The following is a 57,671-nucleotide window of genomic DNA, read 5'->3' as shown; positions in this document are numbered from 1 at the left end:
TAGGTCATGAGTTGCCTAAGCCTTACGGCTTCTCAGTCAATTACATGACGATGGATCAACCGCTAGTCGTCGATTCTGTCGGTTTTACCGGGCTAGGCGGTTTAGATGAGATGCTCAGTATTAAGGGCAGTGAAGCGGTGCAAGATTCAGAAACCCTGACCTTGAGGGGCGATGTGTGGGTGCTGCCATTCTTAAACCTTTACGGTGTGATTGGCCACACTAAAGGTAGCAGCGTGGCAAATGTCCAGCTAGAGGCTGACTTGTCTTCAGTATTGCCGCCGAGTTACTGCAAAATTAGACCTTGTAATGTAAGCAGTGAACCATTTGATTTTATACTGGATTTTAAGGGAACGACCTATGGAGTAGGTGGCACCATTGTCGGTGGTATCGACAACTGGTTTGCACTACTTGACGTTAATTACACCAACACCAACTTGAATATCCTTGACGGTGAAATCAGCAGTATTGTGGTGTCTCCTCGCGCGGGTTATCGCACCAGCTACAACAACCATGACATCCAAATCTGGGTTGGTGCCATGTATCAAAACGTAGAGCAAACATTTAGCGGTTACTTACGTGATATCGGCTTTCCGCTTGGTGATGCCAAATTTGAGGTTAACCAGCATCTTGAAGATAAGTGGAACGGCTTGATTGGTGGTCAGGTTGGCTTGACTAAGAACGTTGATTTATTGATGGAATTTGGTATTGGTACCCGTAGTAGCTTCATGATGAGCTTAGGCTACCGTTTTTAAGTGAGCGTAAGCAGTTCATTGTTAAGAGCTGATCGTTCTTTGAGTAGTACAAAATGTTGGAGTAAGAGTATGCGCGCTATTTTTATGTTGATATTGACGTTAATGCTTGGTGGCTGCTCGGCTGTTGATATTATCGATTCTCGTGAGAAAGCCGCGTTGCAAACGGCAGGCTTTGAGCAAAATAAAATGATGCTCAAAGAGGGCGGTGAGCTCAATTATTGGCAGGCCGGTGAGGGGAAAACCATATTATTAATTCATGGTTTTGGCGGTTCTGCGGTAACCAGTTGGCAACAGGTAATGCTCGAACTTAGTCAAGATTATCGGGTTATCGCCCCTGATCTCGCCTGGTTTGGCGAGTCAGTGAGTCAAGGGTTACCAAGCCTTGCGACTCAGACCAAGGCTGTTATGCAGCTAATAGCGATGCTAGATCTCGATAAGGTCAATGTTGTTGGGATCTCCTACGGTGGCTTTGTGACGTTCGATTTGATGATCAACGAACCTAAGGTGGATAAAGCCATATTGCTGGCAAGTCCTGGGGTGCTGTTTTCTGACAGCGATCTATCGCAGATGAATCAGCGTTTTGACGTGGCAGATCCAAGCGAGATCTTTGTGCCTGAAACGCCCAAGCAGATGCGGCGCTTGCTCGATGCTACCTTCGTCGATTTTCCCAGGTACCCCGGATTTATCGATTCGAGTATTTATGACAAGTACTTTGCACGTCATCTAGATGAGAAGCGCGCGCTTATCGAGGGGCTGCCCGCAGATAGAGATCGAATTGCTGCCAATATAGCTGTCGACTCGCTACCTCCTAGTGTGTTGATTTGGGGCGAGCATGACATTGTTTTCCCGCTCAGTTCAGGTATTCAATTGGCTGACTACTTAAGCGCTCCGATAGTGGTGATCCCACAGGGCGCCCATGGGATCAGTAATGACTATCCTGAGATTGTCAGTCAAACCATTAAGGCATTTGTACAATGATGAGCCGTTTATTCATCCGTGGGGCCGCGAGTACTATCGCTATTTTTGTCCTTGGCGCATGTAGCAGCAGCGACTGGCAAGTACGCGCGCTGCCCAGTGATATTGCAATCGAGGCGGCATTAGACAGTGAGCCAGACTTAAACCTACTGCATGCAATCGAGCTGCAAGAGCTGCCTTTAGTGCGCATCCCCGAGGCGGTGCGTCCTTGCTGCGCCTTTGGTAATGCGCAAAAGGTGACTGTAGGCCCTATACCGGTACCTTTTTTTCGCTACGCCAATACCTTAGCCGTCGATAAAGTGGGCCCACACGCCTATGAGGCGGGTACTCTTAGTTATCAAAAAGATGCCCCCAATGGTAGCCGTGGTACTGAAAACAATGGCCAGATGTATACGCTGCAAGGCGGCTTTATTGATTTGGCCCATGTACGCGACACGGCTGACAATGCTATCGCGCTGTTTTACCGCATCTATCCAAAACTTGGGCAGCAGCAAAGCATTACGCTACCTGATGAGATTGGTCCTAGAACGATTGAGCTAAGCGAGTTTGATATTGCTCAGTTGAGTCCGCGTCAGCGTTGGGAAACCGCAGGGGCAATAGCGGTGAGACTGGCTTACTTTATGGCTGAAGCCCATGAGGTCGCTCAGTGGCATGGTTATCGTAGTTGGGCGCCTTGGTCCGAAACGGTATCGGCCTACTCACCAGAAGATCTCTACTCCAATATGCTCGGCGCTAAAATTGCTTTAGCGCTGATTAATAATAATCTAGCGATGAATAAAGAGCTGTATAACCAGCATATGACTCAATGGTTAGCGGCTACGCTTAATTGGCTTGAGCCGGTTTCGATTAAGCAAACCAATGCGCTATTTGATGTGATTGATGGCCACTGGTGGGACTCACAGCAGCCATTACCGAGTAAATTTATGTTGTTAAAACGTCATTATAAATTAGGCGATCAGCAGTCGCCTTTCTTAGTGCCTAAATCGTTGGCTGAGCCCCATGCTAAATGGAGTGAAGTCGAGGAGTTGTTTGCGTCCGAGCATCAAGCACACAACTTATCATTAAGCCGCACCGTTCACGGTATTGATATTGATAAGGTTGCGCAGCAAAAGCTGATTGTTGCTGACAAATTTAAGCACAGTTTTGAGCATATTCCTGCAAAGCTGTGGCAAGACGGTTTTACTCAAGCTGATTTCTACCAAATTAGCCAATATAACCAAGTGCAAGATGAAATAGAACTACGCCAACATCTGCAGCTAGATGATGCGAACGAGGCTGCTGTACCTATGGAGCCCAAATGAAGCGCAATGGCTTGAGCAAGGGGCGATTGAGTCGCTTGAATAAAACCTTACTGATGAGCAGAACCTCTGCTCTGGCGGCCTTTTTGGCTTGTATCAGCACGCCAGCGTGGGCTGACGTTGCTGTTAACGATGTCACTGTTACAGCTAATGACACAGCTGTGGATGAAGTCGTAGCGGATGAAGTTGCAGGGAATGAAACGACGGTTATCAAAGAGGGCGAAGCTGATGAAAAAGCGTCGCAAGGTTGGTTAGAAGACTTCTTGCAAACGCTGGGCGCAGATGGTGAATTTGATCCAGACAAACTGATCGACTTTAGCTACTTGCCGGGACCATTTTATAACCCTGAGATGGATTTAGGTGTTGGGATCTCGGCGGTCGGCTTATATCAATATGATCCCGATGACGAAGTCAGTCAGCTGTCTTCATTGGTGATCAATGGTCTCGCCTCAACTAATGGTGCATTAGGTGTGGCGGTTGCTAACAAGACCTTTATCAATCAAGACCAGCAGCGTTTTTACCTCAATGCCGAAGTCTTCGATGCGCCAGATGTTTTTTACGGTGTGGGTTATGACACTAATCATCAAGAGATTAATCGCGTCGAGTTTAACCAGCGGATTATCTCGATTAACCCTATGTTCTTGCAGCGAATGAGCCCCACTAGTTTTGTCGGTGTTGGCTTTGATTTTAACTACGCCGATGCCAGTAAAATTAATGTATTAGACTCGAATGTCGATACAGACATTCTTGATGAAAGCTCCCGCAGCGTCGGTGTGAACCTGCTACTTAATCATGACAGTCGAGACAATGTATTAAACCCGCAGTCGGGGCGTATCTTAGAAATTGATGCCACCTTCTATCGTCAGTATTTAGGCAGTAAAACAGATTTTGATGTCTACAACGCCTTGTATAGCGAATACATGCAGACCGGTCGTGATGAAGATATCTTGGCCTGGCAAGTGCGTGGTCGCTTTACCAGTGGAGATGTGCCATGGGATCAACTATCCAAAGCGGGAGGCGGCGATCTGCTTCGCGGTTATACATCGGGGCGTTACCGCGATAAACAGCTGCTGATGACGCAAGTGGAGTATCGGCTTAATCTGCCTGGGCGTCATGGTATGGTGTTTTGGGGCGGTGCAGGTGTGATTGCTGATGACATCAGCGAGTTTGATGGCAATAAAATCCTACCCAATGGTGGTATAGGCTATCGCTTCGAGGTTAAACCTAGAGTCAATTTAAGATTAGACATGGCCTGGGGTGATGGTGATACAGGCTTTTATTTTAACGTCAATGAAGCGTTTTAATACAGTGGAGTGGAAAAGCAAAAGGGCTCATTTGAGTAATGCCGCTCACTTAAGGAAGTGAAACTGATAAAAATCGCTGACTTCGAAAGATAAGAGTGGACCACATCACACAAAGGACGCGAAGAGCACGAAGAAAAGCCACCCGGGCTTTTCTTTTCTCCGTGTCCTCGGCGTAGTAAGCGAAGTGAGCGCTTGGTGGTTTATAGCTTTTAAAGAAAAGAACCCAGCTTATGCTGGGTTCTTAGTTTTTGTTTATTAATTAGGTTTGAGCCTAACTTGCCACTCATTTCTAACTGCTAACACTTCTTACTTTTTGAAGATAGCTTCGTTAGTACCGTATGGGCCTAAGTTTAGGTCACGCTTACGGATCTCATCTACGCGGTCGAAGGCTTCTTCAGCTACACGTAGGTTTTTAACGTCTTTACGCCAGTAGTACTTAAAGCCGTTAAAGTGAGCGTTGTTTGGGTACCAGTACATTACACCTAGGCCTTTTTCAGACATGATAGGCGTGTTGTGGATAGTCGCACCAGGAATGTAGAAGTACTGGCCTGTGCCTAGCTTCTTGAACTGGTTATCGGCCAGAGTTTGACCTTCACCGTTTACCACGTAATAACACTCAGGCTGACCATGGAAGTGCGGCGCGTGGTCTGATTTACCACCGTCGGTGATACCAATGACCACAGGGCTATCTGACAGCTCTTTCCAGATGTAACCTACTGGTGACTTTGACTTATCGCAGTCTTGAATTTCTAATACGTTGCCATCGTCATCTAATGACTTACAAAATTGCTGATCGGCAGCGATGCTGCTATTTGACTTAATGGTTCTAAAGTCAATTTCACCCGCTTCCCATGCTGCGATATACGCTTCAACTTCTGGGTTGCTACACTGCTCTGGCATGGTGTCCTGTGGCGAGTAGGGGGTGCTGTCGTATGGGACTGGCGTCATCTGCTGGTATGGCAGTTGGGCGTGATCACACTGTGGGCCTTGGGCAAATGCGGCTGTAGAAGTTAGCGCGGCAATACCGAACATCATTTTTAGTTTCATCATTCTTATCCTGTTTTTTAGCTGATGCAGCTAAAGCTGCGATATTGTGCTCGTTTTAACGGGCTTGAACTAACAATAAAGTGATAATTGCTGCGTAAAGTTGAAATGGATCACGCAGCATTTTAAGCAGCAAACTTATTCGTGAGCTCGGTCGCGAATAATCTTTCCTTTACTGCGTTTTAGATATGAAATTGCAAACTCAATTGGGCGTAATTAGACGCGCCTTTTGCGGCAGCGATATCTTCATAAGGGCTTAGTCCATCATCAATCTGGTAGCGACCTAATTCAAAACCTAGCTCTAGCACTGGGGTAAGATTTGTGAATAAATTCACCCCTGCATGGAAACGGTTAGTCTGCTCCTCTTCGGTGATAGTGTGGCCGTAGAAAAGGCTTGAACGAGTGCGCTCAGTCCAGAAGTGGCGATAAGCAAACATGGCCGAGGTGGTGGTTTCTATCTCGCCGTTAATCATATCTCTAGCCGCATCAGTGCCGACATAGCGGCCTAGGTTGCCGTAGTGAAGTTGCAGGCGAATATCGTCTTTACCAAAGGTTTTGAGCTTGGCGGCCAGTGACACGCCAGCGCCAAGTTGGGCCGTGTCTTGTGGGTCTAAATAACGCACTAAGCTTGCTACAGAGACATTGCCCCAGGCGCCTTTTTGATTGAAACGGATCACCGCATCGGGAATATAATCATTGCTGGTATCGACCCATTCTTTATCCGCTTGAGTACTATTTGTGTGAGTACTACTGGCTTGAGTGCCGCCAGCTTTAGTGCCATAGGTGTATGGGTTTTCTAGTGCAAATTGCCAGCTCCCCTTGCTATAGCGCACTAAAGTTTGGCGCACCATCGCCTGGCCCACTAAGGGCCCACCTAAATCAGCCGTTTCGGCAAAGGCGCTGGTATTGACCATGGTTGACCAGGTTTGGCCAGCTGTGAAGTCTTGATAGTTGATATAGGCGTGGCGTAAGCGCGGGCTATAGGAATTAGAAAAAGCCGCATTACCTTGAGCCGAACCTGAGAAATCAATCTCAGCAAAACCATAAACTTCGCCGTGTGTTATCCCAACATTAAAGCGGCTTTCAGCGGCGCTAAATTGAGTTCTTTTGGCTGAGTCGGTGACACGACCACCGCCAGTCCAACTGTCTTGAAAGGCAATGTTGCCATCCACATAACGTGCGTTGGCCTTTAGGAATCCACCGAAGTGGTACTCACTGGCCATCAATGACGAGGAGAAGCCGCCAATAAAACAGATACAGATTGAAAGTTTTGTCATCGATTTCATAGTTATTTCTTGTAGGGAAGGGGTAAAAAAGCCCTAGTATTTTTTATATAAAAAGGGCGTGATCCATCGCGGCGACAGTAAGCAGGGATACTGTACCGGTCCAATAGTTGGGTGAATCTAATAGGTAAATGGGGTGACAAAAGCGAAGTGAGAGCAGCTTCGCTTTTGTCGGTAACGCTAATTAATACGGTTAGCTATGCTAATAATCTCTGCGTGTTCCTGTGCTCGGATTGTTAGTCAGTACTAACACCATCGCTGAACGATTAGCTGCGATTAGAAGTAGTAACCGAAGTTAATATTCACGCGCTTGTCCCAGCTATCGCCCATTTCAGGAAGACCCACGTGATCGTTGTTCGCGGTAGAGAAGGTCATGTTCTTACCCATAACAAAATCGACCATGGTGTAAGTTGGGCCAGCTGAAATCGCACAACCAGTCACGTTTTGCATGCTGTTGTCGTAGCTATCGTCATCAACATCGGGTGTCATTAAACCAAAATCGTTGTAGCACTTAACGCTGCCCCAATCGGTCGCAAATGTCTTAGCGATGTTAGCGCTATAAGACTGGCCTTTAGAGGCGATCTCATACTGCCAGCTCACAACAGACACCGCGATCTTGTTAGCATCAACAGCGTCAGCGGCATCGTATTCGTATTGCATCGCTTGCAGTTGCAAGTTCCAGCCTTTATAGCTGCTGTCTAAGTGCAGCGCGACAGCGTAACGATCACCGTTGTTACCGGTATTGCTGTTATAGATCTGACCGTACTGTGCAGAGCCACCAAAAGTGGTTTGGCCGCCTTCGTGCTCAGCGGTGTACGTCTGGCGCACGTTGAACTGGTTAGTCTCTTCGTTATAGTAAGTGATACCGCTGGCTGCAATTGTGCCGCTGTAGATATCAGTCGAATAACGTTTGTTTTCAGACGGACCATATTCAGCACTCTTATAGAAAGCTAAATCGGTGTGCCAGCCATTCTTTTCGTAAACCGCCTTGATACCTGTGTCATGGTCGTCTTCAAAACCTAAGTAATAAGGAATGCCAAACCAGTAGCTGTTTGAGATGAAGTCCGGGTTGCCAAATGGCACCTTGTTGATCCCCAGTTGTAGTTGCCAGTCTGGGTCTACGTCGTAGTAAGCGTAACCGTACTTGATGTAGTTAGTGCCAGAGGTAAAACGGTATTCAGCCGATAAACCCCAGTCACCATGCTTACCATCAAACTTGATTGCTGCCATATCAAAGTAAAAGTCACCGCCTTTATCTTTGTTAGCTTCGTCATAGTCACGGTAGGCGTAGTTAACACGCACAGCGCCGCCTAGCTTGATACCGTCTTCAGTTTGCTCAGCAGCATAAGCTGAAGCACCTGAAAGTGCGATTGCTGTAGCCACCATCGACAACATAAACTTAGTGGTTTTTTTCATCATCATTCCCTATTGCTATTTTTAGATTTTGTAAATCAATTAATCGAATTACATCTCTTCAAACCAAGTACGGTGGCACTCTGTACAAACTGGTGCTTTTTTCTCGTGCTCGGCATGACATGCAAGGCAGCTTGCGCCTTGGTTGTAATGCAGTGACTTGTGAGGATGCGCTTCAGGAATGGCTAGCTTGCTTTCATCGACAGGGATGCTGTTAATGTCGCCATGACACTCAACGCAGGCTGCGTCAGTTGCGTTTTTCTTACCTGAACCTTGGTGGCAAGTTTGGCAGCCATCTTGATAGATAAATTCGTGGTTTACGCGTCCTTCAGTCTTGCCTTTCATCTTGACTAGCTCGCCAGCCATCACGTTGCTAGATAGAGCAAGGCCAAGTAGTGCGCTTAGTAATAACTTGTTCATTTGATGGCTCCTTAAAGATCAGCTTTGATGGTTTCAGACACTACGATACCCATGACTAGACACTCTAGGCAGGATGTAGAACTCAAACGGGCTTCACCGTGGATACCACCTGTTACTTCACCTATTGCGTATAGGTTCTTGATAGGCTCCATAGAGCGGCCATCAATGACGCGAGCGCCTAAATCGGTTTTTAGACCACCCATGCAGTAGTGCACTTTTGGCCAAATACGTGACACAACAAATGGGCCTGTTAGCTCTTCTGCCGTATCCATCTTGCGATTGAATAGCGGGTCTTTATGCTCACTCACGTGCTTGTTGTATTCAACAATGCTGCGCTTAAGCTCTGCGGCTGGAATATCGAACTTAGCGGCGATCTCATCTAATGAGTCGACCTTCCACGCCATCTTGTCGCGGATGGCACGTACAACACGGTCATCTTTGGCGTAGTTGTTGTAGTTGAAGAACACTACTGGGTACGCTGGGCTACCATCAGCGTTGCGGTTTTTCATGATGGCTTCAGAGCAGGTCTTACGGTCTGCACGTTCATCCATAAAGCGCTTGCCGTTGAGCACGCTAATCGCCACACCTTGGTGCCAGCCGATAGATAGTAAGGCGTTTGACCAACCAAATCCGCCTTCATCTGGAGAACCCCAGTGGCCCGTTTGGATAAGGTTCATGTGTACAGGTAGTGCGCCGTAAGCCATCGCCGTCAGGGTGACTTCGCCTGTTGCGCCCATTGCATTAGTGCAATCTAGTGTTGGGTCTAGAGATGGATCAACCGCTTCACGTAGCGCCATGTTGCGCGCGAAGCCGCCGTTAGCGAGCACTACGGCCTTGTTAGCTTTAACAAAAATGGTGCTACCGGTTTTTAGATCGGGGAAGCGGTAGTTCTTACGCACTTTTACGCCAATAATCTTCTGGCCTTCCATGATGAAGTCTTCGATATAGTGCTGTAGACGGTAATCAACGCCTTCTTTTACACCGGCTTCATATAGCTTGGTGGTGATGTCACCGCCAGTACCGTGTTGAGTACGAATAGCGCGAGCTTTATTGTGGCCGCCCACCTGGATATTAAAGCCATCGCGGAACTTAACGCCTGTGTCGATACAAAGATCGTAGGCATCTAAGGAACGGTTAGCGATAAGACGCAGTGCAGGCTCGTTTTGCATGCCGCGGCCAGAGATAATCTGATCTTTTACTAGTTCTTCAGGAGAGTCGTCATTGACGCCTTGCGCTAACTGGATTGGGTTCTTAGGAATAGCCAACCAACCACCGTTGATAGCAGAGTTACCGCCAATCACTTGCATCTTTTCTAAAACAAGTACCGAACCTAAGCCTTGACGCTTAGCATTTAGGGCTGCAGAAAGACCGGCAAAGCCAGAACCGACAACAATGACATCAACGCTTTCGTCCCAGTTAATCTCACCACAAGTCTTAGCTTGTACGGTACCGGGTAATGTTGCCGCTAAACTGCCAACTGCTGCGCCAGCACTTAGCTTTAAAAAGTTTCTTCTACCTTGCATTTTGTAATTCTCTCAATGGGAATGAGCTAAAGATAAACGCAAGTTCGCTTGTTAAAGGTGAACTAAGTCACGCCATTTTTTCAGTGACAAATTTATTCGTGAGGCAGATCTCGAAGATCTTTTCTCTTAAAATAGGATGCGGTTTTAACGCTATAAAAATGTGAACTCAATTCCATATAGGGTTACAAGTTATTGCACTAATGTTTGTATGACGTGACTCACAAAGCCTACCAATAAAGGAGTATTAGCGTGAACTGAATCCCGATTAGGGAAGAGATATCTATAATCTGTAATTGTTACAAGCGCATAATCGCCTTAATTCGAGATACAGGTTTTTTATAGATGAAATGTCCCACTGAAGCGCTGCCTATGATGCGATGCAATCAAATACTTGACGCGGCTGAACAGCTCATAGAATCGCAAGGTATTGTGTCGTTTAAGTTCTCGCAACTCGCGAAGGAAGTGGGCTGTTCGACAGGGACGCTGTACAAGTTTTTTGAGCGAAAAGAGGATGTTTTGGTTTGCCTTTTTTTACGCAGTGCGACCTCTAATCACCTGCCGATATTTATTAACAAATATCCGGATTTAACGGCTCAAGAAAAAGTGCTGTTACCGATTTTGTTTACATTTGAAACCATCAAACGCAGCAAGAGTTTTTTTACTCTGCGTTCAGTTTCAGTCAATACCATGGTGTGGCAGTTAGCGAGTGACGAAAAAGTCGATCGCTTCAAAAAACGTATTAATGCATTTTGGGGCTGGTTTACCGACTCTCTCAATGAAGCCGTAGCAAGAGGTGAGCTTGATGCCACCCCCTTGCAGGTGAAAGAGCTCGTTCAAGGGATAACCTTTTACCTTACAGGCTCATTAACCCAGTTCGAAAGCCAATTGATTGCGCCTGAATACTTATCAAATCGTCGCGAGACCTGTTACCGCCACTTGGCAAGATTGATGGCGCAATATAAGTGGGTTAAGCCACTTACCCCTGAGCTTTTTGAGTCATTAGAGAATAGAAGTTCGAGCTTTTTTGATAAACATTATCGCGACCATATGAGCTGTAGCGCTTGCAGTGCCTTGACTAGCTCCTCGGTTAATAGCGAAGCACCCTGCTTACGCAAAAAAGACAGCGTCGCTTAAACTGAGTGTGTAAAGTGAGTTAATGCTGGTGGTCTGCTTGGGCTACTTTTACCGGAGTCGGGTATTCAATCGCTTCAATTCCTTTTAGGTGATAACCCGTTTTGGCAAATCCGGCTTGGGCACTCTTAATGCTCAAGGTTCCTGCTATATACATAGGTTGTTCCAGATCTGGAATGGCTATTGGTACATCGAAAGCGACATGTATTAGTTGATTTGCAGGTGATGGCGGTTTGTGAAAACAAGCGCCTTGCTGTGGAGTGAGTAGAAAGTTTTTGGTGTAGCCACTGTTTTGACCATCCAATGGCACGATAAACCCAGGAATAATGACCTTTTTACCATCGAGTGCTAAGTTGACATTGGTATCAACGGGTAAATCTACAGGCCCCGGAGCAAGGTTATTCCATAATATGGAGATAGGTTCTTCGGCAAATAGATTGGGGCTAAAAAATAGGCTTAACGCTAGGATTATTTTTTTCATAGTTAATAAGGAGACCAACTTAAGTTGGCCTCCATCTCTATTGAGTAAGATTACTTAGATTTCTGAATCACGTCCCAACCATAGCCACCGTTACCTGAACGAACGAGCTTAGAGTTGGTGTAAGGTACGAAGTCAAACATGAGTTGCTCACCTGGACCCACATCTTGTGGCCATTGGTACTTAAATGTTGAGAACTTGCCATCGAGTGGGAACCAGTACATATAGATCAGGTCTTGATCATCATAAGTATTAGGCGTGTAGTGAATTGCTTTACTTGGGATCTCAATATAGTCACCAGGGCCAAAAGGTTGCATGCGCTCTTGTGCCCACGTTAGCCCTTCACCGCTTAGGCCGTAATAACATTCCATTTCACGGTGATAGTGCGGTGCAGCAGTGCCAGGTGCGACGCGCACTAAACCAATAACGGTTGGTTCATCGTTTAGCTCTTTCCAGCACATACCCACTTCAGAGTCTGAGGCGCCGCCAGCAGGACAAGGAATAAGATTACTTGGGTCGTCAACACGCCAAGTTAACCAGCCAGAATCATTAGCACCTTTACCGCCGTGATCGTTTGACTGAATGCTGTAAATATCCTTTTCACCGCTTTGTAACTCTTTAAGATAGGCCATGGCTTGCTCTTGCTTACATACCATAGGCATTACTTTAGTTGGTGCATTAATTGTTGATAATGTTGGCTTTTCATTGTGCCAAGGTTTATCGGCTGGCTTATCAGCTGCAACGGCGCAACCCGTAATTAGAATTGCCGAGGCGGCAAGTAGTTTTCTCATTATCATTTCCCCATGTTTTTTAATTATTTAATTTGATGCTATTTAAACTTTGGATACTCAAAGTTGTGGCAATCCATACAGATAGCTTGCTTCTTGGTGTGCTCCCCGTGGCACTCCATACATGGCGCTTCTTGGCCGTAGTGCATGCTATCGTGTGGGTTTTGCTTTGCCTCATGCCCTTCACGTTTGGTTTGTTCTGCCAGCTCACCCATGTCATGGCATTGCAAGCAGGAATCATCAGATGGAAAGGCTTTTAGCCCTTGGTCATGACAGGTTTTACAACCCTCTTCGTATAGCGCCTCGTGATAATCACGCTGATCTTGAGCTTGAGCTGAAAGGGCGATAACGCTGCTAAATATCAGCACAAGTAAAGTCGTCATTGGTTTCATGTTGGTATCCTTATGCTTTCATCATCGATCGAGCGGCTGTGACGCCAAATGCCATGCAGTCTGGAGTCGAACAACCACCTAGGCGGCTAACTCCATGAACACCACCAGAAACTTCACCTGCAGCATAAAGATTTGGAATAGGCTTGCCGTTCTTTGCCGCAATAACTTCAGCTTTGTTATTAATTTGGATGCCACCTTGGCAGTAATGCACTTTTGGCCATAAACGCTGCACAATAAATGGTGCCGTTAAATAAATGCCGGCGCCCATATCCATGCGCTTGCCGAACTGCGGGTCTTCACCGGATTTAACGTATTGGTTCCAGTCATCAACCTGTTTTTTCAATGGACTTAGTGGTAAATCGAAGTGTTTAGCGATGGCTTCAATGCTGTCGAATTCCCAGGCAACGTTATACTTGAGCACATTTTCCATTGACGGATCTTTTTGTGCTTCGTGTTTGGGGGCGATAAGTAGAGCAGGGTTTGGCTTGCCATCTTTATCACGACGCTGGATCTCTAGATCTGCGCGGTGTTTACGGTCTGCGGTTTCATTCATGAAGCGCATGCCAGTATTGCGGTCGATCGCGATAGAGTGCGGGAAGTTGTATAAAGAAAAGCCTGCGCCGTAACCAAAACCACCTTCATCAGGCGACGCCCAAGGACCAGACTGAATGAAGCTCAAATGGATAGGCATTGCGCCTTCAGCTAACATGGCAATAAGGCCATCACCCGTAGCACCACGAGCGTTAGTGTGACCTACTTCGTCCCCTAATGTAGGATCAAGCGCTTGACGAAATGCGACGTTAGCTGCAAAGCCGCCAGTTGCGATTAACACGCCTTTTTCTGCTTTTACGTTAATGATCTTGCCGGAGTCTTCATGATCGGTGTGGTAACCTTTACGTACTTTAATGCCTAATACGCTGCCATCTTTGGCGGTAATCAAACCTTCGAACTTATGGCGGGTTTTGGTTTTTACACCGTAGCTACGAGCTGTTTTTAACATTGGGCGAATAAAGCCTGCCCCTGAGCGTTCAACGACTTGGTGGCTGCGAGTCGCACTTGTACCGCCAGTGTTGATGATGTGATCGCGGTAGACGCAGCCACAATCTTTCGTTAATTGGTAAATGTAAGGTCCAAGCTCGGCACTATGACGTAATAGTGCTTCACTAGCATAACCACGACCTGAAGCTAATTGGTCTTTTACCATTAAATCGGCGCTGTCTTTAATACCGAGTTTTCTCTGTAGATCGGTATCGGCAAAGCAGGCTTGGCCAGCATTGAGAGTAGAGTTACCACCGTACACACCCAGCTTCTCAAATACGACAATATCCTTTGCGCCCAATTTCCCCGCTTCTACTGCGGCGGCGAGGCCTGCGAAACCGGAACCTACAATCACGATTTCATGGGTTTCATCCCATTTCACATCAGATGAATTTGCGCTTACTGATAGTGGGGCTAGTGCGCCAACCGCGGCCGCTCCAGCACCAAGTTTTAAAAATGAACGTCTTGTTTGCATTTTTTTATCTCCATTTAACTTGGGTTAACAATATGATTTGGAGATGTAATCAAACATGCGCGGAATCACACTTTATATTGGGGGAGAAAGTTTTTTGTGGAGGCCTTCAAGAAAATGTTTCTTTTCAGTATCTAAATGAATATTTAACCGTAGTATCAATCTTAACTATATAATTAAATAAGAGGCTAACATGCAGTGCCCTAGTAATAATATGGATGCTATTCGCTGTAATCAATTATTAGATGTTGCTGAACAATTGATTGATAATCAAGGTGTTGTTTCTTTTAGGTTTGCACAAATAGCCAAGGGCGCAGGATGTTCTACTAATACGTTATATAAGTATTTTGAGTCTAAAGAGGATGTCTTAGTTTGTTTATTCTTAAGGAATACAATCTCGAGTCAAATACCTGTGTTTATAAAAGAAAACCCTGATTTAAATATCTACGAACATGCAGTTCTATCTATTTTATTCACATTTGAAGTTGTGAAGAGAAGTCCAATATTTAATATTTTGCGAGTTGTCTCTATTAACAGTATGTTCTGGCAATTAGCCAGTTCTCAAAAAGTTGAAATATTAAAGAACCGAGTTAATTTATTTTGGAGCAGAATTAAAAGGCCTTTAGAGCATGCTGTTGAACAAGGTGAGCTGCAAGCGACACAAGTTGAAATAGATGACTTGAGTCAGGCGCTGTACTTCTTTTTGGCGGGAGCCACGTCTTCGTATCAAAGTGGCTTAATGGACGAGCAATATTTTAGTGTCAATGATGATATAGGCTATCGCCACATAAGCCGTTTAATGAACCATTACCAGTGGCGTGAACCTATTACTCGTGAAATGATGCAGTCATTATCTGGCCGTATTAAGCATTTTCTAGATAAAGGCCATGACAATATACGCAGTTGTGAAACGTGTTTAAGCATAGGGAAATTGTCGGATTGTAGGTCTCAATTTGATTAATTTTAGGGCAGTTTGAATGTTTTGTATAAGTTGAAGATCTTCAGGCTAGCCCCCGTTTTGCTTGACTTTTTTATGACCACTGATAGGCTGCTCAATCAGTAATCAAGGTGGTATACAATGCAAATAACTTATAACTTAAAACCTGCGTTAGAGCGCCGTACCGAGCAATTTAAGCCTACAAGCAACGTTGGCTTCGGTAACCTCAGAACTGACCACATGTTTTTAATGGATTATCGCGATGGGCAGTGGTGTGATCCTAGAGTCGTTCCTTATGGCCCCTTTCAAGTCGCACCGGGCGCCATTGCGCTGCACTATGGTCAGTCGGTATTTGAGGGCGCAAAAGCCTTTCAACATGAAGACGGCGAAATCTACACTTTCCGAATTGATAAAAATGCCGAGCGACTTAATCGTTCGGCCGATATTCTTTGTATTCCCGCATTGCCTGAGCAGATGCAGATTGATGCGATCAACGCGTTGATCGATGTCGATCGTTTGTGGTTTCCAATGCAAGAGGGCGCTTGTCTGTATATCCGTCCGTTTATCTTCGCCACTGAAGATCGTTTATCGGTTAGCCCGAGTGAACAATACACCTTCTGCGTCATGCTAAGTCCAAGCGGCCCTTACTATAGCGACGGCTTTGATAAGGCGATTCGTTTGCTGATTAGCGAGCGTTTTCACCGTGCTGTTTCTGGTGGTACTGGCGCATCAAAGGCGGCAGGTAACTACGCGGCATCACTTAAGGCGGGTAAAGCTGCTGCAGAGTATGGTGCAGCGCAGGTGCTGTATCTGGATGCTAACAATAAGCAGATTGAAGAAGTGGGCGCGATGAACCACTTCCACGTGCTGAAAGATGGCAGCATTATTATCCCTAAATTTACCGACACTATCTTAAAGTCGATTACCTCACAGTCAATTCTCGATTTGGGCGAGTTACTGGGCTGCGACGTACGCCAAGAGACGGTGATGCTGGATAAGTTTATTAGTGACATCGAGTCAGGTGAGATTATTGAAGCAGGTGGCTTTGGTACTGCAGCCGTGGTCTCTCCAGTAGGCTCTTATATCTTTGAGGATAACCGCATCGTCACGGTTGGTGATGGCGAAGTAGGTGAGCACACTAAGCGAATTTATAAGGTGTTAACCGAGATCCAAAAAGGCCATATTCAAGGGCCTGAAGGCTGGGTGCAGCACGTAAAGCGTGTGCAAAGTTAACTAGATTAACTAGATTAACTAGATCTAAAAAGGCTCCTAAATAGGAGCCTTTTTTGTTATTTTTAAAGCAATACTCATTAGTCTTATACAAATCAGTCTTATACAGATTGGGCTTGTACAAATTGGTATTGCACTGATTAGCATAAGACTACAATAGCCACCATATTATTTGGCGACAGCAGTAAATTTACAGCTCTACCGTGGCATTTACTTTTACAGCCTGGCGAGTGATGTTGTATGCCGTGGCAAAAAATTGATAGTCGTCTACACCGACCAATAACTCAGCAGGAACCCTAGTGCCATTGGCAGTATTTTTCATGGTGACTTGACTCATCTGTCCGTTTGTATTGACTACAAACGATACCTCATAAACTGCTTTATGTTTGCCAGTGTTGATATGAGTGTCTGTTGGGAGTAGTTGCTGCCAATCAATAAGCTTGTCTCTTGTTACCCAGTAGCGGGCCATATCACTACCACTGAGCTCAATAATTTGTTGGCGACTTTGATCTACGCCTTGAGTGGCGCAGGCGGTATTTACCAAAACGGATAAGAAAATGAACAACACACTGGCTAAATGATTCTTGTGATACATTTTGTTTCCCTTGTTGCATCAATGTTTAAAGTCGAGGTTAACTTATCCAGTTATTGGCTATAAATCCAGTCAATAATTTGACCGTGACTATTTTTCATTAGGGCTTTATAGGGCAATGTTGTTAATTGGTTTGAATAGGAAGGGAGTATATCTATCTGGGTAGAGGAACATACTGTTTTTACGCTCAATTATAGCGATATCGTTTTTATTGGTTTATGAGTATATTGCATTGGTATTATTGACGTTTTTGTGACTTGCAATTGATTTCAAAATAAAGAAAAGGCCGCATTTAAAATGCGGCCTGATTATTGATGGGCAGAAAATGATAGTTATTGTTTAGGCTTAACAACAATATGTTCGCTAGAGCTATTATGCTTAAGCATCAATTGGTGGATCTCTTCATCTTTCCTTTCCCAAAGTTCATTGAGCCAGCGTTGAAAGTCGACGCGGTAAGAAGCTTCAGAAAAATAACGCTTATTATCCACTTCAGGCACAGGTAGTACTTTTACGCGCACGACAATTTTCTTCATGCGGCCATGCATTACTTCATATAAGGCATCTTTTTTAAATACTTCGGGGTAAAGAACCGTCACGTCGAGGACATTGGTGAACTGCTCGCCCATTGCCGAAAGGGCAAAAGCAATCCCGCCTGCTTTGGGGCGTAATAGATAGCGGTAAGGCGAATCTTGGCGTGTATGCTTCTCTTCTGTAAAACGGCTGCCTTCAACATAGTTGATGATAGACGTGGGCATGGTTTTAAACTTTTCACAGGCTTTGCGAGTAGAGGCTAAATCCTTACCCTTGAGCTTAGGATTTTTCTTTAACTTAGCCGGGCTAGTACGGCTCATAAAGGGCATATCCAGTGCCCAGCAACCCAAGCCTAAGCACGGCACATACATAAGCTCTTTTTTAAGGAAAAACTTGAGCATGGGAATATGGTTACGTAACACATAAGTTTGCGCAGCAATATCAAAACCACTGAGGTGGTTACTGATCAGCAGATACCAACTCTTTTTGTCGAGATTCTCTAGCCCTTCTACATCCCATTCAATGTCGGCGAGTAGATATAAAATCCCTCCATTACAGGTAGCCCAGGCCCACATGAAGCGATTCATGATATGGGTTAAACCGTTACGAGCAGCGGTAAAAGGCAGTAGCAGCTTAATGATGCCACCTATGCTGATAAGTGATGCCCAAAAAGCTGTATTAATGATCAATAACAGGGTACTTATAAAATATAAGATGGGTGCAGGTAAAAAGTTTAACATCTTGCTCTTATGCCTCTTCTCGGGTGTTTTCTGCTTGTGCTAATTGGGCTAGAACCTGATCTTTCTGCTGCCAGATAAGGTTTAACTCTTGCTGGAATTGAATTTTAAATTGACGGTCCTTGATATAATCACCGCGCAGTTCATCGCTAATATTATTAACCGTGATATGAACTCTAACTTCTTTGACTTGGCCACTAATGTACTCCCAGTAGGTTGGCACCTTGCCGGGGTAATAGATAGAAACGTCGACTAATTTATCAATATGCTCGCCCATTGCTGAAAGGGCAAAAGCCATTCCGCCAGCTTTAGGCTTAAGCAGGTGAGCAAAAGGTGAGTTCTGTTTGTTGTGCTTACTAGGATGGAAACGGGTACCCTCAACAAAGTTCATTACGCTGACAGGTTTGCTTTTGAACTTGGCGCAGGCCTTACGCGTGATCTCGATATCTTTGCCACGTAATTTAGGGTTTTTCTTTAATTGTGCGTTGCTATAACGACGCATAAATGGAAAGTCCAGCGCCCACCAGGCGAGCCCCAGTACAGGTACAAAGATCAATTCTTGTTTTAAGAAAAACTTCAAAAAGGGGATTTTACGGTTAAAAATTCGCTGCAAGATGAGGATATCTACCCAAGACTGGTGGTTAGCGATAACCATATACCACTCTTTGGTAGACAGCTCGCTATCACCTTCAATCGTGAGTTTGATCGGATGCAGTCGGTTTTCGATAAAGCCATTGACGCTGATCCAGGCGCTGGCACAAAAATCGAGGAAATAGGTGCAACCCTTGCGAGTCACATTTAAAGGAATGAGCTTAAAAATGCTCATAATAAGAATTGGGGTGACCCAAAATAACGTGTTAATAAAATAACACAAGAAGGCAAAGCTTCCTCTAATGCGTGACACTATCGCGCCCATTAACAACCTCAAGAAAAAAATTGGAGACTTATAGTACTCGTTGTCAGGTTTGGTCTCAATCTAGATGTTAAATTTCGACGATTAACGGTGCAGTCTATTAGTATTTAGGGAACGTTTGTGATTAATTATCAGCATGAGTGATGCTTGTTTATGAAAAGTCGTCACCAGTAAAGGTTAAGCCCCGGCAATGCCAGGGCTTAGATTTTTATATTAATGATTGAGAAGGTAAGATCTGAGTTCCGTTGCAGGTAAGGCTTTTGAGTAGAGCCAGCCTTGATGCAAATGAATCCCGAGCTTCTTAAGTTGTTCGGCTTGATTCTGGGTTTCAACTCCTTCAGCGATAAGAGCAATATTCATCTCTTTGGCGATGGCGACATAGGAGCGGATCAAAAACGGTTGATTATTTTCACTCGAGAGTATCTTGGTGAAGGCCTTATTAATCTTTAGGCAATCGAACTCCAATTGTTGAAGAAGCATACCGCCGCCGTAGCCTATGCCCACGTCATCTAACTTAATCCGACAGCCTAACTGTTTGCAGCCAGCGATAAATTCACGCATCGCCTGCCAGGATTCGATAGGCTGACGCTCTGTTAACTCAAAGCATAACTGATCAACCGGGTAACCATTATTGGCTAACTGTTGCAGGTAAGAGAGTACCCGGCCTTGCTCTATTTGCTTGGCGCTAATATTGATACTGCATCTAGCGATCTGATTACTTTTCAGTAACGATTTTAATTCACTGAGAGCCGTTTTTATCATCCATTGCGTCAGTTTTGGCATTATCGAGTCTTGCTCTAACATAGATATATAACTGCTGGTCTCTCGATGTTTACTGCCTTTTGTGCGCCACCTTAATAGGGTTTCCACACCAAAAACACGTCCATTGTTAGTATCAATAATCGGCTGATAGGCAAGGTAAAAATCGCCTTGATTCGACGCAGATACAAAGCGACGGTGCCAATATAATTTAAATATGCGTTCGCGAAAGAGGTAGAGGATCCCCGCTAACAGCGAGGTTGGAATGAGTAATAACAGGAATATGATCAACCATAAGTGATTTCTAGCGGTTTCATTGGCGATTAAGGTGTACTTAAACTCAGAGTCTTTGGCTTGATATTCGATACTGGCAAACGGGTTGCAATCGGTATTACGGCTTACCCAATCATGGCCATTAACCTTGATATCGATGCCACCGCATATCTTGCAGTTAGTTAAAATAGTATTGATAGCATCAGCCGATTGTACTGGCACAAATATATGAGCAGTGCTGCTTGCCGCGCTGGCATAAATGGTTTTTTGTCTATTAAAGGTACGGTGATCTTCGCCATCAAACAGGGCGTGGCCGTCTATATCGCGGCTTAATAACCGACTTCCTTTAGGAACTGGCCAGCGGCCAATCGCCGAGCAAATAAGTGTTTCATCGTTAAACTTAACCCAGGGAACAGGTTGATCACTTTGTTCGAACAGCTTCTGTTTCAGCGAATTTATGGTTGCTTCAGAGCAGTGTGTTTCTTGCTCTTTATTGAGCATCGCTTGCACTTCTTTCATCTGCGTTTTTGCAGCGAGCAAGCGTGTTTGATACTCATTATCCAGTTGTACGGCCACTGCGGTAAGCTGGCGAGTGAGTTGGTAATGGCTTAAACCAAGAGACGTTGCCAGCAATGCGATAAAAATGAGCCCCGCAGCAAGGGATTTAACGGCATATTGACTGTTATATTTGAATTTACTTGGCATGTTATGGGTCATTAATATCTTAAAAATGATGGTAATAGTGAGTTTACCGGGGTGGCAGATAAACTTATCTCTACCTCATTCGGTTCTGAACGTTACTCTTGTTGGCGTGAATGCTATAAAAAAGCTGTTAGATATGATCTAAGTAGGCAAATGTTTGCGACTTCAATATCATCGCGTTAACGAAGCTGGCGGAATTTACTGGAATCTGGGGTTTGATACAACTGATTTGTGCAAATATTGACAGATTTTTATGTAACCCTAACTTAAGTGCTTGTTAGTTAACTTTCGTATTTCAAAAGCACAGCTTAAATGTATGTGGCGACTTATTCATAGCAGCACTGCAACAAATTGCAGTAAAAGGTTAAGGGGCGGATTTCAACCTATTAAACCGACAAAGTTTACAGCAACTCATATTTAGTGGTTATTGCCTCGATAATGAGGCCAGTAACCTATCCATAGCGCGATACCCTAAGGCTTGCGCTATGTGAGAGCGGCTTACGTTAACTTCCTGCTGTAAATCGGCAATAGTACGGGCAACACGTTGTAAACGATGATAGCTGCGCACCGATAAGCCGAGTTGATTGACGCTTTGCTCCAAAAAAACCAGGTCGTTATCATCAAAGTTAGCATCTTGTTTTAGCTGTTTACCCGATAGTTCGCTGTTGAGTACGCCAGAGCGAGCGAGTTGCGTCTCGCGCGCTTGTTGTACGCGTTTAGCTATCGTGGCACTGGTTTCGGCTTGGTTGTTGTGGCTATTGAGTGCACCTAATGGCAGTTTAGGCACGTCTATGGTTAAGTCGAATCGGTCGATAAATGGCCCAGATAACTTAGAAAGGTAACGCAGGATCTGTTCATTACTGGATCTGCCATTGTCGCTATCACCGCAAGGGCTAGGGTTCATCGCGGCAATTAACTGAAATCGGCTAGCAAAAGTCAGCTTTGCTGCGGCTCTTGAAATGCTCACTTCTCCTGTCTCCATAGGTTCGCGCAAACAATCGAGCACTTTTCTTGGGAACTCCGCCACCTCATCAAGAAAGAGCACGCCTCGATGAGCTAACGAAATCTCACCGGGTTTGGGCTGAGCACCACCGCCGACCAAAGAGATAGCTGAGCAGGTGTGGTGTGGGCTTCTAAAGGGACGTTGATAAAAGCTATCAGGCTTAATATTATGCCCTGCAACAGAGTGAATCGCAGCGACCTCTAAGGCCTCGTTATACGCTAAGTGCGGCAGCAGCTGCATCATGCGACTGGCAAGCATGGTTTTACCTGTGCCAGGTGGCCCCAGCATCAATAAGTTATGATTGCCCGCCGCTGCGATTTCAAGCGCTTGCTTTGCTTGATGTTGACCAACAACTTCACTCATACAAGATAGCGGTTCAGTTTTATCTTGTGTCAGCCATTCAAGGTTAAGGTCGATACTGGGCAGTTGTGATTGGCCGTGCAGGTAGGCGACGAGTGACTGCAAATGTGTAGCAAATAGCACCTTTTCAAAGCCGACAAGTTCGGCATCCTCACGGTTATCAATGGGAAGAACTAAGGTGGTGTTTTGTTTGCTGGCATCGACGATGACAGGCAGCAAGCCTTGGCAATAGCGAACATGGCCAGAGAGCGCCAGTTCACCGACAAACTCATGTTGCTCGATAGAGTTGAGTGGAATTTGTTTTGAGGCGGCGAGTATGCCAATAGCGATAGGCAGATCGTAGCGGCCGCCATGTTTGGGTAGATCCGCAGGGGCTAAGTTAACGGTGATGCGGCGCATGGGGAATTCAAAGCCGGCGTTGATAAGTGCGCTACGCACTCGTTCTTTGGCCTCTTTGACTGAAGCTTCGGGCAGTCCGACGAGGCTAAATGCTGGTAGTCCGTTGCTAAGGTGGACTTCGACTTGTACTGCAGGGGCTTGGACACCGAGGCTAGCGCGGGTGGCAACACAGGCGATGGGCATAAACAAATCCTTTTGTTTTATGGATTGTTTTAGTTTAGCTAAAGTTTTGGGGTTTGCTTAACGTAGCAAACGGTGACTTGTTGTTAGCAATCAAACTTCGTTTGATAAAGGGTCGTCAGGCTGCGCCTAATTAAAGTCGTGAGCTTCCAGCTCACAATAAGAGTACCAAGCTGCGCTTGAGCTTTACGTTAGACTGCGTCTAACAGTTAACGTCGTGGCGCTTCGCCCACACCCGAGCCAAGGGGGAAAGCGCTTGTCCCCCTTAGCGAACCCTCAGCGCCCCCGACGAAGTTGTTGATCCTCAGTCATTTTCGAAAATCGCTATCGCCTCAGAATCGCCATCCATGGCTCTACTAAGGCTACCTCGTCATCCATGACTCGCTCACGCGATTTATCTTCAATGACCCTCGGCAACTCCGAGGGGGAAATGGTGTTTTCTGTAGGGATTGTTGAGTTTGATAACAGTAAGGTTATGGTTAACAAAGCAATTCACTGTAACAGTCTTAGGAGGGGGAAACTATAGTGCTTAGAAATTTACAGTGAGGAAAATACTTTAGATTGATAGCAGAACATTGACAGCGAAGCCTTTCAGAACAGCTATTAGAGATTAATCACGCTCGCCCATATACAGGTGGCAAGCGGGGATCTTGGTGTGACTAATTGGGTTTATCTAAGAAGGACATAACCTCTTGCTTGATTGAATCTGCAAGTGATATTAGAGCATCATCAAAATTTGAGCGTTCTTCTTCAATCATTACTGATGAATTTTCATTAGATGGATCTGTTATCAATGAATGAACAGCTTCTATAAAATTATCAGCCATATCTGCGACATTTATTAGCTCTTCTTTAATTAGGAAATTCATTTGAATAATCCCTATGCTTTTAGATAGTAGGCTTCTAATTTCATAAATATCATCATGTATTTTTTGTACTTCTTCTATTTCTTGATTCTCTTTAAGAGCTTGAGTTTTAGCCCTGACGAGGGTTTGAGAAACGATATATTTAATATCTTCCAATATAAATATTATCTCCTCAGCTTTATCCTGTTTCCTTTCACGTTCTTTAGTATTCAAATCATGTTCATGTTGCTTCTTTTGCCTAATATCAAACCAGACTTGAGTAACAACAACAGCCGCGATAGCAACGACAAACGACACCATTGTAGCCACAGGTGGGTGCAAAATAATAAAGTTGAGGAAAGCCTTACCCCATAGGTAGCTAGCCAATATAGCTATAAAACTAATAACACCTAAAAAAATGCGCATGCAACTGATTCCATTATGAAAACAGCTTTAATTCTAATCTAAATATATTCATGAAGATAGAACAAGAGGCTGAGCATTGATAAATTAAAGATCCTAAGCTTCAGCTTTCCCCACTCCAAACATACGCTGAAAGCCAAACGACTCCGCTTTTCTAACCTAGTGTAGATATGTCTGAGGCCTTTGATGGCATGGATGCCATCGTAGAGCTCACACGGATGTGCTTGCAGCGTGCCTCAGTCATATCTGCACATGCGCTGGCCGCAGGCCATTGGAACCAGTGATGCTGGAAGTTGCGTCACAGCTTCAAATGACAATGAAGCCAAAGGTTCACCGCTTTAGATTTTTCCCACTCAAAACATACGCTGAAAGCCAACGACTCCGCTTTTCTAACCTAGTGTAGATATGTCTGAGGCCTTTGATGGCTTGGTGAGAGATAACGAAGTTATCAAGCTCTCGAACGAGAGGCATGGATGCCGAACTGGCTTTTAAACATGGATGTTGTTTGCCATCGTAGAGCTCACACGGATGTGCTTGCAGCGTGCCTCAGTCATATCTGCATATACGCTGGCCGCAAGCCATTGGAACCACCAATGTAGGAAGTTGGTTTGAAGATTCAAGCGATGAAGAATCTAAAGGTTCATCGCTGTAGATTGAAAGCCTGCGTCCGTTTCACGCAAATGAAATCATGCCTAAAGGGGATCCCCTTTGGCAGAAAACACCAACGTTGTGCAAAACTCAACCCCATTATCTTGAGGCAGATAATCCCACCCCATGCGTTCACAGATGCGCTCGACAATAACCAATCCAACACCGTAGCCGGCATTGTAAGTTTCATTACCTTCATGGCGATTGGTAATCGTTAACGTATGTCCTGTGAGCACTATCTCGATATCGCCAACGCTGTAACTAAAAGCATTCTTAATGACATTGTTAAGCACGATGGCAATAAAGCTCTGTGGTGCATGGATGAGTTCGGCGTCGTTTACACTTAAGTCGTAACAAGTATCTTGTCTGGCAAATAACTCTTTCATCTCGAGCAGCTGTTTACGTAGCGCGTCCTCTAGGCTGACATCGGCATAGTAACGTTGGCTAATCGACTCTTTACCCAAAAGTAGAAAGGTGTCGGTGAGTACCTGCATCTCGTCACTGGCTCGCTGTAGACGCTTTACCGCATTGACGGCCAGTGGGTGCTGGTCGGGGATTTTTGCCAAGAGTTCGGCTGAACCTTTTATCACAGTGATAGGGGTTCTTAGCTCGTGGGAGGCAAAGTGACTGAACTCCTTTTCACGTTGAAAGAAGCCATTGATATCGTTGCGGCTATCTAGCAGTGTTTGCTCGATATTGCGGGTTTCGACAAAATGGGTATCAACGCTAAAGTCGGGGTCATCTGGCGCCATTTGGGTGATTTTGTGTTCAATTATCGTCAGCGGCTTGGATAGGGTACGGATAAAGTACAAACTATATATCGTCATTAATAGACCGATAAGTAGCCCTAGAATGAGAATGTAATCGTGTAAGTGCTCCTCGTACTCATCAAGGTAGTCATCGGCATCATCTTGAAACACAACATACATTAACCCTTTATTCGACGGGTGCAGGGTCACAATAAAGTGCTTGTCTTCTTCGCCGATTAACTTTTCATATAGACCTGGAGAAGTATAAGCTTTGAGCCATTCAGGAATGTTTTGCTCACTCCAATAGGTGGTGAATTCATTGGTATTGGGCAGGACGGTTTTATCACCATAAAGCTTGTAGTCCTGCTTATAGCGATATACTTCTGTGTCTAACCAGTGATTCAGGCTGATCTTTTCAATTTGGTTTTCAGCAATATAAATAAGCGACCAAAATAAGCTGAACATGGCAAAAGTCATCAAACCGAAACTCCAGCGGATTTTTCGGTAGATGCTAGGGAACTGCTTATGCTTTAAGGCGGTAACCTTGTCCATGTATTGTCTCTAATCGTGAGTGTTCGAAGCCTTTATTAAGGGCTGTTCTTAGACCGTATATGTGGCTACGCAGTGCATCACTTGGAGGGGATTCATCGCCCCAAACCGCATCGCTCACATCTTGCCGGCTAACAATACTCGGTGCCCGCTTAATCAGCACTTTTAATATCTTCAGCTGAATACGGCTGAGCTTAATGGGTAACTCTGAGCGAGTCACAATATCTGTTTGCGTATTAATCTTGATGTCGGCAAACATCAGTGTGCCTATATCTTGGCGTGGACCGCGATTACTAAGCGCGTGTAATCGTAGGCTGAGCTCTTGCATGGCAAAGGGCTTGAGTAAGTAGTCATCACCTCCCGCTTTAAAGGCGGCGACTTTATCCTCGAGACTGTCTTTGGCTGTTAAGAACAAAATGGGTGTGTTGCAGTATAGGTCTTCGCGTAATTTACGCACTGCGCTGATGCCATCAAGTTTTGGCATCATGATATCCATAATAATCACATCGTAACTATTTTCAAATAGTAAATTGATTGCCGCTTCACCGTGATAGGCACAGTCAATCACCATGCCCTCTAGTTCCAAGTAGTCGGCGATTGTTTGACTTAGGTTATGGCTGTCATCAACAATTAGCACTTTCATAAATTATTTTATCTTTCTTCACGATCGCTTCACGGTTCAAGTTTTAACATACAGCCATATTTGATAATCATCTTACAAAATAAGGGTATTTAGATGAAAAAAATAGCTTTAGTTTCAACAATTGCTCTGATTTTAACTGCTTGTGGCGGTGGAAGCGATAGTTCTTCTGACAACGGTAACACTGGTGGCGATAATAATAACGGCGGCGGTGTAGTTACGGCTCCTGCAGCGGTTAAAGGCACGATTGATAAAGTCGATGCTGCGCAAAATAAAGTTGTTGTAAACGGTTATAGCTATGATGTTGCTGGCGTATCTTACGGTGACGTTAAACTAAATATTAACGATTTGCAGCCTAATATGATGGTGCAAGTCGGTGCTGCGCAAAAAGCGGCAGCTGTTCAAGTAAGTCTTGAGCCAACCATTACCGGTAAAGTGACAGCAATCGACCCTGCTGCGGGTACATTTGATGTTAACGGTATGACGTTAACCTACAAGTTACCTAACGAAATTGAGTTAGGTGATTGGGTGATGGTGTCGTCATTACCAACCGCTGATGCTGGTTATAAAGTGTTATCTGTCGTTAAGTTTGAAAATGAAGACCTAGTTGGCCACTATGAAGTGGAAGGTCTGTTATCGGGTTTAGATGATAGCGCTAAAAGCTTCAAGCTTGGTGCAGCACTAACAGTTGATTACTCTGGCACTGCAGCTCACAACATTGAAGGCGTGCTTGCTAATGGCCAGTGGGTTGAAGTAGAAGGCACAATGAACCTTAATACACTTGAAGCAACAAGTGTTGAAGTTGAAAACTATAGCGATCTCGCTAACGACACCGAAGTTGAAGGTATTGTGACTTGGGTTGACGCACAACAAACTGCGTTTGAACTTAACTACCAAGGCCGTTTTGTTGTTAACAACCAGACTAAGTTTGAAGATGGCTTGAAGGCTGATCTTAAACAAGGTGCCTTAGTTGAAGTGACTTCAGTTAAGCAAGGTACGCAGCAAGTGGCGACCGAAGTTGAGTTCGATGATGACAGCTCAACGGGTAACGACAACACGGGTAACTGGAAAGAGTTTGAGCAAGAAGGTTTTGCTACAACTACTGATTCTGTGGCCCAAAGCTTTGTTATCAATGGCGTTACCGTTTTCGTAGATGCAAGTACGCAATATGAAGACAGAATTACGTTTGATACGATTACCCAGCAACGCATCGAAGTTGAAGGTGTGGTGATGAACGGCAAAAACATTGCTCGCGAAATCGAAGCTGATAACGATAACGACTAAGCGTTTTGTTGCCTCGGCTTTTGTTTGAAAGCTACTGTTGAAAAGAGTCCTGTAGGCTAGTGTAGAGTTGATACTAGATTAGCCGATGAAAATGCCTTCCTAATTGGAAGGCATTTTTGTATCTGCTATTTATGCCAACGTTTTATCAAAGCCGATTGGATAGTGAATCACCTGTTTTTAAATTGCCATTTTTTTAATTGCCTGTATTTGCATAGATGGCACGTAAAATGTTACTGGGCTGAATATCCATAGCGTTAGTTTGTAAACTCTTTATTATAGCCAGATATATCTTAGGCTATCCCTAGAAGGTTGATTGTGAAACAGCTGGATTTCAATTTACTCCGAGTATTAGAAGTGCTGCTTGAAGAGCAGAGTGTTACTGCGGCGGCATCGAGACTGCATTTGAGTCAGTCTGCGGTGAGTAAGCAGTTGAGTAAATTGAGAGAAACCTTCGACGATCAACTATTTGAACGCACAGCTTATGGCTTAAAGGCCACGCCTCGTGCGCTGAAATTAGCCCCTGAGCTGCGGGATGTGCTGCAAAAACTGGATCAATTTACTCGTCCTAGCACCTTCGAGCCCGCTGAGAGTCAACGTCGTTTTCGAATGCATATTGTTGAAACGGCTTACTCACTGACTTACCCCTATTTTATGCCAAAGCTGCTAAAACAAGCGCCGCAGGTGAGCATTAATGGCCATACTTGGTCGCATTCTAGTATGGAACAGTTATTACGCTGTGAAATTGATATGGGCATTATCTGCCGTGAGTGGGATAAACGTTCTTTGCTGCATATGAATAACTTGCCGGAGGAGTTAGGCGCGGCAGAGCTTATTCGTGACTACCCAGTGTGTTTGTTAAGACGCGATCACCCTGCGCTAAAAGAGCCATGGAACTTAGAGACTTTTCTCAAATACCGTCACCTGCAGGTGGCCTTTGGTGGTTTGGAGCAGTGGTTGCTTGATGATGTACTGCGTTTAGAACATCTGCAGCGTGATATCGCGGTTAACATGACCGACTTTAATTGCGCAATGGATCTATGTGAGCACAGCGATCTGATCTTGTGCGCGCCACGAAAGTATATCCAGCAGATGATGGTTAACTATGATCTGGTGTGCCTCGATGTGCCAGTGCATGTTGAGCCCGGTGCCTATGTGTTAGTTTGGCATAAACACTTTAATCTCGACCCTAGCCATCGTTGGCTGCGTAACCTGATTATTGATGGCGTTCGTGACAATCGAAAAGACTAGCCGCAGCAGACTTCGAAAGACAAGAATGAACCACGGAGAACACGAAGAGCACGGAGAAGAGCAATGCCGAGCTTTTGCTTTTCTTCGAGTCCTCTGTGTAGCAAACGAAGTGAGCGCTTCGTGGTGTATGGCTGTTAACGCAAAGAACCCCGTTTGTGCTGGAGCCTTAGTTTTTTGTTTTGAATCAGGTTTGGGCTTAACTTGCCTACATGACTTAATCAGTTGCTGTTGTAAGCGTTTACTCTTACAACAGCAACCTAATTCAATATGAGCAGATATTGATGGCGTATGACTCTAATATCAATGGTGTACTCGGTTATATCGCTTGCAGAAAGGCTGCTATTACCGGTTCATCGAGCCGTTTACTCTTACAGCAGCAGCCTAGTTCAAAGGGTGGGATGTCTATGGGTGATGTTAGCAGCTGAATACGGTCGCGTACTGGACTGTTATTGATCACCACCTCTGGCGTAATGCTGACTCCACAACCGAGCGCCACCATAGAAGCGATCGCTTCTTGTCCTGATACCTGAGCATAGATATTGGGGATTAGGCCTAATGACTTAAACCAGTTATCGATACGCTTTCGCCCAGGTCCATGCTCCGGCACGATAAAGGGCAGCCTGTCCCAAGGGATATAAGATTCAGTTAATAACTTTTGCACTTGGCATCTAAAGGTGGGGGCGATAATAGACAAAGGCACATCATCAATCTTGGCAAAGTGCAGATTATCGGGAAACGGATCGGGCAGCGCGGCGATGGCGATATCGGCGCGGTTGTTGCGCACTTCATTAACCGCATTCGCGGCATCACCAGTGGTGAGGGCTATCTCAACTTGCGGGTGCTCACGTCTAAAGCGATCCAGTAATCCGGGGAGATGACTATAGGCGGCTGTTACTGAGCAGTACAGATTGAGCTTACCTCTGAGTATGTCCTGCTTAGGATCGATCTTAGTTTTAAGCTTTGCCCACTGATCTAAGGTTAACTCGGCAAAGTGTCGATACTCTATGCCTGCACTGGTTAACGTCACACTGCGATTATCACGTTGAAACAGCTGCGCCCCCACTTCCTCTTCTAGCCTTTGCATGGCACGGCTTAAGGTCGATGGGCTCACATGCATGGCCTGGGCTGTTCTAGCAAAGTGCAAACTATCGGCAAGATGCAGGTATAGCTTGATGGTTCGAATATCCAAAGTGATCTCTCCGTTAGTAGTGCCGACAAGCTTTATGTTGCAAAAAATGCAACGTGATGTTTCGAATATATCATTTTAAGCAATGAAATGCTTGCGCTATAGTGAGTTCAATCACAGCGTGACTCGCTATCGAGTCGGCCCGTTTAACTGTCCAGAATCAAGGTGGTATATCAGATGGCTAACTATTTTAACTCTCTGAATTTGCGTCAACAATTACAGCAGCTGGCTCAATGCCGCTTTATGGATCGCAGTGAATTTAGCGAAGGCTGCAACTTTATCAAGGGTTGGAACATCGTTATTCTTGGTTGTGGCGCTCAAGGCCTTAATCAGGGCTTGAATATGCGTGACTCAGGTCTAAATATCTCTTTTGCATTGCGTGAGCAAGCCATTAGCGAAAAACGTGATTCTTACCAGAAAGCGACGGGTAATGGTTTCCGTGTTGGCACTATCGAAGAGCTAATCCCAGAGGCGGACTTGGTGTTAAATCTGACGCCAGACAAGCAACACACTAACGCTGTTAACACGGTTATGCCATTGATGAAGCAAGGTGCAACCCTGTCTTATTCTCACGGTTTCAACATCGTTGAAGAAGGCATGCAGGTTCGCCCAGATATCACCGTTATCATGGTTGCTCCTAAGTGCCCTGGTACTGAGGTGCGCGAAGAGTATAAGCGCGGCTTTGGTGTACCAACACTGATTGCCGTTCACCCAGAGAATGACCCTAAGGGTGAAGGTTTTGATATCGCGAAAGCTTATGCCAGTGCAACTGGTGGCGATCGCGCTGGTGTACTGCATTCTTCTTTCATCGCTGAAGTGAAATCAGATCTGATGGGTGAGCAAACTATCCTGTGCGGCATGCTGCAAACGGGCGCAATCTTAGGTTACGAGAAGATGGTTGCCGACGGTATCGAGCCAGGTTACGCGGCCAAGCTTATTCAGCAAGGTTGGGAAACCACCACTGAAGCACTGAAGCATGGCGGCATCACCCATATGATGGACCGACTATCAAACCCTGCAAAAATCAAAGCGTTTGATATGGCTGAAGAGTTGAAGGTTATTCTTAAGCCTTTGTTCGAAAAGCATATGGACGACATCATTGGCGGTGAATTTTCTAAGACCATGATGGCTGATTGGGCTAACGACGATGCGAACTTGCTTAAGTGGCGTAGCGAAACCAACGACACAGGTTTTGAAAATGCACCAACATGCGATGAACATATCGATGAGCAGGCGTATTTCGATAAAGGTATTTTCTTAGTTGCGATGATCAAAGCCGGTGTGGAATTGGCGTTCGATACCATGGTTGCAGCGGGCATCATCGAAGAGTCGGCTTACTATGAGTCACTGCACGAAACACCGCTGATTGCTAATACGATTGCACGTAAGCGTTTGTATGAGATGAACGTGGTGATTTCAGATACCGCTGAATACGGCTGTTACCTATTCAACCATGCGGCATTACCATTGCTAAAAGACTACGTTGCTAATATGTCTGCCGAGTACCTAGGTGGTGGTTTGCAAGACACCAGCAATGGCGTCGATAACGTACGTTTAATTGAAGTCAACGCGGCAATTCGCTACACAGCAGTTGAAGAAGTGGGTGCAGAGCTTCGCGGTTACATGACTGAAATGAAGCGTATCGTAGAAGAAAGCTAATGACTTTTTACTAAGAGTCTACACATAGGTTTGTGCAGACTCTTGGTGTCTTAAATCGGCATTAGAGGCAAAAATTTTTTCTATAAATCATTAACGATTAATACCTTAATGACATTAATTACGTCAGGCAGAACATCATTTATTTCGATGCAGTTGGCGGCCTAAACCGCTTATACAAGATGATAATTTTTGATGATAAAAGTTTTTTATTGTGTTTTTTATAGGCTTTGTGTTATTCCTTAATGTACTGAATTTAAGCAAAGACCCTGATTAGGAAGCCAGTCGAATATGTTTAACCAAGCTGCCCAGCTCATTATTGTGATTATTACCGTGGTGATTATTAAATCACAGCGGGGGCCGCGCATATGGAATCGACACACCTAAACTAGGTTTAAGATTGCAAAAACCCCCGCTCCGAAAGGAACGGGGGTTTTTTCGTTTAAGGGCTTAGTAAAAGCAAAGCTTCTATCTAATCCCTTAAGAAATAAGTTAATTGTAATGGAGCGCTGATAGATGGAACAGAGGCAGATGGAGCAAGGGCAGATGATACGAGGCGCAGATGCAGTCATAAAGGCGATTGCCGCACACGGCGTGACCACTGTGTTTGGTTACCCTGGTGGCGCGATTATGCCGATTTATGATGCCCTCTACGGCAGCCCAGTAGAGCACCTTCTAAGCCGACACGAGCAAGGCGCGGCGTTTGCTGCCGTGGGATACGCTAGAGCGAGTGGCAAAACCGGTGTGTGCTTTGCCACTTCAGGCCCAGGTGCGACTAACCTGGTGACCTCATTGGCTGATGCTCTGTTAGATTCTGTGCCAGTGGTTGCCATTACGGGGCAAGTTTCTACTGCGGTTATCGGCACCGATGCCTTTCAAGAGATCGATGTTTTAGGTCTGTCACTTTCGTGTACTAAGCACAGCTTTATGGTGACCCATGTCGATGAGTTAGTTCCTACACTCTATAAAGCTTTCGAGATAGCCGCATCGGGTCGCCCAGGCCCTGTTTTAGTTGATATTCCTAAAGATGTGCAAATCGCCATGCTTGAATACAAGACGCCATTGCAAGCGGTTAGCGTGGAGCCAGAGCACACTGCAGAACAGATTAAGCAAGCGCGCCAACTTATCGAACAAGCAAAGCAGCCCATGCTATATGTGGGTGGTGGTGTCGGCATGGCGAGCGCGGTTGAGCCACTTCGTGAGTTTATCAAGGTCACCGGGATCCCATCGGTAGCCACCCTAAAAGGGTTAGGCTCAATCACGTTAGAGACTCCGGGTTATTTGGGGATGCTGGGCATGCATGGCTCAAAGGCAGCTAACCTTGCGGTACAAGAGTGCGATCTGCTGATAGTGGTGGGGGCACGTTTTGACGATAGAGTGACAGGGCGTTTAGCCAGCTTTGCTGCAAACGCGAAGGTGATCCATCTTGATATCGATGCTGCGGAGCTAGGCAAGTTACGTCTACCAGAAGTGGCAATTGCGGGTGACCTACGCCAGATCTTACCGCTGTTAACTCAACATTTAGGCGAGCAGTTTGCACCGTGGCAAGCCAAGATTGAGCAGATGAAGCATGAGCATCAATGGCGTTATGACCGTCCGGGCGAGCTTATTTACGCCCCTGCTATGCTTAATCGTCTTGCGCATAAGTTGCCCCAAGATAGTGTAGTGGCCTGTGATGTCGGCCAGCATCAGATGTGGGTAGCGCAGCACATGTTTTTCAATCGCCCAGAAGATCACCTATCCAGTGCGGGTCTAGGCACTATGGGGTTTGGCTTGCCAGCTGCCATAGGCGCTAAAGTGGCGCGCCCAGATGCGACTGTTGTTGTGGTCTCGGGGGACGGCTCATTTATGATGAATGTGCAAGAGCTCACCACCATCAAGCGTAAGCGGTTACCGGTCAAAATCTTACTGGTTGATAACCAAAAACTAGGCATGGTGAAGCAGTGGCAGCAGCTGTTTTTTGAAGAGCGTTACAGTGAAACGGATCTGTCTGACAACCCTGATTTCGTCAAGATGGCATCGGCATTTGATATCCCGGGTCGTAATATTACTCAAGCGTGTGAGGTCGAAGCAGGGCTGGATCAACTGCTCAATAGCCAAGGGCCTTTTTTACTGCATGTATCGATTGATGATGCCCATAACGTTTGGCCATTAGTGCCACCAGGGGCGTCAAACCAGGACATGATGGAAGAGATGGATAAGCAAACTTAACGGCAAAAAGCGGTGAGTTTGAAACAAAGCACTAAAGCACTTAAGCATTTAGCATAAGCATAAGAGCATGAGCATAAGAGCATGAGCGATAAAGCAAGATGGAGAGCCTGAATATGAACAACTACTCATTAGCGTTAAACGTGCAGCAACAACCTGAAGTGTTAGAGCGCGTGCTACGCGTAGCTCGCCATCGTGGCTTTAAGGTCGCTAACTTGAGCATGCAGCTCAATAGTAATAACAGTACCAGCATCGATATGCTGGTGGAAAGTGAGCGTGAAATCGGCTTACTAACTAATCAAATAAATAAGCTTATTGATGTGATTGATTGCCAAGTATTGGTAAGCAATACCACAGCAGCATTAGAACAACATAAAGGGTGAGAATATGGCCGCTAAAACAGCAGAGTTAATTTGGTTCAATGGTGAAATGATGCCTTGGGGTGATGCTAAGGTTCATGTTATGTCTCACGCGCTGCACTACGGCACGTCAGTTTTTGAAGGCATTCGAGTTTATGATACTCACCGTGGCCCTGCAGGGTTTCGTTTAACAGAGCATGTTCAGCGCCTGTTTGATTCAGCAAAAATTTACCGTATGCCAATATCTTACAGCTTCGAGGATGTCATGCAGGCATGTAGCGACGCAGTATTAGATAATGGCTTAAAGAGTGCCTACATTCGTCCTTTAGCTTTTTATGGCGATGTGGGCATGGGGATCACTCCACCGAAAGATGCTCAGTGCGATTTATTAGTGGCCGCTTTTCCGTGGGGAGCCTACCTAGGTGAAGACAGCATGGATGCCGGGGTGGATGTGGCGGTAACCTCTTGGAATCGTCTCGCGCCCAATACCATTCCAACCGGTGCCAAAGCTGGTGGTAACTATTTATCGTCTTTGCAGATCTCTACTGAAGCTAAGCGTAATGGTTTCGATGAGGGTATTGCACTTGATACCAATGGATTAGTGAGCGAAGCTGCTGGTGCCAATATTTTTGTGGTAAAAAAGAACAAGATCTACACCCCGCCAGCAACAGCCGCTATTCTGATGGGGCTGACTCGAGACACTATTATGACCCTTGCCAGAGATAAAGGTTATCAAGTGGTGGAGGAGCAGATGTCACGCGAGTTTTTGTATCTTGCTGATGAGATCTTTATGACAGGTACTGCAGCTGAAATTGTACCGGTGCGCAGTGTTGATCGCATCGAAGTGGGCAGTGGTAAACGCGGCGAGATCACCAAAGAGATCCAGCAGAGTTTCTTCGGCCTGTTTAGCGGTGAAACCGAAGATAAATGGGGTTGGTTGGAGGCTTTAGAAGGTTAAAGGCAGGCCCTAGGTGCTAGGAAATGCTAAGAAAGGTCCTAGGAAAGCACAGGCTAAGACGAACGCTTCGCTAACGGATAACGGAACGTTCGCTTGCTCACTGACGGAAAGGCCGGGAAAGCAGGACCTAGGTGCTAGGAAAAGCCAAGAAAGGTCCTAGGAAAGCAGAGGCTAAGACGAACGCTTCGCTAACGGATAGCGGAACGTTCGCTTGCTCACTGACGGAAAATGGAAAAGCAGAACCTAGAACCTAGCACCTAGAACCTAGGTGCTAGGAAAAGCTAAGAAAGGTCCTAGGAAAGCATAAGCTAAGATGAACCGCGTTCGGAAAGGCCGGACGAACCAAGACGGTAAAGAGCCGGAAAGCTTAGACGAAACATAAAAGCTGAGAACGATATCTCAGGTTAACGAATTAGAAAATAGAAGGTGTGACAGATTTTTTAGGACCTAGGACCTAGGACCTCAACCCTTCTTTAAAACAAGGATAAAGCAATGCCAAAACTACGCTCAGCAACCAGTACCGAAGGCCGTAATATGGCAGGCGCTCGTGCATTATGGCGCGCGACGGGTGTTAAAGATAACGACTTTGGTAAGCCGATTATCGCTATCTCTAACTCCTTTACTCAGTTTGTACCAGGCCATGTGCATTTAAAAGATATGGGCTCCTTGGTTGCAGGCGCAATTGAAGAAGCGGGTGGTATTGCAAAAGAGTTTAATACCATCGCAGTCGATGACGGTATTGCCATGGGTCATGGCGGTATGCTGTACAGCTTGCCATCACGTGAACTCATTGCCGATAGTGTGGAATACATGGTTAATGCACACTGCGCCGACGCATTAGTGTGTATCTCAAACTGCGATAAGATCACCCCTGGCATGTTGATGGCATCACTCAGACTGAATATCCCAGTGATATTTGTCTCTGGTGGACCAATGGAAGCGGGTAAAACTAAGCTTTCAGGCAACATCATTAAACTCGATTTGGTCGATGCCATGGTGGCTGGGGCAGATGATCGCGTCTCCGACGAAGATAGTGAACAGATTGAGCGCAGCGCGTGCCCAACATGTGGCTCATGCTCTGGCATGTTTACCGCCAACTCGATGAACTGTTTAACCGAAGCGCTTGGTTTATCTTTGCCGGGTAACGGCTCAATGCTTGCAACTCATGCTGATCGCCGTGAGTTATTCCTTGAGGCGGGTCGCCGTATTATGGATTTAGCGACTCGTTATTATAAGCATGATGATGAATCGGCATTGCCACGCAATATCGCCAACTTTAACGCGTTTGAGAATGCGATGACGCTGGATATCGCCATGGGCGGATCAAGTAATACCGTATTACACCTGTTAGCAGCTGCGCATGAAGCGGAAGTTGATTTCACTATGGCAGATATCGATCGTCTGTCTCGCCTTGTCCCCCACCTTTGTAAAGTGGCGCCGTCTACGCCTAAATATCACATGGAAGATGTACACCGCGCGGGTGGTGTTATGGGGATTTTAGGCGAACTTGATCGTGCGGGCTTATTGCATAATGACGCCTACCACGTTGCAGGCGAAAACCTTGCCGCGGTATTAGCTAAATATGACATTGCCCAAAGCGATGATGCCGCGGTGCGTAAGTTCTTCTCAGCAGGGCCTGCAGGTATCCCAACCACTAAAGCCTTTAGCCAGGATTGCCGCTGGGACAGTGTTGATGATGACCGTAAAGAAGGTTGTATTCGTAGCCGTGAGTTTGCCTTTAGCCAAGAAGGTGGTTTGGCTGTGCTATCGGGTAACGTTGCCCTTGATGGCTGTATCGTTAAGACCGCGGGTGTTGAAGTTGAAAACCACACCTTTATCGGTAGTGCTCGGGTTTATGAGAGCCAAGATGACGCCGTTGCTGGGATCTTGGGCGGTGAAGTGGTTGCTGGCGATGTGGTGGTTATTCGTTACGAAGGCCCTAAAGGTGGCCCAGGTATGCAAGAGATGCTGTATCCAACCAGTTACTTAAAATCTCGTGGCCTAGGCACTCAATGTGCGCTGATCACCGACGGCCGTTTCTCGGGTGGCACTTCGGGTTTATCTATCGGCCATGTTTCACCAGAAGCGGCGGCGGGGGGCACTATCGGTTTGGTGCAAACCGGCGATCGCATTGAGATTGATATTCCAGCCCGTTCAATCAAGCTTGCGATAAGCGATGTTGAACTCGCGGCGCGCCGTACGGCGATGGAAGCGCTTGGCAAAGATGCGTGGAAGCCACTTGGTCGTGTAAGACAAGTTTCCTTGGCGCTTAAAGCCTATGCGTTACTTGCAACCAGTGCCGATAAAGGCGCTGTGCGCGATGCCAGCAAATTGGTTTAAGCAATTTTACCGGATAAAAGAGGTAGTTTATGTTGGCTCTAGCATCACAATCGCAACTGGATTTAGCCCATTATTATTTGCAGAAAATTTTACTGTCGTCGGTTTACGACGTGGCTAAAGTCACCCCGCTGTCGAGCCTTAATAAGTTGTCGGCGCGTTTGGGCTGTCAGGTCTTTTTAAAGCGTGAAGATCTGCAACCTGTGCACTCGTTTAAGCTGCGTGGTGCTTACAATAAAATTGCTGAGTTAACTGCCCAGGAGTGTGAGTGCGGCGTGGTTTGCGCCTCTGCCGGTAATCATGCTCAAGGCGTGGCGATGTCGGCGTCGGCGCGTGGTATTAGTGCGGTTATCGTGATGCCTGAAACGACCCCCGATATTAAGGTGGATGCGGTAAGGCGTTTAGGCGGTGAGGTGGTACTTCATGGGCAAGCGTTCGATCAAGCCAACGCTTATGCACAGAGCCTTGCTAAGAATGAAGGCCGAGTGTATGTCGCGCCTTTTGATGATGAAGCTGTGATTGCTGGCCAAGGCACGGTAGCGCAAGAGATGGTGCAACAGCAGCGCGATCTCGAAGTGGTATTTGTGCCAGTTGGTGGCGGTGGCCTGATTGCCGGTGTTGCTGCTTATTACAAAGCGGTGATGCCCCAGGTAAAGATTATTGGTGTTGAACCTGAAGATTCAGCGTGTTTAAAAGCGGCGCTTGAGGCTGATGAGCGGGTGATCTTACCGCAAGTAGGTCTATTTGCAGATGGCGTTGCGGTTAAACAAATCGGCGCTGAGCCCTTTAGGTTAGCCCGTGAGTATGTCGATGATGTGATCACCGTGACCTCTGATGAAATCTGCGCGGCGGTGAAAGATATTTTCGAAGACACCCGTGCGATTGCTGAACCTTCCGGCGCGTTATCGCTAGCGGGGCTGAAAAAATACATTGGCACTAAGGGTAAAGGCGAGAAAGTGGGCGCTATTTTAAGTGGCGCTAATGTGAATTTTCACAGCTTACGTTATGTGTCAGAGCGCTGTGAATTAGGCGAGCAAAAAGAGGCAATTTTAGCGGTTAAAGTGCCAGAGCGTCCGGGAGTGTTCCTGCGTTTTTGTGAGTTGCTGGATAAGCGCGCCATGACCGAGTTTAACTACCGCTTTAGCAGTCGTGACAAGGCGGTGGTGTTTGCTGGCATTCGGTTGACAGAAGGGCAAGTTGAGCTAGATGAGATTATCGCGAATCTCGAGTCTGAAGGCTTTGAAGTGCAAGACCTGTCGCAAGACGAAACCGCTAAACTGCATGTGCGCTATATGGTCGGTGGGCATCCGCCGGAGCCATTAGAGGAGCGTTTATTTAGTTTTGAATTTCCAGAGCACCCAGGTGCGCTGTTTAAATTTTTAACGACTTTGCAGAGTAAGTGGAATATCAGTTTGTTCCATTATCGTAATCACGGCGCGGCGTACGGTCGAGTCTTAGCGGGTTTTGAAGTGCCACAAAGTGATGCTTTGGCTTTTCAGCAGTTTTTAACTGAGTTAGGTTTCGTCTATCAAGAGGAAACCCATAGCCCAGCCTACCGCTTATTTTTAGATAATCGTAATTAGCGGGTTAGGTAACAAAAAGGCAGCCTCATTGACTATGATGCTGCCTTTTTTATGGGCGGGTATACCTTGGGAAATAGGAAATAATTTTTATCGGTTAGTAAGTTGATAATATTGGAACATATTCTGTAGTATGGTTGCTTAACTCGCTTTTTGTTCGAGTCGTTTTTTACGCTGATTAAGATAGAACAATAATAATATTCCACTAAAGACTGACTAACACCTAGGCTTGGCGATATGTATCGTTATAGCAGCATGGCAGCGGTCACACCTTAACCTTATCAAAACGAGAAGTTTTAGAGGAAATATCATGTTACCCGCACCTTTTATCGAGCCATTTAATCCGCCACGTCGCACTTTGATGGGGCCAGGGCCTTCAGATGTATACCCTGAGGTGCTCGCTGCTCAATCTAAGCCGACCATTGGTCACTTAGACCCGCTATTTGTCGAGATGATGGATGAACTTAAAGCACTTATCCAGTATGCCTTTCAGACTAAAAATGAGATGACGCTTGCTGTCTCTGCGCCTGGTAGTGCCGGTATGGAAACGTGCTTTGTTAATCTGGTTGAGCCCGGTGAAAAAGTAATTGTTTGCCGTAATGGCGTTTTTGGCGAGCGTATGCGTCAGAACGTTGAGCGTGTCGGCGGCGTTGCGGTTGTTGTTGATAATGAGTGGGGTAAGGCGGTAGATACCGACTTAGTTGCCAGTGCATTAGCGGCAAATCCAGATGCAAAATTCTTAGCTTTTGTGCATGCAGAGACCTCAACCGGTGCACTGTCAGATGCTAAAGCCTTATGTGCGCTGGCAAAACAGCATGATTGTCTATCGATAGTCGACGCGGTGACCTCGTTAGGTGGAGTTGAGCTACTTGTAGATGAGTGGGGCATAGATGCTATTTATTCTGGTAGCCAGAAGTGCTTATCTTGTGTGCCGGGCTTGTCGCCAGTGTCGTTTTCGCCTGCAGCTGTTGCCAAGTTAAAGGCACGTAAGACACCAGTACAAAGCTGGTTCTTAGATCAAACCTTAGTGATGGGTTACTGGGATGCATCGAGTGATGGTAAGCGAAGCTACCACCATACAGCGCCAGTGAATGCGCTTTATGCACTACATGAGTCACTACGCTTATTGTCAGTTGAAGGGCTCGAACTTGCTTGGCAGCGTCATGCCGATATGCATCAAGTGCTGCGTCACGGCTTGCAGCGTTTAGGGCTTAAATTTGTGGTGGCAGAAGCTGAGCGCTTACCTCAACTGAATGCTGTTTATATTCCAGATGGCATTGATGACGCTAAGGTTAGAAAGCAGTTATTAGAAAACTACAACCTTGAGATTGGTGCTGGTCTTGGTGCGCTTGCGGGTAAAGCCTGGCGTATCGGCTTGATGGGTTATGGTGCGCGCCGCGAAAACGTCGCTCTTTGCCTTAAAGCATTAGAAGAAGTATTGGCTTAGTTTGTAGACTAACAACAAGCGAAAAGAAGGCCGCTCTAATGAGCGGCCTTCTGTTCGCTTAAACCTGCTAGGTACTTTTGTTTAGCTTCAATCTGATCGCTATTAGCTGTACTAGAAGGTGTAATCGGCTTTTATCCAGGCGGTGCGGCCAGGCTCATTGACCTGAAACATCGGCGAGCTTCCTGGAATATCGTTGCCAGCACCTGAGCGGCTAATATGCTCGGCGTAGGTGATATCAAATAGATTCTCTACGCCGAAGCTCACTAATAATGCTTCGTTGTGCTGCCAGCTAGCGTTAAAGGCGAGCGTGCCGAATCCGCTGCTTTTAGCTAAATCCTGACCCGAGATGTTACCTTCGCCAATGGCAACTCTATCTTGGGCTGCGACTAAGCGCCAAAGCAGACCTGCTGTCCACTGGTCGTATTGGTAATCAAGAGTGATACGGCCTTCAAGTGGAGGAATTTGCCCAAGTGGTGTGCCGGCAGTGTCGTTGTCTCCATGGCTGTAGCTGACACTTGTTTGAGTTGAGAAATGCTCAGTTAGCGGAATTGTTGCTGCAATCTCACCGCCATAAACGGTAGCGTCGATGTTGTAAGCTGAAGTGGGCTTAGTGTTGGCATCGATTAAGATGTAGTCGCGGATCTCTCCGTAAAATAGCGATGTTGAAATAGCGATATCGGCTTCGTAAATCCAACCAATATCCAGCTGGGTAGTTTTTTCTGGTGCGAGATCAAATGCTTTTTGGCTTAGATTATTAATATCCGACTTCATGATCTCCCAATAATCAGGCATGCGCTGGGCATGACCAACACCTGCGTAGTATTGGCTGTTTCCTGAAGCGAGCTCATAGCGGCCATAGCCACTGAACAGATCGTCGCTACGCTCACCTGTTTGTCCGACCATCAATTCAGTTTTCCAATGGTCATAGCGTACACCAGCAAATAGCTCACCTGCGCCCATCTTGTAAGCCGACTCTAGGAAAAGCCCCGTAGCCTGATAGCGCATATTGTCTTTAAATGGCTTGTTGAGTAGATCGTCTAAGCCATTATTTCCAGGAACAGCAGGAACTGCCGGATTAATACTGCGACCTTTGTGAAGGCTATCCATGTAGTCAGTACCGGCAGTTAAGGACCAGTCTGTGGCTAAGGTGAATTCAGCCCAAAAATGTCCGCCTTTAGTGCCACGCCTAACGTTGGTACCTGAATTTATGCCTTGATCGAATTCATCCATTACATGGTCATTTTCATTAGCGTAGGCTTGGAATTCGATGGCATCTATCCATTGACTATCAAACTCATGCTGCAGCAAAAGCGTGAGATTTTCATTACTGATCTCACGGGCCTTATTAGCGCGGTCGGCATATTCGGCCTCACCTGATGAACTGCCATAAGCGAGCTCTAGAACGGTCTCTTCGGTCGGCGTCCAGCCAACGGCTAAGTTATAGTTTGAGCGGTCATAACTGGATTGCACCTTATTGCCGTCACCGTCTTTATAATGGTCGCTCGATGACTGGTTAACATCCATATCAAAGTAGTGTTGCTCATCACCGGCTTTTAACTCCACGAGATAGTCTGATCGGCCAAAACTTCCTGCCGTCATGCTGGCGCGGCCATTTAAACCCGGCTCATCAAAACTGTGACGGTCTTTTTCAAATAGCACTGTACCCGCGCTGCCAACTGGACCATATTTAACCGTCTGCGGGCCCTTAATCACAGTAATATTGTCGTAGGCTTCTGGGTAAATATAGGCGGTTGGTGGGTCCATTCGTCCACCGCAGGTGCCATAAACATGTTGGCCATCATCTACAATACTTAAGCGTGAGCCACCGAGTCCTCGCAGACTTGGATCTCCGCCAGCTCCCCCTTTGCGGCCAATACTAAAACCTGGAATGGTCTTTAAAAAACCCGCGCCATCATAAGCGGGTAGCGGTAGGCGTGGCTTTTTGGGGTCGGTATAAGTCTTAGTGGGATCTTTCATCAGCTCACCAGTGACAATAATGCGCTCAACGGGCTCTGACTCGGTACTTTTTGCGGTGCTTTCGGCGAAAGCGGGACTTGAAATCAACCCTAAAGTGACGACTGGGATCGCCAATATGTTTTTCTTGTTCATCATAGTTTGCTTATCGTTATTTATTTTTTGCCTGTTTTACAGGGCTTTATAAAGACGGCAAACCAATTTGTACCAAGGTGCGACAAAGGGTCACAGGTGGGTGTGACTCACCTCACTATTTCAGGGCGGGGCGTACAAAAAAGGGGCGATTAACTCGCCCCTTGATATCAGTGATTATTACTGTTGAACTTAAGTTATCACTTGTATTTAAGCTTTCAATTGAGCTTAGCTAATCAGCTGCACAATGATCAGGATAATAAGCAACGGACAGATGTACTTAACATACCAAGGCCATACCTTCCAAAACAGGCTATTAGGATTGACGCCCTCTTGCTGGGCAATAGCGTTAATCAGTTGATTTCGATTCCATACCCAACCTAAGTAGATGGCGATACCAAGAGCAATTAATGGCTGAGCCCGTTCTGTGGTGAGGGTGATCATAAAGCTAAATAGTGTCTCAAAATTAAATACAACAACCAGAGATAACAGCGCAATGACACTCCCCACTATCAAGGTGGCTTTATCACGGCTTAAGTTGGTTTTTTCAACTAAGTAGCTGGTGGGCACCTCGACAATTGAGATGGCAGAGGTGAGTCCTGCAATCGTCATTAAAATAAAGAAGATAATGGCTAGCAGGTACTGGCTTAGGCCACCTATTGTGTCGAACAGGGCTGGCAGAACGGTAAACACTAAGGTGTCAGAGTTTAATAGGCTACCGTCTTTTGCAAAAATTTGTACGCCGTTATGCTGCGCCACGTACATCGCTGGGATCACCATTAGCGCCGCTAGAAAGGCCACAGAGGTATCGGTGAGTGTCACGTAGGCGGTTAGCTTTGCAAGATCTTCTTTTTGGCTTAAGTAAGCGCCATAAACCATCATAGCCGCTGTGCCTATGGTTAAAGAGAAGAAGGTTTGTCCTAGGGCACCAATCAATACATCGGCTTCGAACACGCGGGAGAAGTCGGGGATTAATAACACCTCTAAACCTTGCATCGCACCTGGCTGCATTAAGATATAAATCACCCCAGCGACTAAGATAAGCAATAGCATCGGCATGAGACGTTTTGACCAGCGTTCAATGCCTTTTTGTACACCTTGGCGGATCACTAAAATGACCATGGCAATAAAGATAAGCGTGAACACTATGTTGCGCGATAATGAAAAGTCCATCAACCATGCGGCGGCTTGAGTTTGGCCTGTTAATTCGGCAACGGGGGCGATAGCAAAGCTGACAAACCAGCCCGATAAAATGCTGTAGAAAGTGCAAATTAGAGTGGCGGTCATGATAGAGATAAAGCCGATTGCCTTACCTATTTTCTTACTCAGAGGGCGATTAGCTAAATTGGCCATGGCATCGGCGGGATTGGTTTGCCCATGTCGACCTATCATCAGTTCTGCCATTAGCATGGGGTAACCGAGTACTAAGATCAGAAATAGGTAAACAAGCAAGAAAGCTCCGCCGCCATGTGTTGCAGCTTGAGTGGGAAACCCCCAGATATTACCCACACCGACAGCAGATCCTGCCGCGGCCATGATAAAGCCAATCTTCGAGCTAAAATGCCCTTGTTTTACTGTACTCATTGGAGCTCTCTTTCTGATAGAAGAGCGCGCATACTAGTGCTTTAAAATGACACGTCAACGCTTTGAATTCTCGTTTTATTATAGTTTGTTGGTAGTTTATTTCTTATTGTTGAACTATTTTGACGTAATTTATTTATTTTTTGCTTTTTATTGATATCTGGTTGCGTGACGTCTGATTTATCTATCTCTGTGCGCAATAAAATCATGCTGCGATTAATTAGGAAAATGGGACTGAATGCACAGATTATAGTCGTAATGGCGAGGGCTTGGCGGCAGATGTTGCCGCCGATAACTAACGATAACTAGCGAGGTTAAACAAAAAGAGAGCTAAATAGGCAGTGGAATGCTGGTTTGGTTTTTCACTTGTTTCAACACGAAGCTTGAGCGTACACCAGCGATATGATCGTTGGAGGTCAGCTTATCGAGCAGGAAGACTTTAAATTGTTTCATATCGCTAACCAGCACTTTGATTTGATAGTCGGCATCGCTACCCGTGAGTAGACAGCACTCTTGTACTTCATCATAGCTACTTATTTTCTCTTCAAAGGCATCGAGAATATCGGTGGAGTGTTTTTCTAAGCGAATTTGAATATAGGCCGTAAGTGCGAGATCGAAGTGCTCGGCACTGAGCAAGGTGGCGTAACCTGCAATGTAGCCAGCCTCTTCTAGGGATCTTACCCTTCTTGAGCAAGGAGAAGGCGACAAGCCGACTTTTTCGGCCAGCTCCTGATTAGACAATTTGCCATGTTGCTGCATCAGTTTGAGAATGTTCAGGTCAATCTTGTCTAATTGCAGTTCAGCCATGGTTGGGTCTCATCAAAGTTTGGGTTAATCGTTTTGAGTTAATAGTTTGGGTTTATTCAAAGTATTATTTTGTTTGCTGGCAGAATACCGCAATTGAGATCAAGCGCAAGCGGGCAGGTTAATAAACCCTACAGCTCGGTAGGGTTTAACTCTGTCGATACTGATAGGTTTTGTTAAGCTGTTTTTAGGCGAGATCCAAGTCGATTATTTATTTTTGGCCATAGCGCTTGAGTTAAATAGATACTGCTAAAGGCGATGCTGCCACCTATGGCAGTTGAAGCGAGAACATCTTGGGGCCAGTGCATTCCCAGTAGCATACGGCTAAGTCCCATCGCAATCGCCCAGCCAAATAATATCAACGGCAGTAAGGTTTGCCCTGCTACGAGTAGATAGAAGCTCACCGTTAATGCCAGTGTGACGGCAAAGAGTGTATGTCCAGAAGGGAAGGCATAGCCGACTTCATGTTGCCAATGGCGTTTGATTGAAGGGCTTAAGCTTAGATCTGGGCGGGCGACTTCTAACTGATGAATGGCAGTGCCAATTCGCTGTCTTTTATCGGCTTTAGATTGTTGATAAAAATCTTGGGTATTAAGCAGGTATTCTTGTTCTAGTAAGACGGCGTTGGGCCGAGCCTCGGCGAAGTAGGGCTTAAGAAAGTGGTTGAGGCTAAGCGTTGCAGCCATGCTAATGGACACCGCTAGCACCAGTTGCATAAATTGCTGATGGTTTAAGCTGCGATAGCAGGCAAGCAGAATAAGTATCCCAGTAATAATGCCATAGGGCGCAGTACCTGTACTGGTTAGCCAATATAGCGCTTGAGCCAAATTTGAGTTTAAGGCGATAGTCGGAAATAAGCTCGCCGCACTAAAGTAGATGGTAGCGGGAATGGCCAGTAACACAGCCCAAGCAGCCAAGAGCGCTTTGTTAGTGTGATGAGGCGGAAAAGAGGATTTGTTCAAAGCAGGGCCTCAAAACAGTATGTGAATGACTACCCGTCGATAATTAACGAGTAGATGATTAACAAGCAGATGGTTTGGGCAAGGTTACCTGCCAGTGCGCAGCTATACTAGAGCACTTGCATGAAGTGTAAATTAATCCTAATTCATATTAGCGATTCTTCAGTGAAAGTGAGCAGTGCTGACTTTCGAATGAAGGCTGATTGCATTCATTTTTTGGATTGGTGCTAGCTTTTGACAAAGCACTGCACTCACTACGGAAGGCTGTGCTTTGACGAAGAACACAGAGGAAAAGATGTAGAACTGGCTGTGGCTCTTCTCCGTGATCTCCGTGGTGAATAGCTTTTGTTTAATTGTGAGTTACCATACTAGCAGTACCTAAATACGCCCTAGTTGTGATTGTTTTACGGTTATGAAACGGTGAGTACTCGCAGCGATATCTCTGATTACATGAGGAGTATTAATAAAAAGAGCATCTGAAGAGATGCCCTTTTTTATTATTGCTGATTTCGCCATTCGCTGTAAACGTGGCGTTAAATCAGTTTAGTTGTGGTTAGTCAGCTGAATTGAGTTTGGCTTCAAGTGCGTCAACTTGAGCTTGAAGTGCTTCAAGCTTTTCACGAGTTCTAATCAAAACGTGTTGCTGAACTTCAAATTCTTCACGTGATACTACGTCTAATTTTTGAAGTTGATTTTGCAAAACTTGCTTACTGCGTTCTTCAAATTCGCCAGCAAACTGCTTTAATCCACTAGGAAGATTCTCGCTCAATTGCTTTGCGACTTCTTCAATTTTCTTTGGGTTAATCATTGTCTGTATCCGCTCAAGTGCTTAATGCTTTATGGCAGTGATTGTACCTGAGGCAATTGATATTGCCAAAATATTCGCCGCTTTTGCTGAGGCGGCTAATTAGCATAAAAAAGCCTGCAATTAATACAGGCTCTTTAAGATTAATATCTAGCGCTTAGATGTTAAGCATGTGCTTTAGTCTGGTCAGTATTATTCAACTCTTCATCAAATACCGGTAGAGGTTGATGCCTCTCTGCGATATAGGTGTAAATAACCGGCAGTACAAACAGGGTAAATACAGTGCCAATAGCTAACCCTGACACAATCACTAGACCGATATTAAAGCGAGCTGCAGCGCCTGCACCCGATGCAAATAGGAGCGGAATTAGACCCGCTATCATCGCGGCAGTCGTCATTAGGATGGGACGAAGACGAATAGTTGCCGCATGCTTAATGGCATCGAGTTTATTCAAGCCATTATGTAGCTGTTCCTCTTTTGCAACCTCACACATCAAAATACCGTGCTTAGTGATAAGACCGACTAAGGTGATAAGACCCACCTGAGTGTAGATGTTCATCGACGATAAGCCGAAAACATGGGTCCAACCTAAAGCGACCAAGGCACCACTAATGGCGAGCGGTACAGAGACTAAGATCACCAGTGGATCCCTAAGGCTCTCAAATTGACTCGCTAGTACTAAGAAGATAATGGCCAATGCCAAACCGAAGGTGGCATAAAGTGCTGTGCCTTCGGTGACATATTGACGCGCTTCACCGAGGAAGTCATAGCTATACCCCTTAGGAAGATCGTTATCACCGATATTCTGTAAGAAAGCGATAGCATCACCAATTGCAACGCCAGGTGCTGCTACGCCCCCGATAGTAACCGCATTCATCTGGTTAAAGTGTGGCAGTGAACGTGGCTCTGACACGATTTCTATATCGACTAAGCTAGATAGCGGAATAGAGCGACCATCGGCTGCGGTTAAGTAATAACCGGCCAGCGCTTCAGGGTTGGCACGTAGTTTACGTTCAACTTGCGGGATCACCTCATACGAGCGACCGTCTAAGTTGATACGGTTAACGTAGCCATCACTCATCATGGTGGTTAATGTTAGGCCAATATCTTTCATGGTAATACCGTAAGCACCAGCCACATCGCGTTTGATGTGGATTTTCATCGAGCCAGAATCAAATTTAAGGTTGATTACTGAATAGACGAAAAGTGGACTTTTTTGCACCTGTTCAAGCACGCCAGAACCAATCTGGAATAAGTTCTCAAATGACGAGGAACTGGTGATCACAAATTGAATCGGCAGTCCGCTGGATGCACCAGGAAGCTCAGGCATCTGGAAGGTAGTTACCGCCATGCCGGGAACATTCTTCACCTCTTTGCCGAAGAGTTCCTGCATCTGCTTCTGGCTTTTATCTCGCTCACTCCAAGGCACAAGAGGTGCAATACCAAAGGCTTGGTTGGCACTTGGTACACCGACGAATGCAAGCGATGCCGCAGATTCTGGCTGCGCACTAATCATGTCGGTGACGATTTTCATATTTGCTTGGATATAATCAAGATTGGCACTCGATGGTGCGGTGCCCATCATCATCACCACACTTTTATCTTCACTGGGAGCCAGTTCTGATGGAATAAAGCTAAACATGACAGGTAGTGAAGCAAATACGATAACAGCAAAGGCGATGACGACCGGGCGCTTATTAAGTACAGCGGTAAGCATACGATTGTAGCGGCTGGTTAAGCCTTCTAAAAAGTGCTCAACGCTACTCTCAAAACGGTTAGGTGTTGAGTGAGGCTTAAGAATTTTAGAGCACATCATCGGTGACAGCGTCAGCGCGACGATCCCCGAGATAAATACCGCGCCAGCTAGTGTTAACGCAAATTCTTTAAACAGCGAGCCTGTCACTCCGCCCATTAAGGCAATAGGCGCATAAACTGCGGCTAGGGTAATGGTCATTGAGATAACGGGAACTGCAATCTCCCTAGTACCAATAATTGCAGCTCTAAAAGGCGGTTCGCCAAGCTTGATATGACGGTCGACGTTTTCAACCACCACAATAGCGTCATCGACCACCAAACCGATGGCGAGCACCATCGCGAGTAGTGTCATTAAGTTAAGGGTAAAGCCAAACATCTGCATGATGATGGCGACACCGATTAAAGACAGTGGAATGGTTACAATTGGAATAATAACCGCTCTGAATGAACCCAAAAACAGCGTGATAACCACGATAACAATAAGTGCAGCTTCAGCAATGGTTTTAATCACCTCGTTAATCGATTCATCAATAGCCAGTGATGAATCATAAAGAATACGTGCCTTAATCGAAATAGGTAGGCTGCGTTCGATTTGAGGCATCATTGCTCGTGCATCGGCAGCCACGATTAATGGGTTGGCTGTTGGGGTAACGTCAAGGCCGACTACAACGGCTTCTTGACCATCGGCTAATGCGCGGTACACATCGTGACTCTTTTCTAGATTAATATCCGCGATATCACCTAGGCGGATCACCATGCCGTTATTGCTACCAATAACCAGCTTTTTTAACTCATCAACGGTAGCAACCTGAGTGTCAGCGGTGCCGTTGAGTAAGGTGAAGGTATTATTGGTTTGGCCAACAGCAGACTGGTAATTATTTGCCTGCAAGACGTTCATGACATCAGTTGATGATAGGTTAAAACCTCCCATCCGCGCTGGATCTAACCATATACGCATAGCGTATTTTATGCCGCCATATAGGTTAACTTTAGCCACCCCATCGATAGTGAATAACTCAGGTTTAACGACACGCTCTAGGTAGTCGGTTATCTGGCTTGAGTTAATCTGCTCACTATAAAAAGAGATGTAAAGCGCTGAGGTTTGCGCACCAGTAGACATCTCTACTGTTGGGTCTTCGGCTTCTTTTGGCAGCTGAGAACGTACCGAATTTACCTTAGCCAGAATATCCGCCAAAGCCCCATTGGGGTCGGTATTGAGCTTCATGTAGACAGAAATTTTTGAGCTTCCTAAAAAACTGTCTGATGTCATGAAATCAACGTTGTCAGCCTGAGCTAATGCTTGTTCTAACGGTTGAGTAATAAAACCTTGGATCAAATTAGAGTCGGCACCATAGTAGCTGGTGGTTACCGTCACAACGGTATTGGTCATTTCTGGATATTCACGTATCTGCATGCTTTTAAGGGCATAGGATCCCAGCAGTAATATCAGAAAACTAATTGAGGCCGCCAATACTGGCCTACGTATAAATATATCTGTAAAGCGCATCGCTAGATCCTCCGCTTACAGCATTGGCAATGTGGCTGGAGGGGTGAGTGCATCATCCTCAGTCACTTTGACTTTACTATTGTTACTTAAGCGGACTTGACCAGAGGTAACAATAACGTCGCCAGGTTTTATTGTTCCACTGACTAATGCATTGACATCGTTACGCTCAAGCACTTTGACGTTGACTTGCTTAACGCGTTTTACTTGTTCGCCATTTTCAGTGATCTCTTCAATCACGTAAACTGAATCACCGTAAAGGGTGAAGCTAATTGCCGTTTGCGGCAGTACTACTTGCTGAGTAAGTTCTGGCAGCTGTATGTCGACTTTTGCGAACATACCACTACGTAGTTTGCGGTCAGAGTTAGGGATTTGAGCTTGTACCTGAACTAAGCCACTTTGATAGAAGACTGCGGGCTCAATGGCTGTGATAATGCCTTCAAATGTCTCGGTAGGGTATGCATCCACATAGACGTGTACTTTTTGGCCGGTCTCAATGCGAGATAGCTGGGTTTGTGGAATGGTGAAGCGCAGCTTCATGGTGCTGATATCTTCAAGGCGGACGATATCGGTATCCGTTTGTAGATATTCACCTAGATTGACGTTGCGAATACCGACTAAGCCCGTAAAAGGAGCTTGGATCTCTCGTCGATCTATTGTGGCACTTAAGCTTTCAATGTCGGCCATTAAGGCTAAGTACTTAGACTGGCTATTATCAAGATCTTGTTTAGAGACTGAGTTCTGTTTGTAGAGTTTACTCAGGCGCTTAAAGTCAGCTTCTGCTGCTGGTAGTTGAACCTGTTTGCTCTTAAGATTAGCTTTTTCTACCTTAGAATCTAGCTCGATAAGCATTTGGCCGACTTCAACTTTACTACCATTTTCAAAGCGGATAGCAGACACCACACCAGAGACTTGGTTAGCAATGGTCACACCTTGATTAGGCTCGACAAATCCAATGGCGTTGATTGTTGGTTGCCATTTACTTTGTTTGACATCCACTGCGGTAACTGGGGCCACCGCTTCAGGCATATTAGCGATGGCATTGGCGATTTTTCCTTTTATAAAAAGATTAAAACCAATGACTGAACCGAAGGCCAGTACTGCGATGATAATCATCACTAGGCTCCATTTTTTCATGTCCTGAAACTCCTTTAGATTGTCGCTGTAGTTGTATTTGGGATGAGTATGGCTCGCCAGCATAAATCGCAAGCGAAAGTAATATCTTGAGGTTGGTAATCAATAAGGCCGCGTCTGCAAGTTCGTGCCATGGTCATCGCGGGTTCCATCGCGAGTGCGTAAAGCATGCGTGGGTGTAATGGTTGGATTAGCCCTTGGGCTTTTCCCTGTTCAAATAGTTGCTGCAGTGGTGCGAAAAGCTGCATCTCTAACTGGCGGATCTCTTGGGTATTGATCATCGGAAGATTGGCATATTGCTCGTAGCTTAAATTGGCTGGAGAGGGCTGTTTTCCGTAGTTGTACATTTTCATCCAGATCCGTTTGAATCTTTGCTCAATCGTACCTATGTGATGGTCTTCCAATATGGCGCTAGCAACTTGTGATAGCACATCTTTTCTGAGTTCAAGGATAAGCTGGTCTTTATCTTTGAAGTAGCGATAGATAGTGCCTGCTGCTACGCCAGCTTCGGTGGCTACCAATTGCATGGATAAGCCTTGAATACCACCTGCTGCAATAATTTTTTCTGCTGCGCGAAGAATGAGATCGTATTTATTGTGCATGGTATTGCCTAAATGAATGAACGTTCATTCATTAGTGTAATCTTCATCCAAAAACTTGGCAATAGAGCAGTGTTAAGTACTTTGTCTTTTATGTGATTAAGCTCATAAGTACATTAATGAAAAACAGAGTGACTAATAAACACAGTCGAGATATTGTCGATAACTTTTCCGATCCCTGAAGCCTTTCTGCTATTATTGCTGTTTTACAGCCTTCCTTAATATCTTGGTTATAACGCACCCATGAAGCTCAATCCCGGACAAAATGATGCCGTTCACTATGTTAGTGGCCCTTGCTTAGTTCTTGCAGGTGCTGGCAGTGGCAAAACCAGAGTAATTATTAATAAAATTGCTTACCTGGTGGAAAAGTGTGGCTACAAAGCACGCAATATTGCTGCCGTTACCTTTACTAATAAAGCGGCGCGCGAGATGAAAGAGCGTGTGTCGCAGTCTATGGGGCGCAAAGAGGCGCGTGGATTATGGATCTCGACCTTCCACACATTGGGGCTTGAGATTATCAAGCGCGAACATAAAGTCGTGGGCTTAAAGCCTGGCTTTTCACTGTTTGATGACCAAGATACCTTTGCACTGCTAAAAGAGCTGACTCAAGATGAGTTAGACGAAGATAAAGATCTGCTTAAGTTATTAGCCAGTACCATTTCTAATTGGAAAGGTGATCTTGTTATTCCTGAGCAAGCTCGAAAAATAGCTAAAGACGAGCAACAGCAACTTTTTGCCTTGTTGTATCAACGTTATGCTCAGCATATGAAGGCCTATAACGCGCTTGATTTTGATGATTTGATCTTATTACCTACTTTACTGCTTAGGCAAAATGAAGAGGTTAGAACCCGCTGGCAAACCCGTATTCAATACATGCTGGTGGACGAATACCAAGACACCAACACCAGTCAGTATGAGATGGTGAAGTTACTGGTGGGTGAGCGTGCGCGGTTTACTGTGGTAGGTGACGATGATCAATCTATCTACTCGTGGCGTGGTGCTAAGCCGCAAAACTTGGTGCTCTTGGGTAAAGACTTTCCAAGATTAAAGCTGATTAAACTAGAGCAGAATTATCGCTCTAGCCAACGAATTTTGCGCGCCGCCAACATCTTGATCGCTAATAACCCTCACGTTTACGACAAGGCTTTATTCAGTGAGTTAGCCTATGGTGAGCCCATTAGGGTATTGATAGCTGCCAATGAAGAGCAAGAAGCGGAGCGAGTCATAGCCGAAATGATCCGTCATAAGTTCGTTGGGCGAACAAGCTTTGGCGATTATGCGATTTTGTATCGTGGTAACCATCAGTCACGTTTACTTGAACGTGCACTGATGACCAACCGTATTCCGTATAAGTTAAGTGGTGGTACTTCTTTCTTTGGTCGTGCTGAAATTAAAGACATCATGGCTTACTTACGTTTAATCGTGAATCCTGATGACGATAATGCGTTTTTGCGTATTGTTAACCTCCCTAAGCGAGGGATTGGCCCAGCAACACTTGAGCGTTTAGGTAACTTTGCCAATAAGAAGCAGATCTCTATGTTTGCTGCGATCTTTGAGGCGGATTTAAACCATGAGTTACCGCCTGCAGCCATGTCAAGCTTGTATCAATTTGGCCGTTTTGTGGTTGAAACGGGTGACTGCGCCGAGCGTGGCGACCCTGTTGAGGCTGTTAAGCAGTTAATCCGTAAGATTAACTACGAAGATTACCTGTACGAGACCAGCACGAGTGCTAAAGCGGCTGAAATGCGGATGAAGAACATTTCAGAACTGTATCGTTGGGTGACAGAAATGCTCGAAGGTGATGAACTGGATGAGGGCATGACGCTACCTGAGGTGGTCACTCGTCTGACATTGCGTGACATGATGGAGCGTAATAGTGAGGATGAGGGGGGCGATCAAGTACAGTTAATGACACTGCATGCCTCTAAAGGTTTGGAGTTCCCTTATGTGTTTATGGTGGGCGCAGAAGAGCGGATTTTACCGCATCAAAGTAGTATCGATGAAGATAACGTTGAGGAAGAGAGGCGTTTAGCTTACGTGGGTATTACGCGCGCACAAAAAGAGCTGTGGTTTGTGATCTGCCGTGAGCGACGCCAGTTTGGTGAAACGATTCGCTGCGAACCGAGCCGCTTCTTGATGGAACTGCCTCAAGATGATTTGATTTGGGAAAATCGCAAACCGGCACAAACGGTAGAGCAGCGTCAGCAGTCAGGCAAAACCAACATCGCCAATATTAGGGATATGTTTAAAAACAAGTAACTGAACGATTACACTTTGGCTATTACAACTTGCTAATCAATCACTGCGCGCATGGGCACTATACTAGTGCTATGCGCACACTTTAGCTTGATTGATTGTTATAGTGTTTTTAGCCAACTCAATGACCTGACCTAATGCGACACCTTGCCCTTTGGTAAAGCCGATATCTTGTAATATTTGGCACTGCTGTAGGGTATTGACTCCAACCGCGAACACATCCAGCTCTAGCGCTTGCGCGGCATAAAAATAAGCCGTAATTAACTTAATATGCTGGCTGCTCTCTAAGTGGGCTGTATAGCTAGGGTCAAGCTTTAACGCTTTTATTGGTAGGAAGGTGAGGCTGCTAATGGCGCTATGGGCGCTACCGTAAGCTTCTATCCCCAAGTTAATATCAAGTTTAGCCAGACTCTCGAAGGCACTAATATGATTATTGGTATTTTGAACAAAGGCCTTTTCGTTAAAAAACAGGGTGATTTTTTTGCTATTGAAGCGGCACTGTTTGAGCTTGTTTTTAAGTGCCCTTAGTGCGTGTTTATGGTTTAGATGTTGGCTTGATATAGGGAGTTGCAGTTGAAACTCATCACCATAGGTTTGCTCCATCATTTCTGCACTTTGATTCACTTGTGCTAGCAGGTAATTATCGAGTTCAATGACCATATTGCAATGCTCTGCAATATTATGCAGCTGAGCCTGCTTTACCTTGCCTAAGCTTGGGTGATGCCAGAAGAGTCTTGGCTCAAACGCAATATGTTGCTTAGCATCTAACGCCATAATGGGCAGATAGCTTAATTGCAGCTGCTTATTATTGATCGCACTTTTCAGTTCGTTTTCGAGTTTAATATCTTTGATTAGCTGCTTATCTGCACCGTGATTGAATATGGCGTAGCAGTTTTTCCCCTGAGATTTTGCCTGATACATCGCGGTATCGGCATCACGCAATATCGATTCACTGGTGTCGGAACGGCTTTGTCCACTCATGGCTAAGCCGATGCTGGCACTTGAGTTGAATTGTTGATTGGCAAGCTGATATGGGCGAGAGAGTTCAGCAAGCACTCTTTCTGCGACATCTTTAGCATCTTCCTGGCCATTGATGGTATCGAGTAAGATCACAAATTCATCTCCACCTAAGCGGGCCAACATATCGTTGGTACGGATACACAGGTTCAGGCGCTTGGCGGTTTCAATTAAAAAGCGGTCGCCTTCAAGATGCCCTAATGTATCGTTTAGCAGCTTAAACCTGTCCATATCGATAAATAACACGGCAAACTTCTCTAGGCTGTGCCTACGTATATGTTTTATTGCTTGGGTTAAGCGCTCCATAAACATGGAACGATTGGGTAAACCGGTTAGGTTGTCATGTTTTGCATCATGAACGAGCTGGCGCTCAATGCGTTTTCGCTGACTAATCTCTTTTTCAAGATCGCTATTAGCACTGGCTAGCGCTTGTGTTCGCAGATTGATCTTGTCTTCGAGTTGTTCGTAGCTGAGCTTGAGTGATTCAGCCGAATGCTTCTTCTCTATTGCTGTCGCAATATGCTGGGAAACGAAGGTGAGTAGCTCTAGATCTTTCTCTTGGTAATGTTGGTTATAGTTATAGCTGTAAATTGTCAGCGCACCACTCACCTTGCCGTGGATAAATAGCGGTACACCAATCCACTGGTTGATCTCTTGGGTATCATTGAGTTCAGGTGCTTCGCTGTATAGCTCTCCGGTCTTTATAAGTGCTTTGATATCCTCTCTATCGAGTAACCTAGGCTTGTGATTCAGTAAGATATACTCAGTTAAGCCATCGCTTAATTTACGGGGCTTTGGTTCGGGGATTTCAAACTGAGAGACGAAATACGGGAACGTTAACTCATCGCATTGCTCGTTTAGCAATGAGATAAAACAGTTGTTCACTGGTAATAAGTGGCTAATGACGCGATGAATTTCGCTGTAGAATTCTTGACTGTCGATATTGGAATTAGCGAGATCAGCGATTTCAAATAGTGATTTTTGTAATCGTTCTGCACGGCGGCGCTCATACACTTCTTGTTTAAGCTTGTTATAAGCAATGCTCAACTCTTGGGTGCGAGTATCAATCGCGAGCTCTAACTGCTCTTGATTTTCTAAACGCTGAATCACACCCGAGATATGATGGCTAATGAAATTCATGAGCTCTATTTCTATTTCGCTATAGATGATATTTGGGCTGTAACTCTGTACCACCAATACACCTATGGTGCTTTCGGCACTTTTAATCGGGGTGCCAATCCATTGGTGACAATCACTACCACGAGCAGTGATCTGCTTTGATTCAATCAAATGCTGGAAGGTCTCATCATTACAGATCAATGGCTGCTGAGTCTTGAGTACATAGCCAGTTAACCCACTGTATAAGGTATCGGAGAGGTCTTCTGGGTAGCAATCATTTGGATGGTGATCTTTTTCATCGAGAAAGAATGGTACTTCGATCTTTGATGTTTTCGAATTTAGGGTTGCGATGAAAAAATTATCAGCAGGGATCAGTTTATTGATCGACTGATGTAGCGCCGAATAGAACTCTGCAGGTGTGGTTACACTCGCCGCAAAGTTGGAGAGCTCCAGTAGAGCATTTTGAGTAATTTCAGCTCGTTTGTATTTTAGCGCTAAGGCTTTTAAACGAGTAATCCTTTTATGTAACCTCAGTGTGCTTTTAGACTGAGATAAATCTTCCCTAAACATGCTTTTCCGCCAATCACTATTTTTTAAATTTGGTTAGGATTTGGACTAATGCATATTGATAACATGAAATAAGCTCATATCCAAGTCATTATTTTGACGCTTTTTGGTATAAAACCGAGCGAATGACTCAAATCTTGAGCGAACGGACATTAAATACATAAAAAAAGCAAAACAAGTGTAGACGGCAGGGCGTTTAAAACCTATTATATGCCCCGCTAACAAGGCAGGCACCCATAGCTCAGCTGGATAGAGCGCACCCCTCCGGAGGGTGAGGCCGAGGGTTCGAATCCTTCTGGGTGCACCAGAATGGAAACGGCAGTTTTGTTAGTAGGAAATATCAGTGGTGATTGTAGCTCAGTTGGTAGAGTCCCGGATTGTGATTCCGGTTGTCGTGGGTTCGAACCCCATCAGTCACCC

44 protein-coding genes and 2 tRNA genes (1 of these 46 running past the window's edge) are annotated in these 57,671 nt (G+C 45.5%); 19 read left to right on the top strand and 27 right to left on the bottom strand.

The annotated features are described in order from the left end of the window. The 4 genes from ACVBIK_RS12120 to ACVBIK_RS12105 all read left to right on the top strand — a co-directional run. Window positions 1-752 carry the 3' portion of a virulence protein gene (locus tag ACVBIK_RS12120; protein ID WP_447162565.1) on the top strand. Its footprint begins 142 nt before the window's first position, so only the last 752 of its 894 coding nucleotides appear in the window; the start codon falls outside the window, past its left edge; it ends in the stop codon at window positions 750-752. A gap of 69 nt (window positions 753-821) precedes the next feature. Next, the gene (locus ACVBIK_RS12115; protein WP_447162566.1) at window positions 822-1,730 is read left to right on the top strand and encodes an alpha/beta fold hydrolase; all 909 of its coding nucleotides are present in this window, start codon (window positions 822-824) and stop codon (window positions 1,728-1,730) included. Further along, a complete protein-coding gene (locus ACVBIK_RS12110; protein ID WP_447169778.1) occupies window positions 1,727-3,028 on the top strand; it encodes a DUF4056 domain-containing protein in 1,302 nt (433 codons plus the stop codon). Before ACVBIK_RS12115 ends, ACVBIK_RS12110 begins: the two co-directional genes overlap by 4 nt. Then, window positions 3,025-4,329: a BamA/TamA family outer membrane protein gene (locus tag ACVBIK_RS12105; RefSeq protein WP_447169777.1), complete on the top strand. Its 1,305-nt coding sequence runs from the start codon at window positions 3,025-3,027 to the stop codon at window positions 4,327-4,329. Before ACVBIK_RS12110 ends, ACVBIK_RS12105 begins: the two co-directional genes overlap by 4 nt. Before the next feature lie 306 nt (window positions 4,330-4,635). On the opposite strand, the gene ACVBIK_RS12100 is transcribed toward ACVBIK_RS12105, so the two are convergent. The 5 genes from ACVBIK_RS12100 to ACVBIK_RS12080 form a co-directional block, all read right to left on the bottom strand. Then, on the bottom strand, window positions 4,636-5,379 hold the full coding sequence (locus ACVBIK_RS12100) for a cupin domain-containing protein (protein WP_447162569.1): 744 nt from the start codon (window positions 5,377-5,379) through the stop codon (window positions 4,636-4,638). Between the two features lie 176 nt (window positions 5,380-5,555). Next, window positions 5,556-6,659 carry a DcaP family trimeric outer membrane transporter gene (locus ACVBIK_RS12095; protein ID WP_447169776.1) on the bottom strand — a complete coding sequence of 368 codons (1,104 nt, stop codon included), beginning with the start codon at window positions 6,657-6,659 and terminating at the stop codon, window positions 5,556-5,558. A gap of 273 nt (window positions 6,660-6,932) precedes the next feature. Further along, window positions 6,933-8,075 (bottom strand): hypothetical protein, encoded by a 1,143-nt coding sequence (locus ACVBIK_RS12090; RefSeq protein WP_447162579.1) that lies wholly within the window; start codon window positions 8,073-8,075, stop codon window positions 6,933-6,935. A gap of 45 nt (window positions 8,076-8,120) precedes the next feature. After that, on the bottom strand, window positions 8,121-8,489 hold the full coding sequence (locus ACVBIK_RS12085; protein ID WP_012279024.1) for a cytochrome c3 family protein: 369 nt from the start codon (window positions 8,487-8,489) through the stop codon (window positions 8,121-8,123). Window positions 8,490-8,500: 11 nt separating this feature from the next. Beyond that, window positions 8,501-10,012, bottom strand: coding sequence for a flavocytochrome c (locus ACVBIK_RS12080; protein WP_447162571.1), 1,512 nt, complete (start codon window positions 10,010-10,012; stop codon window positions 8,501-8,503). Between the two features lie 342 nt (window positions 10,013-10,354). On the opposite strand from ACVBIK_RS12080, the gene ACVBIK_RS12075 reads away from it, so the two are divergent. After that, window positions 10,355-11,146: a TetR/AcrR family transcriptional regulator gene (locus tag ACVBIK_RS12075; RefSeq protein WP_447162572.1), complete on the top strand. Its 792-nt coding sequence runs from the start codon at window positions 10,355-10,357 to the stop codon at window positions 11,144-11,146. A gap of 19 nt (window positions 11,147-11,165) precedes the next feature. Here ACVBIK_RS12075 and ACVBIK_RS12070 read toward each other — a convergent pair whose 3' ends face one another. From ACVBIK_RS12070 to ACVBIK_RS12055, 4 genes are read right to left on the bottom strand one after another with little or no spacing between them, the layout of a single operon-like run. Then, a complete protein-coding gene (locus tag ACVBIK_RS12070; protein WP_447162573.1) occupies window positions 11,166-11,624 on the bottom strand; it encodes a DUF3299 domain-containing protein in 459 nt (152 codons plus the stop codon). Window positions 11,625-11,674: 50 nt separating this feature from the next. Beyond that, window positions 11,675-12,412: a cupin domain-containing protein gene (locus ACVBIK_RS12065; RefSeq protein WP_447162574.1), complete on the bottom strand. Its 738-nt coding sequence runs from the start codon at window positions 12,410-12,412 to the stop codon at window positions 11,675-11,677. Window positions 12,413-12,450: 38 nt separating this feature from the next. Further along, entirely contained in the window at window positions 12,451-12,801 is a 351-nt protein-coding gene (locus ACVBIK_RS12060) for a cytochrome c3 family protein (protein ID WP_447162575.1), read from the bottom strand. 10 nt (window positions 12,802-12,811) lie between these two features. Further along, window positions 12,812-14,314: a flavocytochrome c gene (locus ACVBIK_RS12055; protein ID WP_447169775.1), complete on the bottom strand. Its 1,503-nt coding sequence runs from the start codon at window positions 14,312-14,314 to the stop codon at window positions 12,812-12,814. 190 nt (window positions 14,315-14,504) lie between these two features. Between ACVBIK_RS12055 and ACVBIK_RS12050 the strand changes: the two genes are divergently transcribed. Further along, on the top strand, window positions 14,505-15,272 hold the full coding sequence (locus ACVBIK_RS12050) for a TetR/AcrR family transcriptional regulator (RefSeq protein ID WP_447169774.1): 768 nt from the start codon (window positions 14,505-14,507) through the stop codon (window positions 15,270-15,272). Between the two features lie 117 nt (window positions 15,273-15,389). Next, window positions 15,390-16,481 carry a branched-chain amino acid aminotransferase gene (locus ACVBIK_RS12045; RefSeq protein WP_447169773.1) on the top strand — a complete coding sequence of 364 codons (1,092 nt, stop codon included), beginning with the start codon at window positions 15,390-15,392 and terminating at the stop codon, window positions 16,479-16,481. Window positions 16,482-16,668: 187 nt separating this feature from the next. On the opposite strand, the gene ACVBIK_RS12040 is transcribed toward ACVBIK_RS12045, so the two are convergent. The 8 genes from ACVBIK_RS12040 to ACVBIK_RS12005 all read right to left on the bottom strand — a co-directional run bounded on the left by ACVBIK_RS12040 (window position 16,669) and on the right by ACVBIK_RS12005 (window position 26,784). Further along, on the bottom strand, window positions 16,669-17,073 hold the full coding sequence (locus ACVBIK_RS12040) for a hypothetical protein (RefSeq protein ID WP_447169772.1): 405 nt from the start codon (window positions 17,071-17,073) through the stop codon (window positions 16,669-16,671). A gap of 329 nt (window positions 17,074-17,402) precedes the next feature. Then, window positions 17,403-18,341 carry an acyltransferase gene (locus ACVBIK_RS12035; RefSeq protein ID WP_447162150.1) on the bottom strand — a complete coding sequence of 313 codons (939 nt, stop codon included), beginning with the start codon at window positions 18,339-18,341 and terminating at the stop codon, window positions 17,403-17,405. 7 nt (window positions 18,342-18,348) lie between these two features. After that, window positions 18,349-19,254, bottom strand: coding sequence for an acyltransferase (locus ACVBIK_RS12030; protein WP_447164001.1), 906 nt, complete (start codon window positions 19,252-19,254; stop codon window positions 18,349-18,351). A gap of 210 nt (window positions 19,255-19,464) precedes the next feature. After that, entirely contained in the window at window positions 19,465-20,988 is a 1,524-nt protein-coding gene (locus tag ACVBIK_RS12025; RefSeq protein ID WP_447169771.1) for an EAL domain-containing protein, read from the bottom strand. Between the two features lie 421 nt (window positions 20,989-21,409). Continuing rightward, complete coding sequence (locus ACVBIK_RS12020) at window positions 21,410-22,930, bottom strand: YifB family Mg chelatase-like AAA ATPase (protein ID WP_447169770.1); 1,521 nt, start codon at window positions 22,928-22,930, stop codon at window positions 21,410-21,412. Window positions 22,931-23,586: 656 nt separating this feature from the next. Next, window positions 23,587-24,198, bottom strand: coding sequence for a hypothetical protein (locus ACVBIK_RS12015; RefSeq protein ID WP_447169769.1), 612 nt, complete (start codon window positions 24,196-24,198; stop codon window positions 23,587-23,589). Between the two features lie 689 nt (window positions 24,199-24,887). Then, entirely contained in the window at window positions 24,888-26,144 is a 1,257-nt protein-coding gene (locus ACVBIK_RS12010) for a sensor histidine kinase (RefSeq protein ID WP_447169768.1), read from the bottom strand. Beyond that, window positions 26,116-26,784 carry a response regulator transcription factor gene (locus tag ACVBIK_RS12005; protein WP_447169767.1) on the bottom strand — a complete coding sequence of 223 codons (669 nt, stop codon included), beginning with the start codon at window positions 26,782-26,784 and terminating at the stop codon, window positions 26,116-26,118. The genes ACVBIK_RS12010 and ACVBIK_RS12005 overlap by 29 nt, the downstream gene beginning before the upstream one ends. A 93-nt stretch (window positions 26,785-26,877) precedes the next feature. On the opposite strand from ACVBIK_RS12005, the gene ACVBIK_RS12000 reads away from it, so the two are divergent. Next, window positions 26,878-28,065: a DUF5666 domain-containing protein gene (locus ACVBIK_RS12000; protein WP_447162142.1), complete on the top strand. Its 1,188-nt coding sequence runs from the start codon at window positions 26,878-26,880 to the stop codon at window positions 28,063-28,065. Between the two features lie 312 nt (window positions 28,066-28,377). After that, a complete protein-coding gene (locus ACVBIK_RS11995) occupies window positions 28,378-29,313 on the top strand; it encodes a LysR family transcriptional regulator (protein ID WP_447169782.1) in 936 nt (311 codons plus the stop codon). Between the two features lie 316 nt (window positions 29,314-29,629). Here the strand turns inward: ACVBIK_RS11995 and ilvY are convergent, their stop codons facing one another. Further along, entirely contained in the window at window positions 29,630-30,502 is an 873-nt protein-coding gene (gene ilvY / locus ACVBIK_RS11990) for an HTH-type transcriptional activator IlvY (protein WP_447162141.1), read from the bottom strand. Between the two features lie 174 nt (window positions 30,503-30,676). Between ilvY and ilvC the strand changes: the two genes are divergently transcribed. The 7 genes from ilvC to ACVBIK_RS11955 all read left to right on the top strand — a co-directional run bounded on the left by ilvC (window position 30,677) and on the right by ACVBIK_RS11955 (window position 41,044). Continuing rightward, window positions 30,677-32,158: a ketol-acid reductoisomerase gene (gene ilvC, locus ACVBIK_RS11985; RefSeq protein ID WP_447162140.1), complete on the top strand. Its 1,482-nt coding sequence runs from the start codon at window positions 30,677-30,679 to the stop codon at window positions 32,156-32,158. Between the two features lie 528 nt (window positions 32,159-32,686). Continuing rightward, window positions 32,687-34,366 carry an acetolactate synthase 2 catalytic subunit gene (gene ilvG, locus ACVBIK_RS11980; protein WP_447162154.1) on the top strand — a complete coding sequence of 560 codons (1,680 nt, stop codon included), beginning with the start codon at window positions 32,687-32,689 and terminating at the stop codon, window positions 34,364-34,366. Window positions 34,367-34,479: 113 nt separating this feature from the next. Continuing rightward, the gene (gene ilvM / locus ACVBIK_RS11975; RefSeq protein WP_447162139.1) at window positions 34,480-34,746 is read left to right on the top strand and encodes an acetolactate synthase 2 small subunit; all 267 of its coding nucleotides are present in this window, start codon (window positions 34,480-34,482) and stop codon (window positions 34,744-34,746) included. A 4-nt stretch (window positions 34,747-34,750) separates the two neighbouring features. Then, on the top strand, window positions 34,751-35,680 hold the full coding sequence (locus ACVBIK_RS11970; RefSeq protein ID WP_447162138.1) for a branched-chain amino acid transaminase: 930 nt from the start codon (window positions 34,751-34,753) through the stop codon (window positions 35,678-35,680). 492 nt (window positions 35,681-36,172) lie between these two features. Next, window positions 36,173-38,020, top strand: coding sequence for a dihydroxy-acid dehydratase (ilvD, locus tag ACVBIK_RS11965; protein WP_447162137.1), 1,848 nt, complete (start codon window positions 36,173-36,175; stop codon window positions 38,018-38,020). Window positions 38,021-38,049: 29 nt separating this feature from the next. Further along, window positions 38,050-39,600: a threonine ammonia-lyase, biosynthetic gene (gene ilvA, locus ACVBIK_RS11960; RefSeq protein ID WP_447162136.1), complete on the top strand. Its 1,551-nt coding sequence runs from the start codon at window positions 38,050-38,052 to the stop codon at window positions 39,598-39,600. 307 nt (window positions 39,601-39,907) lie between these two features. Next, complete coding sequence (locus ACVBIK_RS11955; RefSeq protein WP_447164572.1) at window positions 39,908-41,044, top strand: pyridoxal-phosphate-dependent aminotransferase family protein; 1,137 nt, start codon at window positions 39,908-39,910, stop codon at window positions 41,042-41,044. 111 nt (window positions 41,045-41,155) lie between these two features. Here ACVBIK_RS11955 and ACVBIK_RS11950 read toward each other — a convergent pair whose 3' ends face one another. From ACVBIK_RS11950 to ACVBIK_RS11915, 8 genes are all read right to left on the bottom strand, one after another. After that, entirely contained in the window at window positions 41,156-43,153 is a 1,998-nt protein-coding gene (locus tag ACVBIK_RS11950; protein WP_447169766.1) for a TonB-dependent copper receptor, read from the bottom strand. A 225-nt stretch (window positions 43,154-43,378) separates the two neighbouring features. After that, a complete protein-coding gene (locus ACVBIK_RS11945) occupies window positions 43,379-44,734 on the bottom strand; it encodes a sodium-dependent transporter (RefSeq protein WP_447162134.1) in 1,356 nt (451 codons plus the stop codon). A gap of 327 nt (window positions 44,735-45,061) precedes the next feature. Further along, window positions 45,062-45,538 (bottom strand): Lrp/AsnC family transcriptional regulator, encoded by a 477-nt coding sequence (locus ACVBIK_RS11940; protein WP_447162133.1) that lies wholly within the window; start codon window positions 45,536-45,538, stop codon window positions 45,062-45,064. Between the two features lie 173 nt (window positions 45,539-45,711). Next, entirely contained in the window at window positions 45,712-46,497 is a 786-nt protein-coding gene (locus ACVBIK_RS11935; RefSeq protein ID WP_447164571.1) for a phosphatase PAP2 family protein, read from the bottom strand. A 550-nt stretch (window positions 46,498-47,047) separates the two neighbouring features. Next, complete coding sequence (gene ubiK, locus ACVBIK_RS11930; RefSeq protein WP_447162131.1) at window positions 47,048-47,302, bottom strand: ubiquinone biosynthesis accessory factor UbiK; 255 nt, start codon at window positions 47,300-47,302, stop codon at window positions 47,048-47,050. Between the two features lie 161 nt (window positions 47,303-47,463). Continuing rightward, the gene (locus ACVBIK_RS11925; RefSeq protein ID WP_447164570.1) at window positions 47,464-50,562 is read right to left on the bottom strand and encodes a multidrug efflux RND transporter permease subunit; all 3,099 of its coding nucleotides are present in this window, start codon (window positions 50,560-50,562) and stop codon (window positions 47,464-47,466) included. 15 nt (window positions 50,563-50,577) lie between these two features. Next, the gene (locus ACVBIK_RS11920; protein ID WP_447162129.1) at window positions 50,578-51,696 is read right to left on the bottom strand and encodes an efflux RND transporter periplasmic adaptor subunit; all 1,119 of its coding nucleotides are present in this window, start codon (window positions 51,694-51,696) and stop codon (window positions 50,578-50,580) included. Window positions 51,697-51,710: 14 nt separating this feature from the next. Beyond that, window positions 51,711-52,295, bottom strand: coding sequence for a TetR/AcrR family transcriptional regulator (locus tag ACVBIK_RS11915; protein WP_447169765.1), 585 nt, complete (start codon window positions 52,293-52,295; stop codon window positions 51,711-51,713). A 240-nt stretch (window positions 52,296-52,535) separates the two neighbouring features. On the opposite strand from ACVBIK_RS11915, the gene rep reads away from it, so the two are divergent. Further along, the gene (rep, locus tag ACVBIK_RS11910; protein WP_447162127.1) at window positions 52,536-54,551 is read left to right on the top strand and encodes a DNA helicase Rep; all 2,016 of its coding nucleotides are present in this window, start codon (window positions 52,536-52,538) and stop codon (window positions 54,549-54,551) included. A 69-nt stretch (window positions 54,552-54,620) separates the two neighbouring features. Here the strand turns inward: rep and ACVBIK_RS11905 are convergent, their stop codons facing one another. Continuing rightward, window positions 54,621-57,254 (bottom strand): sensor domain-containing phosphodiesterase, encoded by a 2,634-nt coding sequence (locus tag ACVBIK_RS11905; protein ID WP_447169764.1) that lies wholly within the window; start codon window positions 57,252-57,254, stop codon window positions 54,621-54,623. A 227-nt stretch (window positions 57,255-57,481) separates the two neighbouring features. Between ACVBIK_RS11905 and ACVBIK_RS11900 the strand changes: the two genes are divergently transcribed. Both ACVBIK_RS11900 and ACVBIK_RS11895 read left to right on the top strand, forming a co-directional pair. Beyond that, window positions 57,482-57,558, top strand: a tRNA-Arg gene (locus ACVBIK_RS11900). 39 nt (window positions 57,559-57,597) lie between these two features. Continuing rightward, a tRNA-His gene (locus tag ACVBIK_RS11895) sits at window positions 57,598-57,670 on the top strand. Window position 57,671: the final 1 nt, after the last annotated feature.

The sequence above is a fragment of the Shewanella sp. 125m-1 genome (assembly GCF_052977065.1).
The sequence above is the reverse complement of the archived record's forward strand: the minus strand, read 5'-3'. Positions and strand labels throughout refer to the sequence as shown.

Bases quoted from the DNA above. Each gene is read 5' to 3' on its own strand.
- ilvM (WP_447162139.1), top strand. From the start codon at position 34,480: ATGAACAACTACTCATTAGCGTTAAACGTGCAGCAACAACCTGAAGTG.
- ACVBIK_RS12010 (WP_447169768.1), bottom strand. From the start codon at position 26,144: ATGGACAAGGTTACCGCCTTAAAGCATAAGCAGTTCCCTAGCATCTAC.
- ACVBIK_RS12085 (WP_012279024.1), bottom strand. From the start codon at position 8,489: ATGAACAAGTTATTACTAAGCGCACTACTTGGCCTTGCTCTATCTAGC.
- ACVBIK_RS12065 (WP_447162574.1), bottom strand. From the start codon at position 12,412: ATGAGAAAACTACTTGCCGCCTCGGCAATTCTAATTACGGGTTGCGCC.
- ACVBIK_RS11905 (WP_447169764.1), bottom strand. From the start codon at position 57,254: ATGTTTAGGGAAGATTTATCTCAGTCTAAAAGCACACTGAGGTTACAT.
- ACVBIK_RS12025 (WP_447169771.1), bottom strand. From the start codon at position 20,988: ATGCCAAGTAAATTCAAATATAACAGTCAATATGCCGTTAAATCCCTT.
- ACVBIK_RS12040 (WP_447169772.1), bottom strand. From the start codon at position 17,073: ATGTATCACAAGAATCATTTAGCCAGTGTGTTGTTCATTTTCTTATCC.
- ACVBIK_RS12000 (WP_447162142.1), top strand. From the start codon at position 26,878: ATGAAAAAAATAGCTTTAGTTTCAACAATTGCTCTGATTTTAACTGCT.
- ACVBIK_RS12050 (WP_447169774.1), top strand. From the start codon at position 14,505: ATGCAGTGCCCTAGTAATAATATGGATGCTATTCGCTGTAATCAATTA.
- ubiK (WP_447162131.1), bottom strand. From the start codon at position 47,302: ATGATTAACCCAAAGAAAATTGAAGAAGTCGCAAAGCAATTGAGCGAG.
- ACVBIK_RS12030 (WP_447164001.1), bottom strand. From the start codon at position 19,254: ATGGGCGCGATAGTGTCACGCATTAGAGGAAGCTTTGCCTTCTTGTGT.
- ACVBIK_RS11970 (WP_447162138.1), top strand. From the start codon at position 34,751: ATGGCCGCTAAAACAGCAGAGTTAATTTGGTTCAATGGTGAAATGATG.
- ilvC (WP_447162140.1), top strand. From the start codon at position 30,677: ATGGCTAACTATTTTAACTCTCTGAATTTGCGTCAACAATTACAGCAG.
- ilvG (WP_447162154.1), top strand. From the start codon at position 32,687: ATGGAGCAAGGGCAGATGATACGAGGCGCAGATGCAGTCATAAAGGCG.
- ACVBIK_RS12055 (WP_447169775.1), bottom strand. From the start codon at position 14,314: ATGCAAACAAGACGTTCATTTTTAAAACTTGGTGCTGGAGCGGCCGCG.
- ilvD (WP_447162137.1), top strand. From the start codon at position 36,173: ATGCCAAAACTACGCTCAGCAACCAGTACCGAAGGCCGTAATATGGCA.
- ACVBIK_RS12035 (WP_447162150.1), bottom strand. From the start codon at position 18,341: ATGTTAAACTTTTTACCTGCACCCATCTTATATTTTATAAGTACCCTG.
- ACVBIK_RS12005 (WP_447169767.1), bottom strand. From the start codon at position 26,784: ATGAAAGTGCTAATTGTTGATGACAGCCATAACCTAAGTCAAACAATC.
- ACVBIK_RS12110 (WP_447169778.1), top strand. From the start codon at position 1,727: ATGATGAGCCGTTTATTCATCCGTGGGGCCGCGAGTACTATCGCTATT.
- ACVBIK_RS11915 (WP_447169765.1), bottom strand. From the start codon at position 52,295: ATGCACAATAAATACGATCTCATTCTTCGCGCAGCAGAAAAAATTATT.
- ACVBIK_RS11945 (WP_447162134.1), bottom strand. From the start codon at position 44,734: ATGAGTACAGTAAAACAAGGGCATTTTAGCTCGAAGATTGGCTTTATC.
- ACVBIK_RS12015 (WP_447169769.1), bottom strand. From the start codon at position 24,198: ATGCGCATTTTTTTAGGTGTTATTAGTTTTATAGCTATATTGGCTAGC.
- ACVBIK_RS11955 (WP_447164572.1), top strand. From the start codon at position 39,908: ATGTTACCCGCACCTTTTATCGAGCCATTTAATCCGCCACGTCGCACT.
- ACVBIK_RS12100 (WP_447162569.1), bottom strand. From the start codon at position 5,379: ATGATGAAACTAAAAATGATGTTCGGTATTGCCGCGCTAACTTCTACA.
- ACVBIK_RS12070 (WP_447162573.1), bottom strand. From the start codon at position 11,624: ATGAAAAAAATAATCCTAGCGTTAAGCCTATTTTTTAGCCCCAATCTA.
- ACVBIK_RS12045 (WP_447169773.1), top strand. From the start codon at position 15,390: ATGCAAATAACTTATAACTTAAAACCTGCGTTAGAGCGCCGTACCGAG.
- ACVBIK_RS11950 (WP_447169766.1), bottom strand. From the start codon at position 43,153: ATGAACAAGAAAAACATATTGGCGATCCCAGTCGTCACTTTAGGGTTG.
- ACVBIK_RS12090 (WP_447162579.1), bottom strand. From the start codon at position 8,075: ATGATGAAAAAAACCACTAAGTTTATGTTGTCGATGGTGGCTACAGCA.
- ACVBIK_RS12020 (WP_447169770.1), bottom strand. From the start codon at position 22,930: ATGCCCATCGCCTGTGTTGCCACCCGCGCTAGCCTCGGTGTCCAAGCC.
- ACVBIK_RS12095 (WP_447169776.1), bottom strand. From the start codon at position 6,659: ATGAAATCGATGACAAAACTTTCAATCTGTATCTGTTTTATTGGCGGC.
- rep (WP_447162127.1), top strand. From the start codon at position 52,536: ATGAAGCTCAATCCCGGACAAAATGATGCCGTTCACTATGTTAGTGGC.
- ilvA (WP_447162136.1), top strand. From the start codon at position 38,050: ATGTTGGCTCTAGCATCACAATCGCAACTGGATTTAGCCCATTATTAT.
- ACVBIK_RS12115 (WP_447162566.1), top strand. From the start codon at position 822: ATGCGCGCTATTTTTATGTTGATATTGACGTTAATGCTTGGTGGCTGC.
- ACVBIK_RS12080 (WP_447162571.1), bottom strand. From the start codon at position 10,012: ATGCAAGGTAGAAGAAACTTTTTAAAGCTAAGTGCTGGCGCAGCAGTT.
- ACVBIK_RS12105 (WP_447169777.1), top strand. From the start codon at position 3,025: ATGAAGCGCAATGGCTTGAGCAAGGGGCGATTGAGTCGCTTGAATAAA.
- ACVBIK_RS11925 (WP_447164570.1), bottom strand. From the start codon at position 50,562: ATGCGCTTTACAGATATATTTATACGTAGGCCAGTATTGGCGGCCTCA.
- ACVBIK_RS12060 (WP_447162575.1), bottom strand. From the start codon at position 12,801: ATGAAACCAATGACGACTTTACTTGTGCTGATATTTAGCAGCGTTATC.
- ACVBIK_RS12075 (WP_447162572.1), top strand. From the start codon at position 10,355: ATGAAATGTCCCACTGAAGCGCTGCCTATGATGCGATGCAATCAAATA.
- ACVBIK_RS11920 (WP_447162129.1), bottom strand. From the start codon at position 51,696: ATGAAAAAATGGAGCCTAGTGATGATTATCATCGCAGTACTGGCCTTC.
- ACVBIK_RS11940 (WP_447162133.1), bottom strand. From the start codon at position 45,538: ATGGCTGAACTGCAATTAGACAAGATTGACCTGAACATTCTCAAACTG.